51 protein-coding genes (2 of these 51 only partly in view) are annotated in these 55991 nt (G+C 69.7%); 24 read left to right on the top strand and 27 right to left on the bottom strand.

Annotated features, from left to right (window positions below):
- A protein-coding gene (locus GSE44_RS06185) for a hypothetical protein (RefSeq protein WP_159347919.1) crosses the window boundary here: on the bottom strand, positions 1-131 show its 5' portion. It extends 100 nt beyond the left edge of the window; only the first 131 of its 231 coding nucleotides appear in the window; it begins with the start codon at positions 129-131; its stop codon lies beyond the left edge, outside the window.
- 297 nt (positions 132-428) lie between these two features.
- On the opposite strand from GSE44_RS06185, the gene truB reads away from it, so the two are divergent.
- Together truB and rpsO are read left to right on the top strand one after the other, a co-directional pair.
- Positions 429-1397 (top strand): tRNA pseudouridine(55) synthase TruB, encoded by a 969-nt coding sequence (gene truB / locus GSE44_RS06180; RefSeq protein WP_159347918.1) that lies wholly within the window; start codon positions 429-431, stop codon positions 1395-1397.
- A 29-nt stretch (positions 1398-1426) separates the two neighbouring features.
- A complete protein-coding gene (gene rpsO, locus GSE44_RS06175) occupies positions 1427-1693 on the top strand; it encodes a 30S ribosomal protein S15 (RefSeq protein WP_235924592.1) in 267 nt (88 codons plus the stop codon).
- Positions 1694-1787: 94 nt separating this feature from the next.
- Here rpsO and GSE44_RS06170 read toward each other — a convergent pair whose 3' ends face one another.
- The 4 genes from GSE44_RS06170 to GSE44_RS06155 form a co-directional block, all read right to left on the bottom strand.
- The gene (locus tag GSE44_RS06170) at positions 1788-3023 is read right to left on the bottom strand and encodes a sensor histidine kinase (protein WP_159347916.1); all 1236 of its coding nucleotides are present in this window, start codon (positions 3021-3023) and stop codon (positions 1788-1790) included.
- A 200-nt stretch (positions 3024-3223) separates the two neighbouring features.
- Positions 3224-4621 (bottom strand): MEDS domain-containing protein, encoded by a 1398-nt coding sequence (locus GSE44_RS06165; protein ID WP_159347915.1) that lies wholly within the window; start codon positions 4619-4621, stop codon positions 3224-3226.
- A gap of 244 nt (positions 4622-4865) precedes the next feature.
- On the bottom strand, positions 4866-5264 hold the full coding sequence (locus tag GSE44_RS06160) for a GFA family protein (protein ID WP_159347914.1): 399 nt from the start codon (positions 5262-5264) through the stop codon (positions 4866-4868).
- Between the two features lie 60 nt (positions 5265-5324).
- The gene (locus tag GSE44_RS06155; RefSeq protein ID WP_159347913.1) at positions 5325-6281 is read right to left on the bottom strand and encodes a Bug family tripartite tricarboxylate transporter substrate binding protein; all 957 of its coding nucleotides are present in this window, start codon (positions 6279-6281) and stop codon (positions 5325-5327) included.
- Positions 6282-6383: 102 nt separating this feature from the next.
- On the opposite strand from GSE44_RS06155, the gene GSE44_RS06150 reads away from it, so the two are divergent.
- Entirely contained in the window at positions 6384-7223 is an 840-nt protein-coding gene (locus tag GSE44_RS06150; protein ID WP_159347912.1) for an amidohydrolase family protein, read from the top strand.
- 315 nt (positions 7224-7538) lie between these two features.
- Here the strand turns inward: GSE44_RS06150 and polA are convergent, their stop codons facing one another.
- Positions 7539-10307 (bottom strand): DNA polymerase I, encoded by a 2769-nt coding sequence (polA, locus tag GSE44_RS06145; protein ID WP_408015092.1) that lies wholly within the window; start codon positions 10305-10307, stop codon positions 7539-7541.
- 94 nt (positions 10308-10401) lie between these two features.
- Positions 10402-10626 (bottom strand): zinc-finger domain-containing protein, encoded by a 225-nt coding sequence (locus tag GSE44_RS06140; protein WP_159347910.1) that lies wholly within the window; start codon positions 10624-10626, stop codon positions 10402-10404.
- A 323-nt stretch (positions 10627-10949) separates the two neighbouring features.
- Here GSE44_RS06140 and GSE44_RS06135 point away from each other — a divergent pair, with 323 nt between their 5' ends.
- The 5 genes from GSE44_RS06135 (at position 10950) to GSE44_RS06115 (ending at position 16501) form a co-directional block, all read left to right on the top strand.
- On the top strand, positions 10950-12362 hold the full coding sequence (locus GSE44_RS06135; protein WP_159347909.1) for a sensor histidine kinase: 1413 nt from the start codon (positions 10950-10952) through the stop codon (positions 12360-12362).
- A complete protein-coding gene (locus GSE44_RS06130) occupies positions 12355-12732 on the top strand; it encodes a response regulator (protein ID WP_159347908.1) in 378 nt (125 codons plus the stop codon). The genes GSE44_RS06135 and GSE44_RS06130 overlap by 8 nt, the downstream gene beginning before the upstream one ends.
- A gap of 122 nt (positions 12733-12854) precedes the next feature.
- Positions 12855-14807, top strand: coding sequence for an AI-2E family transporter (locus GSE44_RS06125; protein ID WP_159347907.1), 1953 nt, complete (start codon positions 12855-12857; stop codon positions 14805-14807).
- A gap of 130 nt (positions 14808-14937) precedes the next feature.
- On the top strand, positions 14938-16170 hold the full coding sequence (locus tag GSE44_RS06120) for a YeeE/YedE family protein (RefSeq protein WP_159347906.1): 1233 nt from the start codon (positions 14938-14940) through the stop codon (positions 16168-16170).
- Between the two features lie 118 nt (positions 16171-16288).
- Positions 16289-16501: a hypothetical protein gene (locus GSE44_RS06115; RefSeq protein WP_159347905.1), complete on the top strand. Its 213-nt coding sequence runs from the start codon at positions 16289-16291 to the stop codon at positions 16499-16501.
- A 60-nt stretch (positions 16502-16561) separates the two neighbouring features.
- On the opposite strand, the gene GSE44_RS06110 is transcribed toward GSE44_RS06115, so the two are convergent.
- From GSE44_RS06110 to GSE44_RS06060, 11 genes are all read right to left on the bottom strand, one after another.
- Positions 16562-17815, bottom strand: a complete 1254-nt coding sequence (locus GSE44_RS06110) for an HPP family protein (RefSeq protein ID WP_201305951.1) — start codon at positions 17813-17815, stop codon at positions 16562-16564.
- Position 17816: 1 nt separating this feature from the next.
- Positions 17817-18296: an RrF2 family transcriptional regulator gene (locus GSE44_RS06105; protein WP_159347904.1), complete on the bottom strand. Its 480-nt coding sequence runs from the start codon at positions 18294-18296 to the stop codon at positions 17817-17819.
- Between the two features lie 304 nt (positions 18297-18600).
- Positions 18601-21288 carry a 2-oxoglutarate dehydrogenase E1 component gene (locus tag GSE44_RS06100; protein WP_159347903.1) on the bottom strand — a complete coding sequence of 896 codons (2688 nt, stop codon included), beginning with the start codon at positions 21286-21288 and terminating at the stop codon, positions 18601-18603.
- A 70-nt stretch (positions 21289-21358) separates the two neighbouring features.
- Positions 21359-22771 (bottom strand): MmgE/PrpD family protein, encoded by a 1413-nt coding sequence (locus GSE44_RS06095; protein ID WP_159347902.1) that lies wholly within the window; start codon positions 22769-22771, stop codon positions 21359-21361.
- 4 nt (positions 22772-22775) lie between these two features.
- On the bottom strand, positions 22776-23600 hold the full coding sequence (locus GSE44_RS06090) for a tripartite tricarboxylate transporter substrate binding protein (protein WP_159347901.1): 825 nt from the start codon (positions 23598-23600) through the stop codon (positions 22776-22778).
- Positions 23601-23964: 364 nt separating this feature from the next.
- Complete coding sequence (gene dnaQ / locus GSE44_RS06085; RefSeq protein WP_159347900.1) at positions 23965-24672, bottom strand: DNA polymerase III subunit epsilon; 708 nt, start codon at positions 24670-24672, stop codon at positions 23965-23967.
- 118 nt (positions 24673-24790) lie between these two features.
- The gene (chrA, locus tag GSE44_RS06080) at positions 24791-26164 is read right to left on the bottom strand and encodes a chromate efflux transporter (RefSeq protein WP_159347899.1); all 1374 of its coding nucleotides are present in this window, start codon (positions 26162-26164) and stop codon (positions 24791-24793) included.
- Positions 26161-26997, bottom strand: coding sequence for a chromate resistance protein ChrB domain-containing protein (locus GSE44_RS06075; protein WP_159347898.1), 837 nt, complete (start codon positions 26995-26997; stop codon positions 26161-26163). Before GSE44_RS06075 ends, chrA begins: the two co-directional genes overlap by 4 nt.
- Before the next feature lie 112 nt (positions 26998-27109).
- Entirely contained in the window at positions 27110-27751 is a 642-nt protein-coding gene (gene coaE / locus GSE44_RS06070; protein ID WP_159347897.1) for a dephospho-CoA kinase, read from the bottom strand.
- Positions 27748-28611 (bottom strand): shikimate dehydrogenase, encoded by an 864-nt coding sequence (locus GSE44_RS06065; protein WP_159347896.1) that lies wholly within the window; start codon positions 28609-28611, stop codon positions 27748-27750. The genes coaE and GSE44_RS06065 overlap by 4 nt, the downstream gene beginning before the upstream one ends.
- Positions 28612-28716: 105 nt before the next feature.
- A complete protein-coding gene (locus GSE44_RS06060) occupies positions 28717-29643 on the bottom strand; it encodes an AraC family transcriptional regulator (protein ID WP_159347895.1) in 927 nt (308 codons plus the stop codon).
- A gap of 209 nt (positions 29644-29852) precedes the next feature.
- Here GSE44_RS06060 and GSE44_RS06055 point away from each other — a divergent pair, with 209 nt between their 5' ends.
- Positions 29853-30587, top strand: coding sequence for an SDR family oxidoreductase (locus tag GSE44_RS06055; protein WP_159347894.1), 735 nt, complete (start codon positions 29853-29855; stop codon positions 30585-30587).
- A gap of 183 nt (positions 30588-30770) precedes the next feature.
- Positions 30771-31718, top strand: coding sequence for a glutathione synthase (gene gshB / locus GSE44_RS06050; RefSeq protein ID WP_159347893.1), 948 nt, complete (start codon positions 30771-30773; stop codon positions 31716-31718).
- Between the two features lie 210 nt (positions 31719-31928).
- On the opposite strand, the gene dnaJ is transcribed toward gshB, so the two are convergent.
- From dnaJ to GSE44_RS06035, 3 genes are all read right to left on the bottom strand, one after another.
- Complete coding sequence (dnaJ, locus tag GSE44_RS06045; RefSeq protein ID WP_159347948.1) at positions 31929-33074, bottom strand: molecular chaperone DnaJ; 1146 nt, start codon at positions 33072-33074, stop codon at positions 31929-31931.
- A 126-nt stretch (positions 33075-33200) separates the two neighbouring features.
- Entirely contained in the window at positions 33201-35132 is a 1932-nt protein-coding gene (gene dnaK, locus GSE44_RS06040; protein ID WP_159347892.1) for a molecular chaperone DnaK, read from the bottom strand.
- Positions 35133-35313: 181 nt separating this feature from the next.
- Positions 35314-35880, bottom strand: coding sequence for a nucleotide exchange factor GrpE (locus GSE44_RS06035; RefSeq protein WP_159347891.1), 567 nt, complete (start codon positions 35878-35880; stop codon positions 35314-35316).
- Between the two features lie 336 nt (positions 35881-36216).
- Here GSE44_RS06035 and GSE44_RS06030 point away from each other — a divergent pair, with 336 nt between their 5' ends.
- The 6 genes from GSE44_RS06030 to rho all read left to right on the top strand — a co-directional run bounded on the left by GSE44_RS06030 (position 36217) and on the right by rho (position 42077).
- A complete protein-coding gene (locus tag GSE44_RS06030; protein WP_159347890.1) occupies positions 36217-37410 on the top strand; it encodes a multidrug effflux MFS transporter in 1194 nt (397 codons plus the stop codon).
- Between the two features lie 21 nt (positions 37411-37431).
- Positions 37432-38184, top strand: a complete 753-nt coding sequence (locus tag GSE44_RS06025) for an alpha/beta fold hydrolase (protein WP_159347889.1) — start codon at positions 37432-37434, stop codon at positions 38182-38184.
- A gap of 32 nt (positions 38185-38216) precedes the next feature.
- Positions 38217-39371 (top strand): ferrochelatase, encoded by a 1155-nt coding sequence (gene hemH / locus GSE44_RS06020; protein ID WP_235924586.1) that lies wholly within the window; start codon positions 38217-38219, stop codon positions 39369-39371.
- Positions 39371-40057 (top strand): HAD family hydrolase, encoded by a 687-nt coding sequence (locus tag GSE44_RS06015; RefSeq protein ID WP_159347887.1) that lies wholly within the window; start codon positions 39371-39373, stop codon positions 40055-40057. The genes hemH and GSE44_RS06015 overlap by 1 nt, the downstream gene beginning before the upstream one ends.
- Complete coding sequence (hemJ, locus tag GSE44_RS06010) at positions 40054-40506, top strand: protoporphyrinogen oxidase HemJ (protein ID WP_159347886.1); 453 nt, start codon at positions 40054-40056, stop codon at positions 40504-40506. Before GSE44_RS06015 ends, hemJ begins: the two co-directional genes overlap by 4 nt.
- Before the next feature lie 296 nt (positions 40507-40802).
- Positions 40803-42077, top strand: a complete 1275-nt coding sequence (gene rho, locus GSE44_RS06005; RefSeq protein WP_159347885.1) for a transcription termination factor Rho — start codon at positions 40803-40805, stop codon at positions 42075-42077.
- Between the two features lie 150 nt (positions 42078-42227).
- Here rho and GSE44_RS25255 read toward each other — a convergent pair whose 3' ends face one another.
- Positions 42228-42524, bottom strand: a complete 297-nt coding sequence (locus GSE44_RS25255; protein WP_201305950.1) for a hypothetical protein — start codon at positions 42522-42524, stop codon at positions 42228-42230.
- Positions 42525-42747: 223 nt separating this feature from the next.
- Here GSE44_RS25255 and GSE44_RS26170 point away from each other — a divergent pair, with 223 nt between their 5' ends.
- Complete coding sequence (locus GSE44_RS26170) at positions 42748-43488, top strand: GNAT family N-acetyltransferase (RefSeq protein WP_159347883.1); 741 nt, start codon at positions 42748-42750, stop codon at positions 43486-43488.
- Positions 43489-43606: 118 nt separating this feature from the next.
- Here the strand turns inward: GSE44_RS26170 and GSE44_RS05990 are convergent, their stop codons facing one another.
- Positions 43607-44581 (bottom strand): quinone oxidoreductase family protein, encoded by a 975-nt coding sequence (locus GSE44_RS05990; RefSeq protein ID WP_159347882.1) that lies wholly within the window; start codon positions 44579-44581, stop codon positions 43607-43609.
- 11 nt (positions 44582-44592) lie between these two features.
- Positions 44593-45129 carry a methylated-DNA--[protein]-cysteine S-methyltransferase gene (locus GSE44_RS05985; protein WP_159347881.1) on the bottom strand — a complete coding sequence of 179 codons (537 nt, stop codon included), beginning with the start codon at positions 45127-45129 and terminating at the stop codon, positions 44593-44595.
- 158 nt (positions 45130-45287) lie between these two features.
- Here GSE44_RS05985 and GSE44_RS05980 point away from each other — a divergent pair, with 158 nt between their 5' ends.
- From GSE44_RS05980 to GSE44_RS05955, 6 genes are read left to right on the top strand one after another with little or no spacing between them, the layout of a single operon-like run.
- The gene (locus tag GSE44_RS05980) at positions 45288-45713 is read left to right on the top strand and encodes a (2Fe-2S) ferredoxin domain-containing protein (protein WP_159347880.1); all 426 of its coding nucleotides are present in this window, start codon (positions 45288-45290) and stop codon (positions 45711-45713) included.
- Positions 45714-45721: 8 nt separating this feature from the next.
- Complete coding sequence (gene mnmE, locus GSE44_RS05975; protein WP_159347879.1) at positions 45722-47026, top strand: tRNA uridine-5-carboxymethylaminomethyl(34) synthesis GTPase MnmE; 1305 nt, start codon at positions 45722-45724, stop codon at positions 47024-47026.
- A 31-nt stretch (positions 47027-47057) separates the two neighbouring features.
- A complete protein-coding gene (gene mnmG / locus GSE44_RS05970; protein WP_159347878.1) occupies positions 47058-48938 on the top strand; it encodes a tRNA uridine-5-carboxymethylaminomethyl(34) synthesis enzyme MnmG in 1881 nt (626 codons plus the stop codon).
- Complete coding sequence (rsmG, locus tag GSE44_RS05965; protein ID WP_159347877.1) at positions 48935-49540, top strand: 16S rRNA (guanine(527)-N(7))-methyltransferase RsmG; 606 nt, start codon at positions 48935-48937, stop codon at positions 49538-49540. Before mnmG ends, rsmG begins: the two co-directional genes overlap by 4 nt.
- Complete coding sequence (locus tag GSE44_RS05960) at positions 49527-50384, top strand: ParA family protein (RefSeq protein ID WP_201305949.1); 858 nt, start codon at positions 49527-49529, stop codon at positions 50382-50384. Before rsmG ends, GSE44_RS05960 begins: the two co-directional genes overlap by 14 nt.
- Entirely contained in the window at positions 50381-51220 is an 840-nt protein-coding gene (locus tag GSE44_RS05955; protein ID WP_201305948.1) for a ParB/RepB/Spo0J family partition protein, read from the top strand. The genes GSE44_RS05960 and GSE44_RS05955 overlap by 4 nt, the downstream gene beginning before the upstream one ends.
- A gap of 132 nt (positions 51221-51352) precedes the next feature.
- Here the strand turns inward: GSE44_RS05955 and holA are convergent, their stop codons facing one another.
- The 3 genes from holA to leuS are packed head-to-tail and all read right to left on the bottom strand — an operon-like array spanning position 51353 to position 55488.
- Positions 51353-52363, bottom strand: coding sequence for a DNA polymerase III subunit delta (gene holA, locus GSE44_RS05950; protein ID WP_159347876.1), 1011 nt, complete (start codon positions 52361-52363; stop codon positions 51353-51355).
- Between the two features lie 7 nt (positions 52364-52370).
- A complete protein-coding gene (gene lptE / locus GSE44_RS05945) occupies positions 52371-52874 on the bottom strand; it encodes an LPS assembly lipoprotein LptE (protein WP_159347875.1) in 504 nt (167 codons plus the stop codon).
- Positions 52875-52920: 46 nt separating this feature from the next.
- Positions 52921-55488, bottom strand: coding sequence for a leucine--tRNA ligase (gene leuS / locus GSE44_RS05940; protein ID WP_159347874.1), 2568 nt, complete (start codon positions 55486-55488; stop codon positions 52921-52923).
- 137 nt (positions 55489-55625) lie between these two features.
- Between leuS and GSE44_RS05935 the strand changes: the two genes are divergently transcribed.
- Positions 55626-55991, top strand: partial view of a PRC-barrel domain-containing protein gene (locus GSE44_RS05935; RefSeq protein WP_159347873.1) — the 5' portion only. Its footprint extends 6 nt past the window's final position; the window shows 366 of its 372 coding nt (coding positions 1-366); its start codon is at positions 55626-55628; the stop codon falls past the right edge of the window.

Here is a 55991-nt window from a genome sequence, read left to right as displayed (position 1 = left end):
GCCTCGCTGAGCCTGTCCAGCTCCCGGGCGGAGGGTGGCCGGGGCATGTAGGCCTCGGAGGCCTGCTCCTGGGTGAAATCGGCCTTCGGGCCTTCCGGCGGTCGGGCAGCCATCTCGAAGTCCTCCGTCATTGCGCGTCCCTGGGCTTGGCGCGTCCCTGGGGTTGGCGCGTATCTGGGACGTGCCGGGAGAACGTGCCGGCTGGGTGAAGGTTCGTCCCACGTCTTGCCGGCGTGGCCTCGCTTCCGGCCAACCATCCGTCGCGCGGGTTCCGGAACAACCCTAGGCGGCGCAACCCTCTCCCGCGCGCATCCCCTGTGCGGCGCGGCGCGGCTGGTGCTAGAGGGCCGCCCTCCCGGCCTGTCGAAGGCCGGGGCAGGCATCATGACCGCGTTCGCGCCGGTCCGGGACAAAGGGGCAGGCCGCGCATGGCGGGACAGGGTGGCGGGCATCGTGGGCGGAACCGCAAGCCGAAGGGGCGGCCGCTGGATGGGTGGCTGATCATCGACAAGCCCACCGGCATGGGGTCCACCGATGTCGTGACCAAGCTGAAGCGGGCCTTCGACGCGCAGAAGGTGGGCCATGGCGGGACGTTGGACCCGCTGGCCACCGGGCTCCTGCCGATCGCCTTCGGGGCGGCGACCAAGGCGGTGCCCTATGTCATGGACAGCACCAAGGTCTACCGCTTCACGTTGAAGATGGGCGACGAGCGGGATTCGGACGACGCGGACGGAAAGACCATCGCGACCTCCGACCACCGGCCGACGAATGAGGAGCTGGAGGCGGCGCTGCCGGCCTTCCGGGGCGACATCATGCAGGTGCCGCCGATCTATTCCGCGATCAAGATCGGGGGCGAGCGCGCCTATGACCTGGCGCGCGAGGGGCAGGTGGTGGAGCTGCAGCCCCGGCCGGCGCGGGTGGACCGCTTCGATCTGGTGGAGCGGGTGGATGCCGACACCGCCATCTTCCATGTGCAGAGCGGCAAGGGCGTGTACATGCGGTCCCTCGCGCGGGACCTGGCGCGGGCGGCGGGGACGGTGGGGCATATCGCGGCGCTGCGGCGGCTGCGGGTCGGGCCCTTCCGCGAGGAGCACGCGATTCCGCTGGACAGCCTGATCGTTACGGGGGATACCCGGCCTCCTTCCCCGGCGCTTCTGCTGCCGGTGACGACCGCGCTGGACGACATCCCGGCACTGGCCGTTACCGAAGCGGAGGCCGCTCGGCTGTCATTTGGCCAGGAATTGTCCCTGGTCGAGTTCATGGGCCGGGTTCCGCAGGCTGCCAACCCCGATGGCGGGTTGGTCCGTGTGCTGGTGGGGGAGCGCCTGATGGGATTGTGCAGGCTTGGGGAGGGGTTGCTCCGTCCCGAGCGTTGGCTCGCCCGCGGCGGATCCTGAACCCTTCTCCCTAGGACATCCCGATGTCGATGATCACTCCGGAGCGCCGCACGGCGCTCATCAAGGAATACGCGACCGCTCCCGGCGACACCGGTTCGCCCGAAGTGCAGGTCGCCCTGCTCTCCGAGCGCATTTCGTCGCTGACCGAGCACATGAAGGCCCATCCGAAGGACTTCCACTCCCGGCGCGGCCTGCTCGTGCTCGTTGGCCAGCGCCGCGGGCTGCTGGACTATGTGAAGCGGAAGAACCAGCAGCGCTACGAGAGCCTGATCGGGCGTCTGGGTCTGCGCCGCTAAGGTGACGCCGGGAGGGCACTGCCTTCCCGGATCGCTTGGTTGCGAAAAGGGGTCTTCGGCCTGCGCCGGAGACCCCTTTTTCGTGGCTGGAGCCCTACGGGATCAGCGGGAAGTGCACGGTGATGCTGGTGCCGCGCTCTGGCGTTCCGCGCTCGATCTCGCCGCCAAGCTGCTGGGCGAGGAGGCGCAGGAGGTCGAGCCCCTGCCCGCCGCCGGCCTTTCGCTCCTCCGGGGCTGGGGCATCGGTGCCGCGGCCGTCGTCGGAGACAGTGAGCGCTGCCTCGGCCTTCGCCTCATCGACATGGAGCGAGATCCGCACCGCGCCTTCCTCGCCTTCCGGATAGGCGTGCTTGACAGCGTTGGTGACCAGCTCGTTCACCACCAGGCCCGCGGCGACGGCCTTGTCGAAGGGCAGCATGCAGTCTTCGAGATCGGCTTCGAAAACCACCCTGTCGTCCAGGCTCAGTTCCAGGCTGCCGAGGAGGGCCTGCAGGTAGCCCGCGAGGTTGGTGCCGGTTCCGTCCCCCATCCCGCCGCCTTCCGTGCCCGAGAGGCGGTCCTGCGCCAGGGCGATGGCGGTGACGCGTTGCATCAGGGTTCCCAGCCGGTCGGCGGCGCGGGTGTCCTGCTGGGCGCTCGCGGTCCGCCTCTCGCGGCCCAGCAGGGAGACAACGAGGCCGAGATTGTTCTTGGCCCGGTGCTGAAGCTCGCGAAGGAGGATTGCCCGGCGCTCGGCGCGTACCGCCACCTCGGCCGCCGCGGCCTCCGCCTGCGCGGCAGCCTGGTGGCGCTGCAGGGTGCCCGCGACGAGCGATGCCATGGTCTCAAGAAACTCGATGTCGAGCTCGTCGAAGTGGCCGGGCTGTTCGCTATCGGCCTCCAGCGTGCCCCAGATGATGCCGTCGAAGCGGATGGGCACGTTCAGGAGCGCGACGAGGCCGTGCTCGGCGAAAGTCGGATGAATACGGAACTCCGGATGGCCGCGGATGTCGTCGATCAGCACCGGCTGGCCGGTCTGCAGGGCGCGGCCCGGAGGGGAGGCGGTGTCGATGCCGAAGCGGGCCTTGCCGACCACGCCCGGGCGCCAGCCAACCCCGGCCTCGGCGAGCAGGTCGCCGTGCTCGGTGCGGTAGCGCATGATCTTGGTGTGGGCGACGCCCGTGGCGCGGGCGGCCTGGGCGGTGGCGCGCTGGAGCAGCGGCTTCACCTCCAGGTCTTCGAGCGCGATGCGCCCGAAGTCCCGTAGGATGCGCTGGTGGAGGCGGAGGCGCCGGACTTCCGCCGCGAGGTCGGTGCCGGCCGGGGAGTCACGGTGAGATTTCGTGGCCATGGCGCCACAACGGGCCGGGCGCCGAATGTTTGCGGCCTTCGGCGTCCGGTGACGCGCTCGCGGATACGGCCGGCCCATGGTGAAGGGCTCGGGTGAGGAGGGGTTGAAGGCGCGACGTCACCCGGGGTGGAGTGCCGGTTACTGCCCCTCAGCGCCCGAGCGTTCTCCGCTCAGATGCGCCTACCTCAAACGCCCTGGCCTCAAACGCCCTGGCCTGTTGTCTGCGGCGAGAATGCGCGCGCCCGGGCGGCCCCGTCCTGCGGCGGACCGTTCCGGGACGCGGCGGCTTGCATTCCGATCGCGCTACCCCGGGCCGAGGGTGCGGGATAGGTAAGGCGCCACAGCGTCCCGTTATGGCCCGTCAGCGAAACCTGCCCCCCGATCTGGCGTGCGAGCGCGGTTGCGAGGGAGAGGCCGGCACCCCTTGGATTGGCGGGCATCGGGTCCGGGAGGCCGATACCATCGTCCTGGATGGTGAGTTCCCCTTCCTTCTCCTCCGTCGGAGCGCGGAAGGCGAGCCGCAGATGGCCGCGCCTGCCCTGGGGGAAGCCGTGCTTCAGGGCATTCGCCAGGGCTTCGGCCGCCGCGAGGCCGAGAGGCACGGCCGTGTTCAGGTCCACGAGGTCCTCGCATGGGGCAACCTCGATCGCCACCTGACCGGACATGCCGTAGCTGGACGCGGTCGCCGCGGCGAGCGAGCCCAGATATTCGGCCAGATTGATGCCGCTGGTGTCCTGGCCACCGTAAAGCTGGTCGTGCACGAGGCTCATGGCCTTGATGCGCCTGAGGGTCTCGGCGAAGGCCTCGCGTCCGGCGGGATCGGATGACTGCCTCGCCCTCAGCTGGATGAGGGCGGCGACGACCTGAAGGTTGTTCTTGACCCGGTGGTGGACCTCCTTGAGGAGGATGTCCTTCTCGACGACGGCTTTGCGGAGATCCGCGGTCCGCTGCTCCACGCGCAGCTCGAGTTCGGCATTGGCCCGCGCGAGCGCTTCCTTGGCCTGCTTGACCGAACTGCTCTCGATCATGGCCCATGTCGCACGGCGGCGCGCCAGGGCGAATTCGTGGTTCTGCACGACGTCGAGGACGCCACCTGCATCGCAGCGGAGCGTGCAGTAGCTGCAGAGCGTGAGGATGCGCTGATTGCAGAAGCAGTCATTCACCTTCTCCTCGTATTCGGCGAAGGATTCCCAGTCATCCGCCTCGAGGAAGTAGGTGTTGCCGGTGACGCGCATGCCGGCATAGCCCTGGGCCAGGGCCTCGTCCTTCCGCTGCAGCCAGCCGGCGATGACGGCATCGGCGCCCATCTTGCCGCCACCCGAATGGTACCAGCGGTCGTGGTCCAGGATCTCGATGTCGCCCCGCGCGAGCCGCCGGTCCAGGTCCGGCACGGCGTTGCGCAAGGCGTCGGTCGCCTCCGTGGCGCGTAGCGGCTGGGCGGTGACCCACATGCACCGCTCTCCCCCATCGAGCCCGGCCTTGAAATAGGGCACCAGCGTGCTCACGAGGTCGTCGGCGGTCTCGTAGAACTGGCAGAAATGCGTGCCCCAGCCCACCCGGCCGACCGCTTCGATGCCGCTGTTGACGTCGTCAGGCATGGGGACTCCCCCTCCGGAACTCATGGCGATTGGTCATCGGGAGGCCACGCGTTCGGATGAGGGCATTCTGTACGTCAAAGCGGCACCGCCGGGGATGAGAATGTCTTGAGGCCCGCAAAGAGATCTTTGTGACCGCGGCGCGTTCTACGCCTCGTCGCGGGCTCCTGTCGATGATGCCATGGCGCCGGGCGGGCGGTTGGGCGAGGCTGCCGCGGATCGGCCCAGCGGTCTCAGCCGGGCGGTCTCAGCCGGGCGGTCCCTCAGGATATTGCGGCAGGCCGTCATCGAGCCTGAGCCAGGGTTGCTTGCTGAAGGTCCAGATGTGCTCGGTGGGCTGGAAGGCTTCCGGCGTGTCGAGGCTGCCGAAGGTGAGGCCCATGAAGCCCATGCTTGCGCGCTCGGCGAAGAGGGTGGTGCCGCATTGCGTGCAGAAGCCGCGCTTCAGATCGGGCGAAGAGGCCGCGCGGCCAATCGGGCCGGTGAGTTCCACCGCCTCGCGCCGCATCAGCACGCGGGCGTTGAAGGCCGCGCCGATGGCCTTCTGGCAGAGGCGGCAATGGCAGACGCGGATGTTGAGCGGCGCGCCCCGCGCCCTGTAGCGCGAGGCCCCGCAAAGGCACCCGCCCTCGAACACCTCGCGCATATGCATCACCTCAAACAGCTGGTGGAGTCCGGGAGGCGGCGCCTCCTGGGACCGTGTTTCTCAGCTCGGCTCGACCACGCCGCGCAGGGCGTCGATGACACGGTCCGTCACCTGCTGGAAGCCGGGCCCGTCCAGATAGCCGTCCATGGCGCCGGTGCGCTGGAGGAAGTTGTGCCAGACTGGGCTTTGCATGCCGCGGCGGAAGCGGTCGTGCAGGCTGGCATAGGCTTCGTCGGACAGGCCGGCGGGGGCGCAGAGGCCTTTCATGTTCTCGGCCACCACCTCCCAGCCCAGTTCGCGGATGGTGGGGACATCGGGGAAGTTGGGCAGGCGCTGCTCGGAGGCGACGGCCAGGGGGCGGACATCGCCCGAGGCCACGACGCCGGCCATTTCCTCGGGCGCGAGGACGGCGAGTTCCACGGTCTTCGAGAGCAGCGCCTGGAGGGATGGGGCGCCACCGGTGAAGGGAGCGTGCAGCAGCTCGATCCCGGCCTTCTGGGACAGCAGCACGAAGACCGCGTGATAGATCGAGCCGATGCCGGATGAGGCGTGGGAGACGGTGCCGGGCTTCGCCTTCGCTTCGGCCACGACGGATTTCAGGTCCCGGAAGCGGCTGTCGCGATGGGCGACGATCAGCAGGGGCTGGCGCGTCAGGCGGATGATGGCGCGGAAGGAGCGCTTGGGATCGTAGGGCAGCTTGCGGAATGCGGGGAGCGAGGTGCTTTCGCTGCCGCCGCCGACCAGCAGGTTCAGCCCGTCCGGCGGAAGTCCGGCCACATGTTCGGCCGCGATGGCGCCGCCCGCGCCGGGGCGGTTGATGACCACCAGCGGCGCCGGGAAGAAGGGGGAGGCGGCCTCGGCGATAGCGCGGGCGGCAAGGTCGGCGCCGCCGCCGGGGGCGAAGCCGACGATGATCTGGATGGGGCGCGTGGGTTCCCAGGCGGCCTTCGCGCCGTGCCAGGGAGCGGTGGCCGCCATCGCGGCCGTGCCGGCCAGAATCTGCCTGCGTCCGAACATCGTTTCCTCGTTTTGCCTGCGTTTGGGACGAGCTTAGGGCCCGCCACCGCCGGTGGACAACCGGACCGGACCGGGCTTGGCTGGCGGCACCGAGGAGACGCCATGCCCAAGACACCCGAATTCGCCACGCCGCCCGGCGCAGTGGATTGCCATATGCACATCTACGGGCCGGCGGAACGCTATCCCGTGGCCCCCACCAACCCTTCGCCCGTGCCGCATGACTATGACCTGGCGGCCTATCGGGCGGTGCAGGCGCAGCTTGGCCTGTCGCGGACGGTGGTGGTGCAGCCCACGGCCTATGGGGCGGATAATGCCTGCACGCTGGATGCGGTCGCGGCGCTGGGCCTGGACGCGGCGCGAGCGGTGGTGGTGGTGACGCCCGAGACGCCGGCGGCGGAGCTGCGGCGGCTGCATGCCGCGGGGGCGCGCGGGGCGCGGGCCTTCCTGCTGAAGGGCGGGGTGGTGCCCTGGGAGCGGCTTCATGCGCTGGCGGCGCATGTGGAGCCGCTGGGATGGCATGTGCAGCTGCAGTTCGACGGCGGGGAGATGGAAGAGCGCGAGGCGCTGATCCGCAACCTGCCCTGCCCCGTGGTGATCGACCATGTCGGGCGCTTCCATGACCCGGTGCTACCCGAGGCGCCGGCGGTGCAGGCGCTGCTGCGGCTGGTGCAGACCGGGCGGGTCTGGGTGAAGCTGTCCTCGCCCTATGGCGTGTCGCGCAGCGGGCCGCCGGACTATGCGGATGTGGCGGCGGTGGCGCGGGCCTTGGTCAAGGCGGCGCCGGAGCGGATGGTCTGGGGGTCCAACTGGCCGCATCCCAATGCGCCGGAGCCGAAGCCGGACGTGGCGCCGCTGCTGGATTTGATGGGGCTTTGGGCGCCGGATGAAGCCACGCGCCACGCCATTCTCGTGACGAATCCGGCGCGGCTCTACGACTTCTGATATCGCCGGGCCTGTGAAGTGATCCTGCGCCCGCCCGAGCGGGCCGAAAGGCGGCGGGGCAGGCTGCACACCGGCCAGCGCGAAAGGGCGTGCCGCTGCGGGCGCGTTGCGATGGGCGGGTGCGCTTAACCTCGAAGACCGCGCTCGGCGCGCTCGCGCACGGCGCTGGTGCAGGTTTCGGCCTTCATGCGGTCCTTCGCCGCACCAGGCACATCGGCCAGCCGCCGCTGGGTTGCCGATGCCTCGGCCCATGCAGCTGCTCGCCGGGCCTGCGTCATGCCGGCCGAGGTGAACGCATCGTCCTCTGGGCGCGGTTCAATGCGCCTCGGCCCATGAATGCCCCGTCCCGATCTCGACCGCGAGCGGCACTGCCAGGCTGGCGACATTCTCCATGATCCCGCGCACGACCGGCTTTGTGGCTTCCACCTCCGCCTCGGGCACTTCGAAGACCAACTCGTCATGCACCTGGAGGAGCATGCGGGCGCGCAGCCCTGCCTCGCGCAGGGCGGAGGGGAGGCGGACCATGGCGCGCTTGATCACCTCGGCCGCGCCGCCCTGGAAGGGGGCGTTGATGGCCGCGCGCTCGGCATTGCCGCGCAGCCCCTGGTTCTTCGAGGCGATCTCGGGGATCCAGAGCTTCCGGCCGAAGGGGGTTTCGACATAGCCGTTGGTGCGGGCGTCTTCCTTGAAGCGCTCCATGGCGTCGCGGATGCCCGGATACTGGGCGAAATAGGCGTCGATGATGCCGCGTGCCTCGGCGGGGCCGATGCCGAGGCGGCCGGCCAGGCCAAAGGCGGACATGCCGTAGATGATGCCGAAATTGATGGTCTTGGCGCGGCGTCGCGCCTCGCGGTCCACCTGGTCCAGCGGGATGCGGTAGATGTCCGAGGCCGTGCGCGCGTGGATGTCCTGGCCGGTGGCGAAGGCCTCCAGCAGGGCGGGCACCTGGGCGACATGGGCCAGGAGACGCAGCTCGATCTGGGAGTAGTCGGCCGCCAGCAGCAGGTGGCCCGGCTCGGCCACGAAGGCGCGGCGGATGCGCACGCCTTCCTCGGTGCGGATGGGGATGTTCTGGAGGTTGGGCTCGGTGGAGGAAAGGCGGCCGGTGCTGGTTATGGCCATGGAGAAATCGGTGTGGATACGGCCATCCGACGCAAGCTGCGCCTGAAGGCCTTCCACATAGGTGGAATTCAGCTTCGACAGCAGGCGCCAGTCCAGCACCTTGCGGGGCAGCGGGTGGCCGGTGCTGGCGGCGAGTTCCTCAAGTGTCGCGGCATCGGTGGAATAGGCGCCGGACTTGCCCTTGCGGCCGCCCTGCAGGCCCATCTCGCCAAACAGGATGTCGCCGAGCTGCTTGGGTGAGCCCACCGCGAAGGGACGGCCGGCGATCTCGTGGATTTCCTTCTCCAGCGCGGCCATGCGCTCGGAGAATTCGGCGCCGGTCTGCTTGAGGGCGGGGCCGTCCACCTTGATGCCCGCGATCTCCATGTCCCGCAGGACGGTGATCATGCGGCGCTCGACCTGCTCGTAGAGCGCCAGCGCCTTGTCGGTGCGGAGACGCGGCTTGAGCGCCTGCCAGAGGCGCAGCGTGACGTCGGCATCCTCGGCGGCATAGGCAGTTGCCATGTCCAGCGGGACCTGCGCGAAGGGCTTGCGCGTGCGGCCTGTGCCCGTGACCTCGTCATAGGTGATGGGCTGGTGGGAGAGGTGACGGCGCGACAGCTCGTCCATGCCGTGCCCGTGGCGGCCGGCATCGAGGCTGTAGGAGATCATCATGGTGTCGTCGACAGGAGACACCTCCAGCGCGCCATTCGCCTCGCGGCCGAGGACCTCGAGATCGTATTTCGCGTTGTGCAGGATCTTGAGGACGGACGGGTCCGCGAGGAGCGGGCGCAGGACCTCGATGGTGGAATCGAAGGGCAGCTGCTCGGGCGCGGGGGTGAGCATGTCCGTGCCTTCGTGGCGCAGCGGGAGATAGGCGGCCTTTCCGGGCGCCACTGCCATGCAGACGCCAACGAGGGAGGCGTTCAGCGCGTCGAGGCTCGTCGTCTCGGTGTCGAGCGCCATGATGCCGGATGCACGCGCGGCATTGGCGAAGGCGTGCAGCGCGTCGATGGTGGTGATGGTCTCGTAGGGGCCGAAGGGGGCGCCCTCGGCGGGCAGGTCCAGCGCCGTGGGAGCGGGGGCAGGGCCGGCGGGGCGCGAGACCGGGGTTTCGCCATTGGCGTCGAGGCCCAGCCGGTGCTGGACGCTGCGGAAGCCGTGGGACTTCAGGAAGGCGATGAGCTTGCCTGTATCCGGCGCGCGGGTGAGCAACTCCTCCATCGGGCAGGGAAGCGGCGTGTTGCGGTCCAGCTCCACCAGCTTGCGGGAGATGCGGGCCTTCTCGGCGTTTTCTTCGAGGGCCTGGCGGCGCTTGGGCTGCTTGATCTCAGAGAGGCGGGAGAGGAGCGTCTCGACATCGCCATATTGCTCGATGAGCTGGGCGGCGGTCTTGATGCCGATGCCGGGGACGCCGGGGATGTTGTCGGTGGAATCGCCGGCGAGCGCCTGCACCTCCACCACCTTGGAGGGCGGCACGCCGAACTTCTCCATCACCTCGGCGGCGTGGATGGGCTTCTGCTTGATGGGGTCCAGCATGCGGATGTTGCCATCCACCAGCTGCATCAGGTCCTTGTCGGAGGAGACGATGGTGACGTTGCCGCCATCCTTCGCGAATTCGGTGGCATAGGCGGCGATCAGGTCGTCGGCCTCGTAGCCGTCCAGCTCCACGCGGGCGACGCAGAAGGCGTCGGTCGCCTCGCGGATCAGGCCGAATTGCGGGATCAGCTCTGGCGGGGCCTCGGGGCGGTGGGCCTTGTACTCGGCGTAGATCTGGTTGCGGAACGTGGAGCGCGAGGCGTCGAACACCACCGCGATATGGCTGCCGGCATGCTTGGACAGGAAGTTGGCCAGCATCTGGGTGAAGCCGAAGACGGCGTTCACCGGCACGCCGGCCGGGTTGGTCATCGGCGGCAGCGCGTGGAAAGCGCGGAAGATGTAGCCGGAGCCGTCCACCAGGATGAGGTGGCGGTCCGGGTTCACCTCCGCGGTGATGGGATCGGCGACGGGGGCCTTGTCGGCTGCCTCGTCGGCGCTCGCGCGCTCGCTGGACATGGTTTCGGTGATGCCCGTGCTCTTAATGATGGCCGTCGTCGCCGGTGCCGGGGGCGAGGTGATAGGTGCGGGAGCAATAGGGGCAGGTGATCTCCTCGCCCTCAATCCGCAGCCAGATGCCGGGATGGCCGAGGGCGACGCTGCCGCCATCGCAGAAGACATGGCGGGAGGTGACCTGGATCACCTCCTCGGCCGTCACGCCTTGGACGCGGTTGGGGGTGTAGCCGGTGAAGTCGGGATCGCGCATCGGGGCCTGGTTTCTCTGGAGGGATCGCGGGGGTGGTCCGGCCGGAAGATAGGCGCGGGGCGGCGATCCGGCCAGCTTTGGCAAGCAAGCTCTGGTGCGTAGGGGGCCGACTGCCGGCGGCGAAGATCCGGACCATTAAACCGGGCGTCTATAACCTCCAGCATTGTGGCCGCCGCGAAAGGCGGTCTTATGTGCCGCCGCCGACGAGGGCGGGAAAGCTGCGCCGAGCGCCGGGGCGCCTGTCTGCCCATGGTACCGGCCGGATCGCACCGGCCAGGGCAGGCGCATCACCCAACGGCCGGAATGCAAGGACCCCCCCCCCCGTGAGTAACCGATCAGCCTTTTCGACGGATCCGAAGCCAGCTCGGGAGAAAGAGCTGTTCGAAATCCTTGTCGAGAGCTCGACCGATTTCGCGATCTTCACCGTGGCGCCCGATGGAACGGCGACGAGCTGGAACATCAGTGCGGAGAGGGTGTTCGGTTATGCGGAGGGCGAGATCGTCGGGTCGAGCGCTGATGTGATCTACACCCCGGAGGACCGGGCGGCCGGCGTCCACGAGGCCGAGCGGGTGGAGGCCGGGCGGACGGGCCGCGCCGAGGACGAGCGCTGGCACCGGCGGAAGGACGGCACGCGCTTCTGGGCCTCGGGGGTGATGATGCCGCTCCGGAGCCCCGGCGAGGGGTTCGTGAAGATCGTGCGTGACCGCACCGAGCACCACCGGGCGGAAGAGGCGCTGCGGGAAAGGGAGGAGCGGTTCCGGCTGCTGGCCACCAGCGTTCCGCAACTCGTGTTCCGGACGGCCCCCGATGGCGGGCGGAGCTGGGCCAGCCCGCAATGGATCGACTTCACCGGGTTGGGCCCGGAGGAGAGCCTTGGGCATGGCTGGCTGGAGGCGATCCATCCCGACGAGCGGATGGCGACGCTGGAGCGATGGGGCGAGGCCGTGGAGACGGGCGAATACTACCTGGAACACCGCGTCCGGCGGGCCAGGGATGGCGAATACCGGTGGCACCAGACCCGCGCCCGGCCGGTGGATCCGGCGCAGGGCGCCGCGAGCGAGTGGGTCGGCACGATGACGGATATCCACGAGCTGCGCGGGCTGCAGGACCGGCAGGAGGTGCTGGTGGCGGAGTTGCAGCACCGGACGCGGAACCTGCTGGCGGTGGTGCAGTCAATCACGAGCCAGACGATCCGGAAGGCGGCATCGCTGGAGGAGTTCCAAACCGAGTTCGAGGGGCGGCTGCGGGCGCTGGGGCGGGTGCAGGGGCTGCTGGCGCGGTTGGACCACCATGGTATCGACCTGCACATGCTGCTGGAGGCCGAGCTTCGCGCGCATGGCGACGGCGCGCTCGAATCCGGCAAGATCAGCGTGGATGGGCCGCCGGTTGCGCTGCCGGCCATCTCGGCCCAGGCGCTCGGGCTGGCGCTGCACGAGCTTGCCACCAATGCGGTGAAATACGGCGCGCTGGGGCAGGGGACCGGCCGTCTGTCAGTGCGCTGGAACATCGAGAGGGGAGGTGCCGAGCCCGTCGTTTCGCTGGAATGGCGCGAGAGCGGGGTGACCCTGCCCGGGGCCGGGCTGCCCATGCGGAAGGGTTATGGCAGCGAACTGATCGAACGCGCGCTGCCTTATCAGCTGCGGGCCAGGACGAGCCTGGAATTCGGTCCGGATGGCGTGCGCTGCGCCATTGCGGTGCCCGTGGGCCTGAACGGTGCGGGTCCGGGGCATGGATGATGGGACACGGAACGCGCTTCGCGGGCGGCGGCTGCTGATCGTGGAGGACGACTACATGGTCGCGCTGGAGCTGGTGCGGTCGCTTGAGGAGCAGGGGGTGGAGGTGCTCGGCCCGGTGGGCTCGGTGGAGGATGCGCTGGCCCTGGTGGAGCAGGAAGGCGCGCGGATGGATGGCGCGGTGCTCGATATCAACCTGCGGAACAAGCGGGTCTATCCGGTGGCGGAGGCGCTCGCCGCCCGCGGCGTGCCCTTCATCTTCGCGACTGGCTACGACGCGCTGGTGATCCCGGAGGCCTATGCCCACGTGCCACGCTGCGAGAAGCCTCTGGACAAGGCGCTGCTCGCGCGGGTGCTCGCCAGGGTGCACTGATCCCCGCACGCTTGCCGCAAGGAAAAGATGTGGCCCAGGGGAATTCCTTCGTTCCCCGTCTGCTCCTGTGACCAAAGGCCGCGCTCGACGTTCCGTCCCGGTCCTCTAGCCATGTGGAGACCATGTCGGACCCCATCGCACCCCGCCCCGACCCCTCCCGGGTTGCGGGGCTTTCCGCGTCCAGCCTTTCCGCCGGGGTGGCGGCGGCGGGGGCGCCCGTGAGCGGGCCCGGGATCCTCTATGCCGGTATCGCGCTGGTGGCGGTGCTGTATTTCACGCGGGAATTGCTGGTGCCGCTGGCCCTGGCGGTGCTGCTGGCCTTTGTGCTGGCGCCGGTGGTGCGGGGATTCCGCAAGGTGGGCGTGCCGCGTGTGGCGTCCGAAATCCTGGGGGTGCTGCTGGCGGTGGGCGTGATCTCGGGCGTCGGCGCGCTGATGGGGCGGCAGCTGGCGGACCTGGCGAACGAGCTGCCCTATTACCAGTCGACGGTGATGCGGAAGCTGGACGGGGTGTTCAGCGACGAGGGGCTGGTCGGGCATGTCTCGGGGATGCTGCAGGAGCTGGGCAAGAGCCTGGCCCAGCGGAGCGAAACCCCTTCCCCCACCGCGCCCGCGGCCGGGCTGCCCCCGCTGCCAGTGGAGGTGCGGGAGCCGACGCCGGGGGTGCTGACGGTGATGCAGCGGGTGGTCGGACCGCTGCTGGGGCCGGTGGCCACCACGGGCATTGTGATCGTCTTCGTGGTGTTCCTGTTGCTGTACCGGGAGGATTTGCGGGATCGGCTGATCAAGCTGATGGGCTCGCGCGACCTGCAGAGGACGACGGCGGCGCTGAACGAGGCGGCGTCCCGCCTCTCGCGCTACTTCCTGGCGCAGACTGCGCTGAATACCGGCTTTGGGCTGATGATCACGGTCGGGCTCTGGGCGATCGGGATTCCCAATCCGCTGCTCTGGGGCGTGATCGCGGGACTGATGCGCTTCGTGCCCTTCATCGGCGGCTTCATCGCGGCGGCCTTCCCGGTGCTGCTGGCCATCGCGGTGGATCCGGGCTGGACCATGCTGATCTGGGTGGTGCTGCTGTTCGGCGTGGCGGAGCCGGTGATGGCGCAGGTGCTGGAGCCGATGGTCTACGGGCATTCCACCGGGCTTTCGCCGGTTGCCGTGCTGCTGGCCACGGCCTTCTGGGCCTGGCTCTGGGGCCCGATCGGGCTGCTGCTGGCGACGCCGCTGACGGTGGGGCTGGTGGTGCTGGGCCGGCATGTGGACCGGCTGGAGTTCCTGGATGTGATGCTGGGGGACCGCGCGGCGCTGGCTCCGCCCGAAGCCTTCTACCAGCGGGCACTGGCCGGGGACGGGGACGGGTTGGCGGAGCAGGCGGAGCTGCAACTGCGGACGCTGCCGCTGCAGGGCTACTACGACACGGTGGCGCTGCCGGGGCTCGCCCTGGCGCAGGGGGATGCCGCCCGCGGGGCGCTGAACAGGGCGCGGCTGGACGTGCTGCGGACGCGGGTGGACGGGCTGCTGGACGACCTCTCGGACCATGAGGACGCGGAGGCGCTGGTAGCGGACGGGCCGGTGGAGCCTGAGGACAACAAGGCCGTGGAGCCGCTTCCGGATTCGGAGCTGCCGCCGGATTGGGAGGCGCCGGGCGCGGTGCTTTGCGTGGCCGGGCGGGGGCGGCTGGACGAGCAGGCGACAGCGATGCTGGCCCAGGTGCTGGCGATGAAGGGGTTTGGCACGCGGGTTCTGCCCAATGACGCGCTGCGCGGGGCGTCAAAGGTGCCCGAGGGGGCGTCGGAGGGGGTGCGGGCGGTGGTGCTGTCGGCACTGGATGGCGGCGGCGGGGCGGCGAGCGTGCGCTATGCCATGCGGCGATTGCGGCGACGCTTTCCCGAAGCGGTGCTGGTGGCAGGCGTGTGGGGCGCGGAGCGCGACAACCCGGTGCTGGCGGCGTTGCGGGAGGAGGGAGGTGGACTTTGCGAGGCGCGGTCGCTGCGGGATGCGGTGGTGTGCCTGGTCGAGGCCGCGACGGAACCCAAGACGGCAGCCGGGGCGGAGGTTCAGGCGGCGGGCGGCTGAAGTTTATTGGCGCGGGTGTGGAATGCACAGCCCGCATCCAAATTCCACGTGAAATCCTTCGAATGCCGCATTAATTCACGGGAGTTCGCGTGGGAACGGCCTTGCCGCCGCGCATCGGGAGATTTCCGCCATGTCCGCCTCCACCTATGTCGACGCCGCGCCGCTGCCGAAGCCGCCGGGTGTCCAGGCTGTGGCCGCGCTGGGTGCGGCGTTGCTTCTTCTGCTCGGCATGGCCTGGATCGGGCAGGCGGTGAGCGCGCGGCAGGCGGCGCTCTACCTGCTCGGCGGCGCGCTGGGGCTGGTGCTGTACCATGCGGCCTTCGGCTTCACCTCGGCGTGGCGGGTGTTCATCGCGGACCGGCGCGGCGAGGGGCTGCGGGCGCAGATGCTGATGCTCGCCATCGCGGTGCTGCTGTTCTTCCCGGTGCTGTCGGCCGGCACATTGTTCGGCCAGCCGGTGCAGGGGCTGGTGGCGCCGGTGGGCGTTTCCGTCATCGTCGGCGCCTTCCTGTTCGGCATCGGGATGCAGCTCGGCGGCGGCTGCGCCTCGGGCACGCTCTACACGGCGGGCGGCGGGTCGGTGCGGATGGTGCTGACGCTGCTGGCCTTCGTGGCGGGCTCGACCCTGGGGGCGGCGCATCTGCACTGGTGGGCGGCGCTGCCGCATCTGCCGCCGATCTCGCTCGTCTCGGCCTGGGGCGTGGGGCCGGCGCTGATGGCGAACCTGGCGGTCTTCGCACTGATCGCAGCGGGGACGGTGGTGCTGGAGCGGCGGCGGCATGGGCGGCTGGTGACGGGGGCGACGCCCTCGCGTTCGGGCCTGCCACGGCTGCTGCGCGGGCCCTGGCCGATCCTGGCCGGGGCGGTGGCGCTGGCGGTGCTGAATTTCGTGACGCTTGCCCTGGCGGGGCGGCCCTGGGGGATCACCTCGGCCTTCGCGCTCTGGGGTTCCAAGGCGGCGATGGCGATGGGCGTCGACGTGGCGAGCTGGCCCTTCTGGTCCAGCCCGGCGCAGCAGGCGGCGCTGCATGGCAGCGTGCTGCGGGACGTCACCTCGGTGATGGATATCGGGATCATCGTCGGTGCGCTGCTGGCGGCGGCGCTGGCCGGGCGCTACGCGCCGAACTTCCGCGTACCGCTGCGTTCCGCCGTTGCGGCGGTGGTGGGCGGGCTGATCCTCGGCTACGGGGCGCGGCTGGCCTATGGCTGCAATATCGGCGCGTATTTCTCGGGCATCGCCTCGGGCAGCCTGCATGGCTGGGTGTGGATGGTGGCGGCCTTCTTCGGCAACGTGCTGGGCACGCAGTTCCGGCCCTTCTTCGGGCTGGAGGTGGAGCGGGTGCCGCGGCAGACGGGCTGCTGAGCCACTCCGGGCCGGGTTCGCGGGGTTTCCGGCCCGGCCTTTCGAGCGCGGGGCATATCTCGGCCGCCTCGGGCGTTGATACCGCATCGGATCGGGCATCCGGCCGGGGAGACGAATCATGAGCGGGACGAATAACGACACGACGAAGGACTGCCCGGAAGGCACGCCGCCCGGGGAGGACTGCCACACCGCCGGGGGCGCGCCGAAGGACCAGGCGCATCTGGATGCGGGCGACGGGACGCTGACCGGCTCGGTGCCGGCGGGGCTCAGCTCGCGGGAGCTGCGCGAGGTCGCGGAGAGCGACAAGACGGACAACAGCGGCACGAGCTGAGCGCGCGACCTTCGGCTTAGGGCATGGATCGCGCGCGGCGCCTGCCCGGCGGCGCGCGCGTCAGGCTGCCGTCAGCCTTGTGGCAGGGGCCGCATCCAGGCCACCGCGGTAGAGGGCGGCGATCAGGTCGGCCTGGGAGATGATGCCGGAGAGGCGCTGCTCCCCATCCACCACCGCGATGTGGCGCAGCCCGGCATCGGCCATCAGCGGCACCAGCTCCGCGATATGGGTGCTCTCCGACACGGTGCGGATTCCGCCTGACATGATCTGGCCGACGACCTCCGGGCGATCGGCCTGGAGGATGCGCGCGCGGCGGATGAGGCGGTGGAAGCGCCCGCCCAGCCCGTCATGCCGGTCCAGCTCCGGGTTCTTCATGAAGTCGGCGTCCGAGACCATGCCGATCACGCGGCGGTCGGGGTCGGTCACCGGCAGGGCGCGGATGTCGTGCCGGCGCAGCAGGGCCCAGCCCTCCTGCAGCGGCGTTCCGAAGCGCACGGTGATGACATCGCGGGACATGATGTCGGCGCAGATGATGCGGCCGAAGCGGCGGCGATAGGCGTGCATTTCGGCGCCCTGGAGCAGTTCCTCCAGGTCGTCGCGGGCGATGTCGAGGAGTTGGTCGTGCTCGCGCAGCACGGCGTCCAGGTCCTCGGCGGCGATGCCGAGGCGCGCGGTGGGGCTGCGGTCGCCGGTGTGGTGCGGATTGGGCTGCGCCAGCGGCCGGGGATGCGGATAGGGGCGGCGCGTCGCGTTGTTGAAGGCGAGCGCGGCCAGCAGCAGCACCATCGAGTTCAGCCCCACGGGGGCGAGGGCGAAGTGGTAGCCGGCCGCGGTGACGGCCGGGCCGCCGAGGACGGCGGTGAGGGCGATGGCGCCGCCGGGCGGGTGGAGGCAGCGCAGGGCGAACATCGCGCCGATCGCCAGGGCTCCGGCCAGCGGGGCGGCCAGCAGCGGATCGGGGATCCATTGCGCGCAGGTCACGCCGACCAGGGCGGAGAGGGTGTTGCCGCCGATGATGGACCAGGGTTGGGCAAGGGGGCTGGCCGGCACGGCGAAGAGCAGGACGGCGGAGGCGCCGAGCGGTGCGATCAGCATCGGCAGGCTGGCTGACCCGCCGGCCATCCGGGAGCAGATCAGGGCGGTGAGCAGGAGACCGGCGAGGGCGCCGCAGCAGCCGCGCAGGCGCTCCGTGGCGCTGGCTCCCATGGGGGCGGGGAGGAAGCCGCGGAGCCAGGGCGGAACGCCGTCCAGTATTCTCGCCAGCTTCGGGCGCCCGCCCGGCGCGTCTGGGCGGTGGATCGGTGTTGCGCTCATCTCAGGCGGGCTTGACCGCTTCGGGAGTTACGGCGTCCGGCTGACCCAGGCGGACGGCCATGGCGGGCCTGTTCCGGCCGGCAAGGAGGTGGGCCAGGGTGCGCCCGTCCAGTACGGCCAGGAAGGCGGCCAGGGCTTCGCCGAGCAGGGATTGAAGGCCGCAGACATCGAGCAGGACGCAGCCGCCGCCCTCGCCCGGAGGCTGGAAGCAGGCGACGAGGGCCATATCCTCCTCGGTGAAGCGCATGACATCGCCGATGTTGATCTGCTCGGGCGGCCGGGCGAGGCGAAGTCCGCCGCCCTTGCCGCGCGTGGTCTCCAGGAACCCGCCGCGGCCGAGATTGTGCACGACCTTCACGAGGTGGTTCTCGGAGATGCGATGCGCCGCCGCGATCTCCCGGATGGAGGCGCGGCGGTCCGGGCGGAGGCCGAGATAGATCAGGGTGCGCAGGGCGTAGTCGGTGTGCAGTGTCAGGCGCATGATGAAGGTGTAGCGGCTTCACATCTTTTAACCAGGGCCGGACAAGGGGCACCAGCGATGCGCCCTTCGGATGCACCATGACCTGGCAGCTCAGCGACCAGACGAGTTCCATGTTGAAGGCGACGATCCCGGCGCTGCAGGCCCATGGGCTTGCCAGTCGACGTTCAGCAGGTCCACGCCCGGGGCGAGCTCAGCACGGCGATGCCGATTACAGAGCCTCGCCAGAAGAGTCTCGCCCATTCGCCCTGCTCCGCCGGGTAAGCCATGCCGGATCACCGACAGGGCTGAGACAGATCCGCCCCCATCACGATGCTCGCGCGGCACGCATGGGGGAGGCAGCGACGGCGAAGGCCTGCTCGATCAATGCGCGCTGGTCGGAATCGTGGTCGCCGTGGAAGCTGCCTGCCGGCGATGCTGATTCCGGGCGCCCGACATAGGCGACCGTCGGGGCGCGAACGCCGGCCTCGCGCAGCAACCGTTCCAGCCGCCGGTCCAGCCAGTTCCAGGCGCCCATGTTCTCCGGCTCTTCCTGCACCCATTGGAAGGTGGCGCCAGGCCATTGGCGGAACAGCGCCGAAAGACGCGCGGCCGGGAAGGGATAGAGCTGCTCGATCCGGATGATGGCGGTTCCGGCGGCACCGCTCCGCGCGCGTTCCTCCTCGAGATCATAGGCGATCTTGCCGGTGCAGAGGATGACATGATCGACCTTGCCCTCCGGCACGGAAGCGATCACCGGCTGGAAGCCTGTGCCCGGCAGGAAATCCGCGAGCTTCGATACCGCGGCTGGCAGGCGCAACAGCTTCTTCGGGCTCATCACGATCAGAGGCTTGCGGCGCGCGGCGAGAACCTGCCGGCGAAGCATGTGGAAGTAGTTGGCGGGCGTCGATGGGCTGACGACCCTCACATTGTCCTGCGCCGCCATCTGCAGATAGCGTTCGATGCGCGCGGAGGAATGCTCCGGTCCTTGCCCTTCCAGCCCGTGCGGCAACAGGACCGCGAGACCTGATGGCAGGCACCACTTCTCCTCGGCGGCCATGATGAACTGGTCGATCATGACCTGCGCTCCATTCGCGAAATCGCCGAACTGCGCTTCCCACAAGGTCAGCCCTTCCGGCCGGCCGAGGCTGTAGCCGTATTCGAAGCCCAGCACCCCATATTCGGAAAGCGGGCTGTTGAAGACGGAGAAGGCTGCACCGTTCTGCGCCATTCCGGCCAGTCCGACATGCTTCCGGCCGGTGAGCGTGTCGACGAGGCCGAAATGCCGATGGGAGAAGGCGCCGCGCACCACATCCTGGCCCGTGAGCCGGACCGGCGTTCCCTCGTTCAGCAGGCTGGCGAAGGCCAGCGCCTCCGCCGTCGGCCAGGCGACCAGCGCGTCATCGCCGATGGCACGCTGGCGCAGCACGCGCCCCATCCGGGCATGAAGGGCGAAGTCTTCAGGTGACTCCGCAAGCGATGCGGCGAAGCGGCGCAGCAGCGGCTCCTCGACACCGGTCGAGGGTTCATCCCCGGCCGTGCCGCCCGTGAAGGGCGCCCATTGCCCGGCGGGATAGCCGCTCTCGTTCACGCGGTATCCGGCGGCCTCCTCATAGGCGCGCTGCATCCGCTCGCGGCAGGCCAGGCGGAGTTCCTCGGCCTGCGCCTCTGCGCCGATGCGCGCGGCGAAGGCGGCGGCGACGGGAGGCTGGCGCCGGACGGCCTCGTAGAGCAGCGGCTGGGTGAAGGTCGGCTCGTCAATCTCGTTGTGGCCGTTGCGGCGGTAGCCTACCAGGTCGATGACGGCATCACGCGCCTGGCTCTGCCGGTAGTCGAAGGCGAGCTCGGCGGCGCGGCAGGCCGCCAGCGGATCCTCGGCATTCACATGCAGGATCGCGCTGTCGATCGCCTTCCATGCGCCGGTGCAATGGGTGGAGCTGCGCGACTCCTCCTCCTCGGTGGTGAAGCCGATGCGGTTGTTGAGGACGATATGCACCGTACCGCCCGTGCCGAAGCCGGCCGTGCGCCCAAGCTGCAGCATCTCGGCCACGATGCCCTGCCCGATCACGGCGGCATCCGTGTGCAGCAGGATCGGCAGCACGGCGCCCGCACCATGCCGGTCCTGCAGGGCACGGGCGCGGCCCAGCACAAGCGTGTTCACCGCCTCCAGATGCGAGGGGTTCGGCAGCAGCGTGACGTGGAGGTCGCGGCCATCCAGGGTGAGCGTCGTCTCCAGGCCGAGGTGATAGGGCACGTCGCCCGCCCGCGGCGGATCGGCCGCAAAGGGGTGGGCGCCCTTGATCTCGGCCAGCATGCGGGCGAGCGGCTTGCCCAGCACATTGGCTAGCAGGCTCAGCCGGCCACGATGCATGGTGCCGATGACGACGTGGCTGACGCCCTTCGCGGCCGCATGCTCCAGCAGCCGCTGAAGCATGGGAACGAAGGCTTCGATTCCCTCGGCGCCGAAGCGCTTCTTCGTGGGGAACTTCACGGAGAGGAAGCGCTCGAACTCATCCGCCTCGATCAGCCCGGCCAGGATGCGGGATTGCCGTGCGGGTGGCACGGCGCCGTCATGCGCCATCCTCTCGAAGGCCGCTCGCAGCCAGTTGCGGGCCGCCGGATCGTCGATATGGGCCGTCTCGACCGTCAGGGTGCCGGCATACAGCCGGGCCAGCTCCTCCACCGGAGGCGTGCGCTCCGCCAGCTCCGCCGCGAAGCGCTGGGGTTCCGGCGCGCCACGCTCCGGCGACAGCGGGTCGAGCCGCGCAAGGCGATGGCCGCGGGCGCGGATGGCTTCGGACAGGGCAGCATCGGATGGGGCGGCATCGGACAGGGCGGCATCGGATGGACCGCTCCGCGGCATGCCGCTGCCCGTCGCCTCTTCGATGTCGTCCAGGACCTGGAGCAGCACATGCCAGCTTGGGTCCACGGAGGCCGGATCGGCGCGAAAACGGGCCTGCAGATCCTCGATCGCATTCGCTCCCATTCCCAGAAGCGGAGACGAGGTTACCGACATTGCTTGGTCTCCTGCGGAGCCAACATCACGGCCCCTCCCTTTTCATATCCTTGCCCGCTCGCGCCCAGGCCTAGGCCGGCACGGCGAGATCGCATCCCTGCCTGGCCGTGCAGGCCATTTCATCCGGCACGGAGGCGGGGACATCAGTATCGATGCCCTGGGCCGCTTCGAACAGGGCGTTCGTGACAGCCACTGCATCCTTTGCGCCGGAATGCCGGACGCAATCCTCGAACTTCGCCCGCAGCACCGCCTTGGAAAGCCAGCGGGAGGGCTTTCCGAGGGCGAGCGGCACGAATGTCTCCACGCGCCGCCCATCCTTCAACCGAATCTCCAGATGCGTGGCGTATTCGGGATCGTGGCGCATGCGGTCATCGGCCTCCACGCGCACGCGGCCGGTCAGCTCCGCGATGCGCGGATCGGCGCCGCATTCATCGGTGAAGCTGGACAGATCGACCCGGCCGCGCACCAGGGCCGATGCGACGCAATGATGAAGGCTGAACTTGCCCTGCAACCCGGTTTCCGGCCGCTTGTAGATCAGCGGTTTGAAGGCGTACTCCGAAACGCCCATCCGGACATCCTCGACCATGCGCCAACCCTCGGGGCCGATCTGCTCATGGGCCAGCAGCGCGGCTTCCGTGCCGGGATGGGTTGCACCGCAGGCCGGGTAGGGCTTCAGCTGAAGGCCGAATTCCGAGAGGATCTCCAGCTCCTCTCCCCATCGGAGCAGGGGTGCGGCCTGCACAGTGCCACCGGCGTTGAAGGCCGCGATATGGCCGGCGGGATGCTCGATGGCCGTCGGGTTCGCCGTCCATCCGGCCCGCGCGAGCAGCGCCGCGGCGACGCCGTTGCGCGCCGCGAAGCCCGCATGCAGCGGCTTCGTCATCGTGCCGAAATTCGCGCGGACGCCACATGCGGAGCTGGCCCCGATCGCCAGCGCCATCGCTGTTGCTTCCTCACTCAATCCCAGCACGCGGCAGGCCGCTGCCGTGACCGCCAGGCTGCCGAAGGTGCTCGTTGCGTGCCAGCCGCGCGAGTAGTGATCCATGTTGAGCGCGGCGCCGAGTTTGCCGATCACCTCCAGCCCGACGATGTATCCGGTGACGAGGTCCCGCCCCCGCACCAGGGTGGTGCCGGCGAGCGCCAGCATGGCCGGCAGCACCACGGCGGCGACATGCGCGTAGCCGGGGTGGTTGGTGTCGTCGTAATCCAGCGCATGCACCAGGGTGCCGTTGAACAGCGCGACCTCTGAGGGCGTGGCGCGGCGGCCGAGCCCCACGAGCCCCGCCTCGCCCGCCGGCATGGCCCGCACGATGCTGAGCAGCGGCTGGACAAGCGACTCCGCCGCGCCCGCAATCATGCAGCCGATCCCGTCCGTGATGGCATCCACGGCCATCGCGCGTGCGCGGCCGGGGAAGCTTGCTGCGCCTGCGCCGGCAACGAAGCGCGCGAGCGAGGCGGTGACGTGACCTGCAGGACTCATCATCGGCTCAGCGCTGCTTGCGCATGAGGGTGGTGATCTCGACCTGTTCCTCCACCTCGCGCAGCATCTGCTGCTGGAAGGCTTCGCCATCCAGGAAGGTCGGAGGCTCGCCCTCGGCGCGGGTGGAATGGAGGATGAACTCGGGATCGGCGACGATGCGGCGCGAAAGATCGGTCAGCATGTCCCGGACTGGTTTCGGCGTTCCCTTCGGGGCGAGGATTCCGCGCCAGTTGTAGAAGGTGAAGTCAACGCCCGTTTCCTTGACCGTGGGGATGGAGGGCTCTTCCTTGGACCGCTCCGACGAGGTGATGGCCAGACCACGGACCGCGCCTTGCCGGATGCTGGGCAGTCCGGAGCCGGTCGTCGGCAAGGCCAGATCCACATGGCGCCCGAGCACCGTCGTGAGCGCCTCGGCGCTGCCGTTGAACGGGATGTGCAGCATCTCGATGCCGACACGGCGGGAGAAGAGCGCGAGCGTCACATGGGTCGAGCTTCCGGCACCGGCCGATCCGTAGGTGAGGCTCCGCTTCTTCGCCTCGCCGACCAGCTCCTGCATGGAGCCGATGGAAGATCGGCTATCCACCACGAAGATGAAGGACGGTGCGCCGACGATGGCGATCGGGTCGAAGCTGTCCGGGCGGTATCCGACGTCGTTGAGCATGGGCGTCGTCACATTGGAGCCCATTGTGCCGAAGAGCAGGTTGTATCCGTCGGGCGCCGCCTGGGCGACCTGCCGCGTGCCGCGCGCGCCGCCGGCGCCGGGCAGGGGCACCACCTGCATGGACACACCGAGACGCCCGGCCGCGGCCGGCGCCCTGGGCGAGCGCCGCACAGATCGGCTCCTGCGCCTGAAACGGGCCAATCGCGTTCTCCAACCGCTATCCGGTGTGCGGGCAAGCCTTGATTCCGCCTGACGGACCGAGTTCCGGTACGCCATGCATGGGGTCGCTGGTCGTCAATCATCGGTCCCCCTCCTTCAGCACGGCGAGCGCTGGGCCTGTTCCAGCGACAGCGGCAGGTAGTCCGCGATGCGCTTGTCATGCGCCACCAGCGGGCGGCAGGCTTCGGGTGCATGTGGGCCAGGGCGGCTTCGGCGGTCGCCTTGATTGTCGGGCTTGTCCGATCCTTGATCGCAAGCGCGGCAAGCGTCTGCGGCGAAGGGGTGATCAGGAGGCGGCGCCCCCGGGGGCGAGGACCTAACTCGCGGCCGGCGCCGCATCTTCGAGCGTCGCCCAGACCGGATCCTTCAGCTTCGCGACGAAGGCCGCATGGCGCTCCAGATCCTCGGGCGTGGGGATGATGGGGCGCGGCGTGCGGGCGATGGGGCCGGCCTCGGTGGCGAGGCTGTTGCGGTTGCCGCCGATGGTGGTGGCCAGGGCGAGGCCAGGCTGCTTGCCGCCCATCAGCTCCAGATAGACCTGACCGAGGAGCTGCACGTCCAGCAGGGCGTTGTGGGTGGTGCGGGCCGAGAGGTCGATGTTGAAGCGGCGGCAGAGCGCATCGAGCGAGTTGGGCAGGCCGGGGAAGCGCTTCTTGGCCATGGCCAGCGTGTCGACCATTCGCGTGCGGGCAATGCGCGGGGCGCCGCAGCGGTCGAACTCGTGGTCGAGGAAGTTGAAGTCGAAGGGCGCGTTATGGGCGATGACGGGATCGTCGCCCAGGAACTCCAGCAGCTCGGGCAGGATGGCGGCGAAGAGCGGCTTGTCGGCCAGCATGGAGGCGGTGAAGCCGTGCACCTTGCTGGCCTCGGGCGGGACGTCGCGCTCGGGGTTGATGAGGCGGTGGAAGAACTTGCCGGTGGGCATGAGGTTCACGACCTCGATTGCCGCGACTTCGAGGACACGGTCGCCGGTGGCGGGGTCGAGGCCGGTGGTTTCGGTGTCGAGGATCAGGGCGCGGGACATGCGCGCAGGATAGGGGAGTTGGGGCGGTGGCCCCAGAGGCTTTGCCCCAGGAGACTTTGCCCCAGGGGGCTTTGCCCCAGGGAGGCATCGCCCCCTGGCGCCAGCCGCGGCCGGCTGGTCAGGGGAGGAGCAGCTTCGTGGCCAGCCCGACCAGGGCGGTGATGCCGAGCGTGCGCAGCAGCCCCAGCCGCAGCCAGAACAGGCAGGCGGTGGCCAGGACACCGAGTGCCAGGGCGAGCGGGTCCAGCGTGCCGGGGACCGGCACGTCCAGAGTCACCGGGCCGAACTCCACACGGCGAATTTCGGCGAAGAGCACGCGCAGCCCGAACCAGAGCGCCAAGTTGGCGATCACGCCCACCACCGCAGCCGTGACGGCCGCCAGCGCCCCGGTGAGCTTCCGGTTGTCGTGCAGCCGTTCGACATAGGGCGCGCCCAGGAAGATGAAGGCGAAGCAGGGCGCGAAGGTCACCCAGATCGTCAGCAGCGATGCCAGCAGCCCGGCGGCGAGGCCGCCCTGGCCATAGCCGGCCAGGAAGCCGACGAATTGCAGCACGAGAATGAGCGGGCCGGGCGTGGTCTCGGCGAGGCCGAGGCCGACCAGCATCTGATGCGCGGTGAGCCAGCCATAGTTCTCGACCGCCTCCTGCGCGACATAGGCGAGCACGGCATAGGCGCCGCCGAAGGTCACCACCGCCATCTTCGAGAAGAACGAGGCGACGTCGGCGTAGATGCCGCGCTCGACCAACATGAGCGCGGCGACCGGCAGCAGCCAGAGCGCGATGGCGCCCCAGCCCGCCCACCACGCCTTCGCGGCCAGCCGGGCAGGGCGGCCAGGATCGGCCGCCAGCACGGCATCCAGCGCGGCAGGCGGACCATCGGAGGCCTGGCCATGGCCGCTGCCGCGGAAGGCGCCCGGTGCGACATAGCCGAGCAGCGCGGCGACGAGGACCACGATCGGGAAGGGGACGCCGAAGGCAAAGAGCACCAGGAAGGCGGCCGTGGCCAGGGCCCAGGCCGGCTTTGTCTTCAGGGCGCGGCGCGAGACCCGCAGCAGGGCCTCGACCACAAGGACGAGCACCGCGCATTTAAGGCCGAAGAACAGGGCGGCGATGGCCGGCACCTCGCCGAGCGTGGCGTAGAGCACGGAGAGGACGAGCATCAGCGCCATGCCCGGCAGCACGAAGAGCGCACCGGCGGCGATGCCGCCGCGCACGCCGTGCAGCAGCCATCCGAGATAGGTGGCGAGCTGCTGCGCCTCGGGGCCGGGGAGGAGGTTGCAGAAGCTGAGCGCGTGGAGGAAGCGCGCGTCGGAGATCCAGCGCCGCTCGTCCACCACCTCCCGGTGCAGCAGCGCGATCTGGCCCGCCGGGCCGCCGAAGGAGAGCAGGCCGATCCGCAGCCAGACGCGGAGGGCCTCGGCGAAGCTTGGGAGCCCAGCTTCGGCGGCGGCGCGCCCGGGGGTGGATTTCTCGTCGATGGTGATGCCGCTCATGCCACGATTCCCGTCCGGGCGCCCGGCTGGGGCGCCGGCCAGTTATGCGTCTCCGCGACGGCGTCGCGGCTCCAGCGGAAGAATGCGTCGTACAACCCCATCGCAGCGTCAAGCTGGGCCAGGTCCTCGCGATGCATGCGCGACAGGCCGAGAGAGGCGGCGAGCAGGCCAGCGGATTGCGGGGTGAGGCCGGGCCGGTCGGTATCGGCGCCGCGCACGATCATGGCCAAGCGGGAGAGCGCCTCGGAGCGCAGGCCGAATTCCGTGACCATGGTGTCGAAGGTGCATTCCTCGCCACGGTGGCTCCAGAACACGTCTTCAATGTCGAAGGGCGTCGCGCCGAAGCGCTCCGCGACGGCCTGCACCTCGGAGAGGGCGACGAAGAGGAAGACGGCTTGAGCGTCCACGAAGCGCCGGATGAGCCAGGGACAGGCGATGCGATCGATCTTCGGGCGCGAGCGCGTGACCCAGACGGTGCGGCCCTGGGCATCGCGTGCGGGAATGTGATCGGGCCGCAGCAGCAGTTGGCCGCCCCCAGCCCAGGCCTCGAAGCCGCCCTCCAGCACCTCCGCCCGCGCACCGTTGCAGCGCAGCCAGGCGGCGACGCCCTGGCTGAGCTTGAGGCCGCGCTGGCAGAGGACGACGGCGGAACGGCCGGCCAACCCGGCCGACCAGCCGTCCACGCCACGGTGATCGCGGCGGATGGAGGCGGGCAGGAGCCGGGGATCGGCCGCGTGGTCCTCCTCCGTGCGGACATCGATGAGGAGCGGCGCATCCGGGAGGCCGATGAGCCGGGACAATTGGGCAACGGTGATGGTGTCTGGGGCAGGCATGGGAGCGTCCTCTCCATGGCAGGAGTTCCGGACGCGATGCTTCGGCCGAGGCCTCACGGGGCGATCGCGAGCATCCCCTTGCCCCGAAGTGACGGCCGCCGGGGCACCGCTGTCAAGGCGCTGGATCAGGGAGCGGGATCAAAGGCGGGGCCGGGGGCAGAGCCTCCGCAGCCACCACTCGCCGCACGGCCCGCTGCGCATGGTTCCGCGACAGCCCGGTATGGATCAGGTGATCCGCCCGACTGCGCCGTAGCGCGTCCGGCACCTGCCGGGCGAGGATGGCCTTCAGCCGCTCCTCCGTCATGCCCTTGCGGCGGAGGACGCGGGCCCGCTGGATGGCCGAGGGGGCGGTGACGACGATGACCGCATCGGCCCGGCCTTCGCCGCCGGTCTCGAAAAGCAGGGGGATGTCCAGCACCACCAGCCGGGCACCACGGCGGCGGGCCTGGGCGAGGAAGCGGCGTTCCTCCTGGCGGACGAGGGGATGGACGATGGCCTCCAGCCGCTTCAGGGCGGCGTCATTGCCGAGGACGGCGCGGCGCAGGGCCTCGCGGTCCACCCTGGGGCCGCGGGGGGTGGGGCTGGTGGTGCCGGGAAAGGCGGCCTCAATGGCTCGGACCGCGGTGCCGCCGGGACCCTGCAGGCGATGAACGGCGGCATCGGCGTCGAAGACCGGGATGCCGAGGCGGCGGAAGGTGTCGGCGGCGGTGGACTTGCCCATGCCGATGCCGCCGGTGAGCGCCCAGACCTTCATGCGGCATGCTTCGGGATGTCGGAGGCGACGAAGGCGCGAAGTTCTGGCGTGACCTCCGGCATCTCGCCGAACCAGGCCTCGAAGCCGCGGCGGCCTTGGTGGAGCAGCATGCCAAGGCCGTCCACCGCCGGGAGGCCACGGGCGCGGGCGGCGGCGAGGAGCGGGGTTTCGAGCGGGACGTAGACGATGTCCGCCACCACGGCCCCCGGCGGCAGGGGAGCGAGGTCGATGGCGAGAGGAGGCTGGCCCTGCATGCCCTGGCTGGTGGTGTTTACCAGCAGGGCCGCGCCTTCAAGCGGCGGGCTGGCCGCGACCTCCACCGGGGCGCCATGGGCGGCAAGATCCCGCGCAAGGGCTTCGGCGCGGGCGGGGTTGCGGTTGACCAGTGTGAGGCGGGGGCAGCCGGCGGCGAGTAGGGCATGGGCCACCGCACGGGCGCCGCCGCCGGCGCCGAGCAGGACGGCGGGCCCCTGTTTCACGTGAAAAAGGGGCGCCTGTTCGCGCAGGCTTTCGAGGAATCCCCAGCCATCGGTGTTCCATCCCTCGATCCGGCCGTCGCGGAAGACGAGGGTGTTCACGGCGCCGATACGGCGGGCTTCGTCTTCCACCCAGTCGCAGACGGCCAGCGCTGCCTCCTTGTGGGGGATGGTGACGTTGGCGCCGCGGAAGCCAAGGGCCGCGACGGAGCGGATGGCCTGGGCGAAGTCCGCAGGCTGCACCGGGAGGGGGACAAAGGCACCGTCGATGCCGTGGCGGGCGAGCCAGAAGCCGTGCAGCCGGGGGGAGCGGGAATGGGCGACGGGCCAGCCGAGGACCCCGGCCAAGCGGGTCTTTCCGGTGAGGGTATGAGGCGCCTGCATGCGGGACGCATAGCGTAAGCCGGTTCCGGAGGGCAGGGAGGGTCCGGCCCCAGGCGCCGAGACTCAGGTGCTGAGACTCAGGCGCTGAGACTCAGGCGCTGAGACTTAGGCGGCCGGGAGGCCCAGCTCCTCGCGCCGGGTTGGCGCGGCGCGGAAGCTGGCGGCATCCCGCATCGGCGGGGCGCCGAAGAGGCGGGCATATTCGCGGCTGAACTGGGACGGGCTGCCATAGCCGACGCTGTGGCCGGCGCTGGCGGCGTCCATGCCCTGGTTGAGGATCAGGCGGCGGGCCTCCTGCAGGCTCAGGCGCTTGCCGTATTGCAACGGGCTCATGCCGGTGACCGCCTTGAAGTGCTGGTGCAGGGCGGAGGGGCTCATGCCGGCGGCGGAGGCGATCTTGGCCACCGCGAAGGGCTCGGCATGGTCCTGCCGGATGCGGTGGATGGCGCGCATGACGCGGCGCAGCTGGCTGTCGGGGAAGGCGATCTGGCGGAGGCGGGCGAGCTGCTCACCACCGAGGGCGCGATAGAGGAGCTCGCGCTCGGCGAGCGGGGCGAGGATGGCGGCGTCGCGCGGGGTGGCGAGCAGGCGGAGGAGGCGGGTGGCGGCGTCGGTGATCTCCGGCGTCATCTGGCTGAGGGAGATGGCGGGGCCGGGTGCCACGCCCGGCGCGGCTGGCGGATCGGACAAGCCGGCCTCAAGAATGAGGGCGCCCAGCGTGGTGGGGTCGAGAGACAGGCAGAGGCAGAGATAGGGGCGCTCGGGGCTCGCCTCGATCACCTGGCCGATGACGGGAAGGTCGACCGAGGCGGCGAGGTAATTGTTGCGGTCATAGGTATAGACGCCCTGCCCCATGATCACCTGCTTGCGCCCCTGCGCGACAAAGCAGAGCGCGGATTCATACAGGGTATGGACCGGCTCCGAGGGCTGCGAGGCGCGGATGAGGGTGACGCGCGGGATGGAGCTGGGGTGGATGCCGTCCTCCGTTGCGAAGCGCGCGATCAGGGCGGTGAACTCATCTTCGCGATCCATGCTGCGCCTTTCTTCCGGTGCGGGTCCTGTGCGGGCTTCGGTTGTGACGCCGGCAGGCGGGAAGTTCATCCCGTCCCGGGCCTGCTGACAGGGGTTCTGGAGGATCATGCAAGGATGCCGGAGGGCTGGTCTACCGTTCGCGCGGCTCCTGCGCCGACCTTGCGCTCCGGCGGCCTGGGATGTCCGGGCCTTGGATGCAGGAGTGTTCCATGTCCGGTGTGGAATCGAAGGTCGTGGCGATCACGGGCGCGAGCAGCGGGATCGGCGAGGCGACTGCGCGGCTGCTGGCGGCGCGGGGCGCGAAGGTGGTGATCGGCGCGCGGCGGGCGGAGCGGCTGGGGAGGCTGGCGGCGGAGATCAACCAGGCCGGCGGCGTGGCGCGGTTCCGCGCGGTGGACGTGACGCGGCGCGAGGATGTCGAGGCGTTCATCGGCTTCGCCCGCAAGGAATTCGGCCGGGTGGATGTGGTGGTGAACAATGCCGGCGTGATGCCGCTTTCGCCACTGGATGCGCTGAAGGTGGATGAGTGGGACCGGGTGATCGACGTGAACATCCGGGGCGTGCTGCATGACATCGCCGCCGGGCTGCCGGTGATGAAGGCGCAGGGCTTCGGGCAGTTCGTGAATGTTTCCTCGATCGGCGGACATGCCGTGAGCCCGACGGCCGCCGTGTATTGCGCGACCAAATTCGCCGTGGCGGCGATCTCGGAGGGGCTGCGACAGGAGAACGATCGCATCCGGGTGACGGTGACCTCGCCGGGGGTGACGGAATCCGAGCTGGCGGATTCGATCTCGGACGACACCGCGCGGGAGGAGATGCGCGGGTTCCGCCGCATCGCCATCGCGCCCGAGGCCATCGCCCGCGCCATCGCCTATGCCGTGGAGCAGCCCGATGACGTGGACGTCAGCGAGGTGATCGTCCGTCCCACCGCCAGCCCGTACTGATCCGAGGAAATAGGTGCCGGGGCCGGGAAGATCTCCTTCCCCCCGGCCCTTCTCTTTTCTCCGTCACCGGGGGCATTGCTGACGACACGCGGGGCGCCGGGCAACGCCGCCCTGCCCTTCCCTCTGGCGCGGCGAGGCGAGGAATGCGACCAAACATCCCGACGCGAGTGAGGGATGACAGCCATGGCAAAGACCCTGCGGGTGGCGGTGCAGATGGACCCGATGGAAAGCATCGGGATCGAGGGGGACAGCACCTTCGCGATGATGCTGGAGGCGCAGGCCCGGGGCCATGCGCTGTGGCACTACCATGTGCGCGACCTGGCGCTGCATGGGGGCCGGGTGACGGCCTGGGCGCATCCGGTGGAGGTGCGGCGGGAGAAGGGGAACCACTTCACCTTCGGGGCCGAGGCGGAGCTGGACCTGGGGCAGGACGTGGATGTCGTGCTGATGCGGCAGGATCCGCCCTTCGACATGGCCTATATCACGGCCACCCACATCCTGGAGCACATCCACCCGAAGACGCTGGTGGTGAACGATCCGGCGCATGTGCGGAACGCACCGGAGAAGCTGTTCGTCACCCATTTCCCGGAGCTGATGCCCGAGACGCTGGTGACCGCCGACCGGCGGCGGATCGCGCGCTTCCGCGAGACGCATGGCGATATCATCGTCAAGCCGCTGTTCGGGAATGGCGGCGCGGGGGTGTTCCACCTGCGGCCGGATGACTCCAACCTGAACTCGCTGATCGAGATGTTCACCGAGCGCTCGCGCGAGCCGCTGGTGATCCAGAAATACGTCCCCGCCGTGCGGCAGGGCGACAAGCGCATCATCCTCGTGGACGGCGAGGCGATGGGCGCGATCAACCGCGTGCCTGCGGAAGGCGAGGCACGGTCGAACATGCATGTCGGCGGGAAGGCGGTGCAGACCACGCTGACCGAGCGCGAGCGCGAAATCTGCGCGGCGATCGGGCCGGAGCTGAAGAAGCGCGGAATGATCTTCGTGGGGATCGACGTGATCGGCGGGTATCTCACCGAGATCAACGTGACCTCGCCCACGGGCCTCCAGGAGGTGGCGCGCTTCGATGGGGTGCATCTGGAGCGCGCGATCTGGGACGCGATTGAGGCGAAGCGGTAAAAGTAAGGCCGGGGGAAGGAATTCCCCCGGACCCCCATCTTTTTCTTCGGGACTGCCGTGGATGTCCCGGCCGGAAGGCGGCACGGGCTGCCATGTCAGTCGCCGAGGGGCTTGGCCCCTCGGCGCACCGTGACAGGCGGAAGGTCCAGAAAACTCAGTTTCCTGGCGATAGGGGGTCCGGGGGAGAGCAGCGCTTTCCCCGGGGCAGCCCTACCGGCCCAAGCCTTCCCAGAATTCCTTCACCCGCGAGAAGAAGCCCTCGCTTTCCGGGCTGGTGCGGCTGTTCTCTTCCGCCTCGGCCTCGAACTGCTCCAGCAGCTCGCGCTGCCTCGCGGTGAGGTTCTGCGGGGTTTCCACCGAGACCTGCACATACATGTCCCCGCGCGCGGTGCTGCGGAGGACGGAGAAGCCCTTGCCGCGCAGGCGGAACTGGTCGCCTGCCTGCGTGCCCGAGGGGATGGACACGCGGGCGCGGCCGCCATCGATGCTCGGCACCTCCACCGTGCCGCCCAGGGCGGCCTGCGTCATGCGCAGGGGCACGCGGATGAAGATGTTGTTGCCCTCCCGCTGGAAGATCGGGTGGGGGCGGATGCCGATATCGACATAGAGGTCGCCCGGGGGGGCGCCGCGCAGCCCGGCCTCGCCTTCGCCACTCAGGCGGATGCGGGTGCCTTCCTCGACGCCCGCCGGGATGGTGACGTTGAGGTTGCGGTCCTTCTGCACGCGGCCGGCGCCATGGCAAACCTTGCAGGGGTTCTTGATGATGCGGCCGCTGCCGCCACAGGTGGGGCAGGCGCGCTCCACCAGGAAGAAGCCCGATTGCGCACGCACCTTGCCGGCGCCCTTGCAGGTGCCGCAGGTCTCGCTCTGCGCCTTGCCGCCTTCCGCGCCGCTGCCGGAGCAGTTGTCGCAGGAGACGGAGCTGGGGACGCGGATCGTGGTCTTGGTGCCGGCGAAGGCTTCCTCGAGACTGATCGTCACCTCGGTGCGGAGGTCGGAGCCGCGGCCGCTGTTCTGGCTGCCCCGGCCACGCGCGCCGAGATTGCCGAACATCTGCTCGAAGATGTCCTCGAAGCCGCCGCCGCCAGCGAACCCACCGCCAAAGGGATTGCCGCCACCACCGCCGCCATTCTCGAAGGCAGCATGGCCATAGCGGTCATAGGCCGCACGCTTCTCGGCATCCTTCAGGACGTCGTAGGCCTCGTTGCATTCCTTGAACTTGGCCTCGGCGGCCTTGTCGCCTGGGTTGCGGTCCGGGTGGTGCTGCATCGCGAGCTTGCGGAACGCCTTCTTCAGCGTGTCCTCATTCGCGTCGCGGGCGACGCCCAGCACCTCGTAGTAATCACGCTTGGCCATTGTGGTTCCCATGCGGGGCGCATCCTTGCCCTGTAGGGTTGCATTCCAGGGAGAAGCCGCAAAGAGGAAGCGCCCGGCCCGCTTGCCGCGATGCCGGGCGCCTCATTCTCTCTACCGCAAGGGCGATCAGCCCTGCTTCTTCTTCGAGGGGTCGACATCCTCGAATTCGGCGTCGACCACCTTCCCGTTCGGATTGGCGTTGCTCGGACCGCTGGCACCGGCCTCAGCCTCGGGCTGGGGCTGGGCGGCCTCGGACTGGGCCTTGTAGAGGGCCTCGCCAATCTTCATGGATGCAGCCGAGAGACGCTCGCCGGCGACCTTCATCGCCTCCAGGTCCTGGCCTTCCAGCGCCGAGCGGGCGGTGGAAAGGGCGGCCTCGACCTCGCCCTTGTCGGCATCGGCGAGCTTGTCGCCGTTGTCCTTCAGGGCCTTGTCGGTCGAGTGCACCAGGGCCTCGAGGTTGTTGCGGGCCTCGACGCTGGCGCGGCGCTGCTTGTCGGCCTCGGCATTCGCCTCGGCGTCCTTCACCATCCGCTCGATATCGGCGTCCGACAGGCCGGAGCGAGCCTGGATCTTGATCTGCTGCTCCTTGCCGGTCGCCTTGTCCTTCGCCTGGACGCTGACGATGCCGTTCGCGTCGATGTCGAAGGTCACCTCGATCTGCGGCACGCCGCGCGGCGCGGGTGGGATGCCCTGCAGGTCGAAGTTGCCGAGCAGCTTGTTGTCGACCGCCATCTCGCGCTCGCCCTGGAAGACCTTGATCGTCACCGCGGTCTGGTTGTCATCAGCCGTGGAGAAGGTCTGGGACTTCTTGGTCGGGATGGTGGTGTTGCGGTCGATCAGGCGCGTGAACACGCCGCCCAGCGTCTCGATGCCCAGCGAAAGCGGGGTCACGTCGAGCAGCAGGACGTCCTTCACCTCGCCCTTGAGCACGGCACCCTGGATGGCGGCGCCGATGGCGACGACCTCGTCCGGGTTGACGTTGCGGGCGGGCTCCTTGCCGAAAAAGGTCTTAACCGCCTCGATGACCTTGGGCATGCGGGTCATGCCGCCGACCAGGATCACCTCGTCGATCTCACCAGCCGTCAGCCCGGCATCCTTCAGCGCGTTCTTGCAGGGCTCGAGCGTGCGCTGGATCAGGTCATCGACCAGGGCTTCCAGCTTCGCGCGGGTAAGCTGCAGCACGAGGTGCTTCGGGCCGGACGCGTCGGCGGTGATGAAGGGAAGGTTGATCTCGGTCTGCTTCGAGGAAGACAGCTCGATCTTCGCCTTCTCGGCGGCCTCCTTCAGGCGCTGCAGGGCGAGCTTGTCACCGCGCAGGTCGATCCCGTTCTCGCGCCGGAACTCGTCCGCGAGATAGTCGATCACCCGCTGGTCGAAGTCCTCGCCGCCGAGGAAGGTGTCGCCATTGGTGGACTTCACCTCGAACACGCCGTCGCCGATCTCGAGGATCGAGACGTCGAAGGTGCCGCCGCCGAGGTCATAGACCGCGATGGTGCCGTGGTGCTTCTTGTCCAGGCCATAGGCCAGCGCGGCCGCGGTCGGCTCGTTGATGATGCGCAGCACCTCGAGGCCCGCGATCTTGCCGGCCTCCTTGGTGGCCTGGCGCTGGGCATCGTTGAAGTAGGCAGGGACGGTGATGACGGCCTGCGTCACCTTCTCGCCGAGATAGGCCTCGGCCGTCTCCTTCATCTTGCCGAGCACATAGGCGCTGATCTGCTGCGCAGCCTGCTTCTGGCCGCCAGCCTCGACCCAGGCATCGCCGTTATCCGCCTTGATGATCTTGTACGGGACGAGCGAGACGTCCTTCTGCACCGTCGGATCTTCGAAGCGACGGCCGATCAGGCGCTTGACGGCATAGAGCGTGTCGGTCGGGTTGGTGACGGCCTGGCGCTTGGCGGACTGGCCGACGAGGCGCTCGCCATTCTTGGCGAAGGCGACCATGGAGGGGGTGGTACGCGCGCCCTCCGCGTTCTCGATGACCTTGGTTTCGCCGCCTTCCATGATGGCGACGCAGGAATTGGTGGTGCCGAGGTCGATACCGATGACCTTGCTCATCCGTTACTCTCCTTTGCGGCGGCCGGGGCACGGCCCGTGTTGCGGCACCGTGCATGGCCCCAAATGTTCATTCGGATGGGGATTGGGGAGACGGGATGCCCCGTCGGCCCTCGATGTATTCAGGCATGGGCGGCGCGACAAGACCCTGCTGCGCCCTGAACGCTGATTCAGGCAGGCCTTGTCAGGCCGGCTTGCCGGCAACAACCACCATGGCGGGCTTCAGAAGGCGGCCATTCAGCGTCCAGGCCGGGGTCCAGGCGTTGATGACGGTGCCCGGCTCCACGCCCTCCGGTGCGGGCTGCTCGGCCATGGCCTGGTGCAGCTCGGGGTCGAAGGGCTTGCCGGTGGGGTTCTCGGCCTTCACGCCATGGCGCTCCAGCATGGCGATGAAGGCGCGTTCCACCCCCTCGAAGCCACCGCGCAGCTTGGCGATGGGGTCATCGTCGCCCTCGGACGTGGCGGGAAGGGCATCCAGGCCGCGGCGAAGGTTTTCGGCGGCGTCGGCGACGTCACGGGCGAACTTCGTCACGGCGTAGTTGCGGGCGTCATCCAGTTCGCGCTTGTGCCGGTTGCGGAGGTTCTGCATCTCGGCCTCGGCGCGCAGCCACTTGTCGCGCATCTCCGCCAGCGCGGCGGCAAGGTCCAGGGCCTCGCCTGGAGGAGCACCGGCCGTGGCATCCTGGGGGGTGCCGGGCAGGGGCTGGCCGTCGGCCTCGTAGGGCTTCGATTCGTTCGGGGTATCGCTCATCGTTTCGGGTCTGGTCTTTCCTGGCCCGGGAGGACGGGCCTTGAAGAAGGAGGGAGTTTTCAGGGCGCTTCACCTAGTGGGCGGGAGGCGGCGGAACAAGTTCGCCAGGGATCGCGACCGCCGTCCACGCCCGTTGGACCCCGTTTTACCGAACCGGCGCATGGCTACCACCCGGCCCAGCATGTTGCACCGCAGCATGTTTGGGATAGCATTGATCGGCCCAATATTTTAGCGGTGCCTCCATGACAAACCGGCCTGCGGCGCCCTGCGTCATCCCTACCCCGGTCGCCATCCCGCTGCCGCGGCGGGCCCAGGCGCGATGAGCGGGGGCGCGCGATGAGCGGGGAGGCGCTCCGGCCGCAAGTGCCGCTCTGGCTTCTGGCGCTCATCACCTTCAGCGGCACGCTGGGCATGTACATCTTCGTCCCGGCCCTGCCCCAGGCGGCGGAGGATCTGGGCGCCGCCCCGGCCGCGATGCAGATGACGATCAGCCTCTACATTCTGGGGCTGGCGGTGGGGCAGCCGGTCTATGGGCCGCTGGCCGACCGCTTTGGGCGGCGGCCGGTGCTGATGGGGGGGCTCTGCCTCTACACCCTGGCCGGGCTGGCGGCCTGGCTGGCGCCGAATGCCGAGACGCTGGTCGCAGCCCGGCTGTTCCAGGCGCTGGGGGGCTGCGCCGGGCTGGTGCTCGGCCGGGCCATCGTGCGCGACACGGCGGGCCCCCAGGAGGCGGCGCAGCGGCTGGCGTTGCTGAACCTGATGGTGATGGTGGGGCCTGGGCTGGCGCCGCTGATCGGCGGGGCGGTGGTCTCGACCGGGGGCTGGCGCATCGTGCTGGTGCTGCTGTGCCTGCTCGGGGTGGTGAACCTGTTCTGCACCTGGCGGCTGCTGCCGGAGACGGGGCAGGTGACCGGGACCTCATCGGCGACGCTGCTGCGGGACTACCTGCGGCTGCTGAGTTCGCCGGTCTTCCTCGGCTATGCCATCTGCGGGGGCTGCGTGACGACGGCGGCCTATGCCTTCTTCAGCTCCGCCCCCTTCATCTTCCGGGAACTGGGACGGCCGGTCCATGAGGTGGGGATCTACCTGACCGTGCTGGTGGTCGGGATCTCCTTCGGCAACTGGCTTGCTAGCCGCCTGATCGCGCGTTCCGTGCTGGATCGGGTGCTGGGCCGGGCGAGCCTGATGGGGGCGGCGGCGGCCTTCCTGCTGCTCGCGGTGGTGCTCCTGGGGCAGCTGACGGTGGCCTGGGCAGTAGGCTGCATGTTCGTCTTCACCATCGGGGTCGGGATCGCGGGGCCGGCTGCGCTGGCGCAGGGGCTCAGCGTTAATCCGCGGGTCAGCGGCTCGGCCTCGGGGCTCTACGGCTTCACGCAGATGACCGTGGGGGCGATCTGCTCCGCCCTGCCGGGGCTGGGCTCGGATCCGGCGCTCTCAGCTGCGGTGGTGCTGGCGGGGGCGGCGGTGGTGGGGCAGCTGGCCTTCGCCATGGCGTTGCGCGGCAAGCGGCGCGCACCGGCGGCGGAATGAGCGGGCACCAGGCCGGAACGGATGGCGCTGGGGGGCGGGCCGGCACTGGTCCTGCTGCCCGGCTTCATGGCGGATGCCTCGCTCTGGGACGACATGCGGGAGGCGCTGGAAGGCTTCGGGCCGGTGCTGCATGGCGAGCTGGGGCAGGATGACTCCATCGTGGGGATGGCGCAGCGCGTGCTGGCCTCCACCCCCTGTCCCTCCTTCGTGCTGATCGGCTTCTCCATGGGCGGCTATGTCGCGCGGGAGGTCGCGCGGATGGCACCGGAGCGCGTGGCGGCGCTGGTCCTGGTCGCCACCTCGGCACGCGGTGACACGCCGGAGCAGGAGCGGCGGAAGCAGGCGGGGGCGGGGGGTGCGGCCACGCTCGCCTTCCGGGGGCTGAGCCGGGCAGCGATCGCGTCCTCCCTGCATCCGGACCGGGCCGGGGACGAGGCGATGATCGCCCGCGTCCGGTCCATGGGGGAGCGGCTCGGCCGTGACGTCTTCCTGCGGCAGTCGATGCTCGCGAGGATCGGGGATGCAGACCGGCTGGGAGAGATCCGCTGCCCGACGCTGGTGGTGGCGGCGGCGCAGGACCGGCTGCGGAGCCTGGAGGAAGCGGCGGAGCTCCGGGACGGCATCCCGGGGGCAGAGATGCGGATCGTGGACCCTTCCGGGCACATGGTGCCGCTGGAGAACCCGCGGATGCTTGCTGCGACCGTGCTCTCCTGGCTTCGGACGCTGCCAAGCCTGGGCGGGCCGGAGGCGGTGCGTTCGACGGCGGGGGGTTGACCCCGGGCAGGAGGATGGCATCTGCCGCAACCATGGACACGCCATCGCACGAGACGCCGAACCCTGACCGGCCCGCGACCGATCAACAGGCCAGGCGGCGTCTGGCCGTGGTCCTGTTCAACCTGGGCGGGCCGGATGCGCCGGAGGCGGTGCGCCCGTTCCTGGTGAACCTGTTCACCGATCCGGCGATCCTGCGCTTCCCGGCCTTCATCCGGCAGCCCCTCGGGCGGCTGATCGCGGCTCGGCGGACCAAGGCGGCTTCGGAAAATTACGCGATCCTCGGCGGCAAGTCCCCGCTGCGGGAGCTGACCGAGGAGCAGGGGCGGGCGCTGGAGGCGGCGCTCGCGGAGGAAGGGGTGGAGGCGCGCTGCTTCGTGGCGATGCGCTACTGGCATCCCTTCACCGAGGCCGCTCTGCGGGATGTGATGGCCTGGGGGCCGGATGAGGTGGTGCTGATGCCGCTCTATCCGCAGTTCAGCACGACGACGACCGGAAGCAGCCTGGGCGTGTGGCATGCGGCGGCGGCGAAGGCGGGCTTCTCCGTGCCGACCTCCACCCTGTGCTGCTGGCATTCGGATGCGGGATTCGCCGAGGCGACGGCCGCCATCGTCCGGCGCGCCTGGGCCGAGGCGCGGGCGGCGGTGTCGGAGGGGACAAAGCTCCGGCTGCTGTTCAGCGCCCATGGCCTGCCCGAGAAGATCGTGAAGTCCGGCGATCCCTATCAGTGGCAGGTGGAGCGGAGTGTCGCCGCCGTGGTGGAGGCGCTGGCGATGCCCGGCCTGGACCATGCCCTGTGCTACCAGTCCCGCGTGACGCCGCAGAAGTGGTTGGGACCGAGCGCGGAGGAAGAGGTGGCGCGGGCCGGGACCGAGGGGGTTGCGCTGCTCGTCTGCCCCATAGCCTTCGTCTCGGAGCATTCGGAGACGCTGGTGGAGCTGGACGTGGAATACCGGGAGCTGGCGCATGCCAAAGGCGTGCCGGGCTATTTCCGGGTACCGGCGCAGAACAGCGACCCGGCCTTCATCCGGGCGCTGGCGGCGCTGGTGCAGGGGGTCCGCGTTGAGACCCGCGGCTCCCGCGATGCCTCGGGAGGGAAGCTCTGCTCCTTCGCGGGCGGGCGGCAATGCCCCAAGGCGCATTCCGGCTGCCCCCATACGGCCGCGCAGCCGCTGCGGGTGGCGGCGTAATGCGGGGCGTACTGCGCCCGGCGGCGGTGCTCTTCGATTGTGATGGGGTGCTGGCCGATAGCGAGGCGGTGGCGAATGGCGCCATCGCGGATGATCTGACGGAGCGGGGCTGGGCCATGTCCATGGAGGCGGCCAAGGCCATCTTCATGGGCATGGCGCTGCCGGACATGATCCCGGTCATCGAGCGGCATCTCGGGCGGCCGCTGCCGGCGGACTGGCCGCGGCAGATCGTGGCGCGGATCGTCGCGCGCTACCATGCGGGAGCGCTGGACCCGATCCCGGGCGCGCGGGACACGGTGGAGGCGGTGGCGGCGGCGGGCATCCCGATGGCCGTGGCATCCAATTCCGGGCGGGATGAGCTTCGCACCAAGGCAGGCATCCTGCCCTTCTTCCGGCATTTCGGCGGACGGCTGCTGTGCTTCGAGGATGTTGAGCGGCCGAAGCCACATCCGGACCTCTACATCGCTGCGGCCCGGCTCTGCGGGGCGGACCCGCGGGACTGCGTGGTGGTGGAGGACAGCGTGACGGGCGCCAGGGCCGGGGTGGCGGCGGGGTGCCGGGTGCTGGGCTTCGCCCATGAGACGCCGGCGCTGGACCTGCTGGAGGCGGGTGTGGCGGAGGTCTTCGCCGATCATTCGGCACTGCCGGGGCTGCTGGGGATCGCGTCGGCCGGGGTGGCGGCATGACCATCCCCTGGCTGCTGAACCTCTATCCCTGGACCAAGGCCTTCCACCTGATCGCGGTCTTCGCCTGGATGGCGGGGATGTTCTACCTGCCGCGGCTCTTCGTCTACCACTCGACGGTGCCGGCCGGCAGCGAGTCCTCTGAGATGTTCAAGGTGATGGAGCGGCGGCTGCTGCGGGCCATCATCAACCCGGCCATGGGGGCGGCCTGGCTGCTCGGCATTACGCTGGTGCTGACGCCGGGGGTCGTCGACTGGGGCGCGGGCTGGTGGCACGGGAAGATGGCGGGCTTCCTCGGGATGAGCGCCTTCCATGGGCATCTCTCGGCGGCGCGGAAGCGCTTCGAGGCGGATGAGCGGCCGAAGACCGAACGCTACTGGCGGATCGCCAATGAGGTGCCGACGCTTCTGCTCGTGCTGATCGTGGTGATGGTGATCGTTCGGCCGTTCTGACGGTGATTCCAAGGGGCTTTGCCCCTCCACCCTGGCGGGGCCGGGTGATGCCCCCAAACCCCGCGATTCGTCGGGCGCCTTGAATTCGCGGGAATTTTTCCTACTTAGGCCTTGACGTGCGGCGGATCACCCTTTTAGGGTTCCTGCCGGTGCAGGGCCGCGGGTTTCCGTTGGCCGCCACCGCCCCGTGCATCTTCCATCGGAATCCCGCCGCCCGGCGGAGGCGCTGGCCAAGCCCAGCCCTATCCAGGTTCCGTGCACCCTTCCCCTTCGGCCCCGCCGATCGAGACCACCGAATGCACCTCTCAGAACTCAAGGTTAAGACCCCCGGCGACCTGCTCGCCTTTGCGGAGGAGGTCGGCGTCGAGAACGCGTCCTCACTCCGTAAGCAGGACATGTTGTTCGCCATCCTCAAGCAGCTCGCCGAGAACGACCAGGCGATCTACGGGGAGGGGACGCTCGAGATCCTGTCGGATGGCTTCGGTTATCTGCGGAACCCGCAATCCAACTTCCTGCCGGGTCCGGACGACATCTATGTCTCCCCGGCGCAGGTGCGGCGCTTCGCGCTGCGCACCGGCGACACGGTGGAAGGCCAGATCCGCGCGCCTAAGGATGGCGAGCGCTACTTCGCCCTGCTGAAGGTCAACACGGTGAACTTCGAGCCGCCCGAGGCGGTGCGCCACCGGGTGAACTTCGACAACCTCACCCCGCTCTATCCCACGCGCCGCCTGCGCATGGAGAATGCGGAGGTCGAGAGCATCGGCAAGGGGCCGACGAAGGACAACACGCATCGGGTGATCGACCTGATCGCGCCGATCGGCATGGGGCAGCGCGCGCTCATCGTGGCGCCGCCGCGCACCGGCAAGACGGTGATGCTGCAGAACATCGCCCGCTCGATCTCCGCCAACCATCCCGATGTCTTCCTCATCGTGCTGCTCATCGACGAGCGTCCGGAAGAAGTGACCGACATGGCGCGCACGGTGCGCGGCGAAGTGGTGGCCTCCACCTTCGACGAGCCGGCGACGCGCCACGTTCAGGTGACCGAGATGGTGCTGGAAAAGGCCAAGCGCCTGGTCGAGCACAAGCGCGACGTGGTGGTGCTGCTCGATTCGATCACGCGCCTCGGCCGCGCCTACAACTCCGTCGTGCCGTCTTCGGGCAAGGTGTTGACGGGCGGCGTGGACGCCAATGCACTGCAGCGGCCGAAGCGCTTCTTCGGTGCTGCGCGCAACATCGAGGAAGGTGGCTCCCTCACCATCATCGCCACCGCGCTGATCGACACAGGCAGCCGCATGGACGAGGTGATCTTCGAAGAGTTCAAGGGCACCGGTAACTCCGAAATCATCCTGGACCGCAAGCTCTCGGACAAGCGCGTCTTCCCGGCGATCGACATCACCAAGTCCGGCACGCGCAAGGAAGAGGTGCTGGTGGATCGCGCGGAGCTGTCGAAGATGTGGGTGCTACGGCGGATCCTAAGCCCGATGGGCACGCAGGATTCGATGGAGTTCCTGCTCGACAAGCTGAAGTACAGCAAGACGAACCAGGACTTCTTCGACGCGATGAACACCTGAAGCCGTGCGGGGTGTGGGGATGGCTTGCCATCCTTGCACCCGGCGGTGGCGCCCCAGGTGAGGGGCGCCGGCATGATGAGGGCCTGTCCCGGATGACCGGGACAGGCCCTTTTTCATGCAAGCCTCTGGCTGGTGCCGGGCCTGGGTGGATCAGCCACCCGAGCCGCCGCCGCCGCCCGAACCGCCACCACCGCCCGAGCCGCCACCACCGCCGCCGCCAAGCTGCGACGGCGCCTGCGTGCCGGGAACACCAGCCTGCGGGTTTGTCGGGCCGCCGGCGGTGCCGACAGGCGCCGAGGGGGAGGCGGCCATGCCGGGAACGCCCGCGCCCTGGTTAGGGGCAACACCAGTCGGTGCGCGCGGGGTCGGGGCCGTGCTGGTCTGCGCCATCGCCGGCCCGGCGATGAGGCCGGCGGCCAGAGCAAGTGCGAGACTGACTTTCTTCATTGTGTTCTCCTGAACCTGGGTGATCTCCCCCAGACCAACGCGGCCTTCCGGCCCCGGTTTCTTGGAACGGATCACTTGCACGAAGAGGCGCCGGGCATGCTGGGCGCCTTCTGGGCGTCGCCGCGGCCGTGATGGGCGGTCAGTGCTGTGGCATTCTCCGCGACGCCGTGCGGCGACGTCGCAGGCGCCGTTGACGGAGCGAAGGACCAGGATGACGGCTGCGATGAAAGCGGCGCCGGAGATAGCGCTGATAGAGCGCGCGGCACTCAATGCCGTGCCCGCGCCGCGGGTCGCGTGGGATGGGCCCTTTGTGCTGCGCGTCTTCCTCGGCGGCACGGGGCGGGCGAATGCGGCCTGCTCGCTGGATCCGGCAGACGACCCGGAGTTAACCGCGCGGGTGGATCGGATCGAGGCGCACTACGCCCGGCTGGGGATGACCTGCCGCTTCCGCTCAACCCCCTTGGATCCGCCCGGGCTGCTGCCGCTGCTGGAGGCGCGCGGCTACCGAGAGGCGGATGGGGCGCTGGTGATGGCCGGAGCCGTACCGCCTGTGGAGGAGGCGGGGGCGGCATGGTCGGAAGGGCCAGGGGCGGAGTGGCTCTCCGTGCTGGCAACGGCCGAGCACCAGGGCCCTGCCCGGCGCGCCGAAAAGGAGCAGGCGGTACCGCTGATGGCCCGTCCCGCGACTTGGCTGGTGCTCCGGGAGAACGGGGCGGCCGCCGCTTGCGGGCATGCCGTGGCCGATGGCGATCTGTGTGGGCTGTTCGACCTGGCTGTGCGGCCGGAGTTCCGTCGGCACGGGCTGGGGCAGCGCCTGTTGGGCGCACTGGCCGGCTGGGGAGCGTCACAAGGGGCTTCGCTGTGCTGGCTGCAGGTATCGCCGGAGAATGCGCCTGCGCGACGCCTGTATGAGCGTGCAGGCTTCGTCGAACTCTATCGGTACCGGTATTTCTTGAAGGGGTAGCGGGACGCCTTAGTCCCCTGGAGGCCGGGAAGACGTCCTTCCCCGCCGTTTCTCAGTCGGGCCTCAACCTGGCCGGAAAATTTCCCGCACCGGAAATCTTAGCCGTTTTTCGGAAATATTACGGCATCAGCAGGCTGCTTCCGGTGGTCTTTCTTGATTCCAAGGCACGATGCGCTTCACCGGCATCCTTGAGCGGGAAGGTCTGGTTGACCTCGATCTTCACCTTGCCGCTGCGCACCACCGCGAACAGATCGTCCGACATCGCGAGCAGATCGGCGCGCTTTGCGGTGTGGGTGGCAAGGGTCGGGCGGGTCACGAAGAGGCTGCCCTTGGCGGCGAGAATCCCAATATCGACACCCGTAACCGGACCGGAGGCGTTGCCGTATGAAACGAGGAGGCCGAAGGGAGCGAGGCAGTCGAGCGAGGCGGTGAAGGTGTCGCGGCCGATGCTGTCATAGACGACCGGCAGCCGGGCGCCGTGGGTGATCTCGCTGACGCGGGCGGCGATGTCGTCGGTCGAGAGGATGACGTGGTCGCAGCCATGGGCGCGGGCGATCTCGGCCTTCGCCTCGGAACCGACGGTGCCGATGACGGTGGCGCCCAAGGCCTTGGCCCATTGCGCGAGGATCAGGCCAACGCCGCCGGCAGCCGCATGGACGAGGATGGTCTCGCCCGCCTGCAGCTTATGGGTGCGGCGGAGCAGGTACTGGGCGGTGAGGCCCTGGAGCATCATCGCGGCTGCGGTTTCGGAGGGGATGTCGTCCGGCAGCTTCACCAGCACGTCTGCGCGGATGGTGCGAAGCTGCGAATAGGCGCCGATCGGACCCATGGCATAGGCGACGCGGTCGCCCGGCTTCAGATCCTCTACCCCTTCGCCCACCGCTTCCACCGTGCCCGCGGCTTCCATGCCGATAACGGCTGGGAGGGAGGGCACCTTGTAGAGGCCGGTGCGGAAATAGATGTCGATGAAGTTGAGCCCGACCGCTGCATGGCGCACCAGCGCCTCGCCGGGCTTCGGGCTGGGAACAGGGACCTCCTCCCAGACCAGCTTCTCCGGGCCGCCGGTCTCATGGAGGCGGATGGCATGGTTCATCGACGAGGTTCCTAGAGCGCTTCGGGTACGCGTGTCGCGCGGCCCGTTTGCAGGAAGGTGGAAGGTTGGTCCAGCAGGTCGGGGCTGGCCGGATCAGCACCGCGGCTACGGCGTTCGAGGGAGAGGAGCCAGCGCTTGGTGGCGATGCCGCCCTCGCCTGAATAGCCGCCGATGGTGCCGCCGGCACCGATCACGCGGTGGCAGGGGATGATGATCGGGATCGGGTTCGCGCCATTGGCACCGCCGATGGCGCGGGAGGCGGTGCCGAGGATGCGGGCGAGATCGGCATAGCTGCGCGTCTCGCCATGGGGGATGTCGCGCAGCGCCTGCCAGACACGCTGGCGGAAGGGGCTGCCCATGGGATTCAGCGGCAGGTCGAAGGAGGTGCGGAGGCCGTCCATGTAGTCCTGCAACTGGTCGGCCGCGCGGCGGAGGAGGGGGGTCTCCTCGCGGTCGCGGCCTTGCCCCCAGTCGAGGGCGACGATGGCACCGTCCTCCTCGGAAAGGGTGACGGTGCCGAGTGGGGTGTGGAGAAAGGTCTGGGGCATGGGTTTGGCCTGGCGGCATTCGTCGGTCGCCTGAGGCTCCACGTCAAGCGCCGGGTTTGCAGTAGGGTGCTGCTGAGCCATGAGGGCTCGATTGCCGACCGCGGCGGCTTTACATCCGCGGGCTGTCCCTTCCCTCTCCTTCTTCGGGATAACCAGCCTTGTCCGACACGCCGCTTCCAGTTTCACGTGAAACAGCTCCCGGTTCGCCCGTAGCCGATCCCCCCCCCTGGTTCGACGTGCATCTGTTCGTCTGCACGAACCGCCGTCCCAACGGGCACCGGCGCGGCTCCTGCGCTGCGCGCGGCAGCGAACCGCTGCGGGACTACATGAAGGCACGGGCAAAAGAGTTAGGCCTCAAGCGGGTGCGGGTGAACAGCGCAGGTTGCCTGGATCGCTGTGAGTTCGGGCCGACCATGGTGATCTATCCCGAAGGTGTCTGGTACCGCGCCGACACGCCCGAGGACATCGACGAAATCCTGACGGTGCATGTGCGCGACCGCGGGCGCGTGCCCCGGCTGATGCTGACCGAGAAGCACCAGGTGCCGAAGGAGCCGAAGCCGAAAGACGCGGCGCGCAGCGCCTAGGGCATCAAGTGGATACGATCTTCGCCCTGGCCACCGCGCCGGGGCGCGCGGCCATTGCCGTCATGCGGCTGTCCGGCCCCGGAAGCCGGGATGTGCTGGCGGGGTTGTGCGGCCGGGTGCCGGCCCCGCGCCGCGCCTCCGTGCGGCGACTACGGGCTGCAGAGGGGGCGGTGCTGGACGAGGCGCTGGTGCTGTGGATGCCTGGACCAGCATCCTATACCGGCGAGGATTCGGCCGAGCTTCACCTGCATGGCGGGGCGGCCGTGGTCGAGGGCGTGGGGGCCGCGCTGGTGGCGCTGGGCGCACGTCCCGCCGAGCCCGGCGAGTTCACCCGCCGGGCGGTATTGAACGGCCGCATGGACCTGACCGCCGCCGAGGGCGTCATCGACCTGATCGAGGCCGAGACGGCGGCCCAGGCGCGCCAGGCGCTCCGCCTGGCGGGCGGCGGGTTGGCCGCGCTGTGCGATAGGTGGAGCGACCGCCTAGCCGGGCTGCTGGCACGGCAGGAGGCGCTGATCGAGTTCGAGGATGAGGGGCTGCCCGGACCACTGGAGGACCAGGTGCTGGCCGGCCTACGTGCGCTGACTGCGGAGATGACGGCGCGGATCGAGGAGGATGCGGGCGGGGAGCGGGTCCGGGCCGGGCTTGATGTTGCCATCCTCGGGGCGCCGAATGCGGGGAAATCCTCGCTGCTGAACGCACTCGTAGGACGGGAGGCGGCGATCGTCTCGGCGCGGGCGGGGACGACGCGGGACATCGTGGAGGCCCGGATCGTGCTCGCCGGGCTGCCGGCGGTGCTGGCAGATACGGCCGGGCTGCGGGAGGCGGGCGACGAGATTGAAGCCGAGGGAGTGCGCCGGGCGCTGCACCGGGGGGAGGGAGCAGATCTGGTGATCACCGTCTTCGCCGGGGATGCCGCGCCGGATGAGGCGACGCTCGATCTCGTCACGCGGAGGGACTGCCTGGTTGTTGCTAGCAAGGCCGATCTGGGCTTGGCGCCGGGGCTGCCCGCGGACGCCATCTCCGTCTCCGCACGGACTGGCGAGGGGCTGGACCAACTGCGCGCCCGGTTGGAGGAGGAGGCAGCACGGCTGGCGCCAGCATCGGGCGCGGCGCTGCTGACCCGTCCCCGGCATCGTGCCGCCATCCGGGACGCACTGTCCTGGCTGTGCGAGGCGGAGGAGGCGGCCCTGCCGGAGTTGCGGGCGGACGGGCTGCGGGAGGCGTTGCGGGCGCTCGGGCGGCTCACCGGGCGGGTCGGGGCCGAGGCGATCCTGGACCGTGTTTTCGCCGAGTTCTGCATCGGGAAGTGACCCGGTCGGGCGGTGGCGGTATAGGCGCGCCATGGGGTGCGAATTCGATGTGGTGGTGGTGGGCGGCGGGCATGCGGGGGCCGAGGCGGCCGCCGCGGCGGCGCGTTGCGGCGCGCGTACGTTGCTGCTGACGCACCGGATCGACCGGCTGGGCGAGATGTCCTGCAATCCGGCGATCGGAGGCGTGGGGAAGGGCCATCTGGTGCGCGAGGTGGATGCGCTGGATGGGTTGATCGGCCGGGCGGCGGATGCCGCAGGCATTCACTTTAAGCTGCTGAACCGCAGCAAGGGACCGGCGGTGCGTGGCCCCCGGGCCCAGGCCGACCGGGCGCTGTACCGCCGTGCCATTCGGGCACTGCTGGAGGCGACGCCGGGGCTCACCATTCGAGAGGGTGTCGTGGAGGGGCTGGAGCGTGGCCGGGACGGCGGCGTGGACGCCGTCCTCACCGGGGATGGCGCGCGAATCGCTTGCGGCGCCGTGGTGGTAACGGCGGGCACCTTCCTCCGAGGCGAGATCCATCTGGGGCCGGAGCGGCAGCCCGCCGGCCGTCATGGCGACCCGGCCTCAGTGGGGCTGGCCCTGGCGCTCGTCGGGATGGGCCTGCCGGTGCGTCGGCTGAAGACCGGGACGCCGCCCCGGCTGGACGGGCGCACCATCGACTGGGGCGCGGTGGAGCCGCAGCCGGGGGACGACCCCGCCGAGCCGCTGTCCTGGATGACGGACCGGATCACCACACCTCAGGTGGAATGCGGGATCACGGCGACCACGCCCGAGACCCACGCTATCATCCGCGCCAACCTGGACCGTGCCCCGGTGCATAGCGGGCAGATCCAGGGGACGGGGCCACGCTACTGCCCCTCCATCGAGGACAAGGTGGTCCGCTTCGCCCAGCGGGAGCGGCACCAGATCTTCCTGGAGCCGGAGGGGCTGGACGACCCCACCGTCTATCCGAACGGGATTTCCACCAGTCTTCCGCGGGACGTGCAGGAAGCGGTGGTGGCCAGCATCCCCGGCCTGTCCCGCGCGCGAATCCTGCGGCACGGCTACGCCATCGAATACGACCACCTCGACCCCCGCGCCTTGAAGCCAGGGCTGGAGGTCCGGAGCGTGCCGCGGCTGTTCCTGGCCGGGCAGGTGAACGGGACCACAGGTTATGAGGAGGCGGCGGCGCAGGGGCTCCTGGCCGGGGTGAATGCGGCTCACCGGGCCGGGGGTGGGCAGGAGCCGCGGGTGCTGCTGCGGACAGAAGCCTATGCCGGCGTGCTGGTGGACGACCTGGTCACCCAGGGGGTGACGGAGCCCTATCGGATGCTCACCGCTCGGGCGGAGCACCGGCTGCGGCTGCGAGCCGATAATGCCGGGCTTCGATTGACGGAGCGCGGTCTGGAATGGGGCTGCGTCGGGTCCGAACGGGCGGCGCGGCACCGGGCCTTCGCCCAGGCAGTGGCGGACGCGCTCGGGCGGGCAAGGGCCTCCGTGGCAACGCCGGCAGCGCTGGCCTTGGCAGGCATCGCGGTGAACCAGGACGGCGTGCCGCGCTCCCTGCTGGAGGTGATGGCGCTGCCTGCCGCTGCCGGACCAGCGCTGGAGGCGGCCTTCCCCTGGCTGCGGGACCTGCCGCGTGGGGTACGGGAGCAGTTGGAGACGGAGGCGCTCTATGCCCCCTATCTCTCCCGTCAGGCGGCGGAGTTCGCCGCGCTGGAGCGAGAGGAAAGGCTGCCGATACCGGAGGATGTGGACTTCGCCTCCATCGCAGGCCTGTCCACTGAGATGCGCCAGCGGCTGGAGGCGGCGCGGCCGGCGACCCTCGGCTCGGCAGGGCGGGTGCCGGGGGTGACCCCGGCAGCACTGGTGGCCCTGGCCGGCCATCTCCGGCGCGTGCAGCCGCAGGTCCGCGCGGTGGCCCGATGAAGCTCCCCCCTCCGATCGTTTCACGTGAAACGACCGATCAGCTTGAGAACTTCCTGTCGCTGCTGCTGCGCTGGAACGCCCGGATCAATCTGGTGGCGGAGCGCGACGCGGAGACGCTGCGGGCGCGGCACATCGCCGATTCGCTCCAGCTCCTGCCGCTGCTGCCGCCCGGCGACGGTGTAGCGGCGGATCTGGGAACCGGCGGCGGCTTTCCCGGGCTGATTCTGGCCATCGCCGACACCGCGCGCCCGTGGCATCTGGTGGAATCCGACCGGCGCAAGGCTGCCTTCCTCACGGCGGCCTCCGCGGAACTCGGACTGCGGCATGTGACAGTGCATACCGCGCGGATCGAGACCGTGGCGCTGCCGCCGCTGGCCGTGCTCACGGCGCGCGCCCTCGCGCCGCTGGCGGTGTTGCTAGGGCATGCGGCGAGAATGCTGGCGCCAGGGGGTGTGGCGGTGTTTCCCAAAGGGCGGACGGCTGCGGCCGAATTGACCGCGGCGAGTGCGGATTGGACAATGGACACAGAGTGCTTCGAGAGCCGGACCGATCCGGGCGCCACCATCCTTCGAATGACGGGAATTCGCCGTGTCGGGCCCTGACCGCCCCAGCCAGCCGCGTGCCGCCTCCCAGGCAACGCGGCGCATCGCCCTCGCCAACCAGAAAGGCGGCGTAGGAAAGACCACGACGGCCATCAACCTGGCGACGGCCCTTTCCACCACCAAGCGTGTGCTGCTGCTGGACATGGACCCGCAGGGCAACGCCTCAACCGGCCTCGGCATTCCGCGCAACGAGCGCGGCATCGGCAGCTATGCGCTGCTGGTAGGCGACAAGCCGCTGTCGGAGCTGATCCGCCCGAGCAAGATCCCGGGACTTGACCTGCTGCCCGCCGACAACGACTTGGCCGGCGCCGAGATCGAGATGGTCGGCATGGAGGATCGCGAGCGGCGGCTGGCCAAGGCGCTGGACCGAGACCAGGGGACGTTGGCGCGCTACGATTACCTGCTGATCGACTGCCCGCCCTCGCTTGGCCTGCTGACGCTGAATGCACTCGTCGCATCCCAATCCGTGCTGGTGCCGCTGCAGACCGAGTTCTTCGCCCTTGAGGGGATCTCCCAGATGGCGCGGACAGTGGAGCGGGTGAAGCGGCTCAATCCAGGACTGGCGCTGGACGGGATCGTCCTGACCATGTTCGACCGGCGCAACAACCTCTCCGAACTTGTCGCGCGCGACGTGCGGAGCTTCTTCAAGGACCGGGTGTACGACACGGTGATCCCCCGCAATATCCGCGTCTCCGAGGCGCCGTCCCATGGCCTGCCGGTACTGCTCTATGACGTGCGCTCGGCCGGCGCCCAGGCCTATATCAAGCTCGCCGGGGAACTGCTGAAGCGCGACCGGGCACGGACCCGCGCCGCCAAGGAAGGCGCGAAGGAGGGCGCGGCATGAGGAAGCCCACCCGTCTCGGTATGGGGCTCTCAGCGCTGCTCGGGGATGACCAGGGCACGGCGCTGGCGGCCACCACCCCCCAGAACCTACCGGTGGAGGCGCTGGAGCCCGGCCCCTTCCAGCCACGCGGCCCGATGGACGAGGAGGCGCTGGCGGAGCTGACGGCTTCCGTGCGCGAGCACGGCGTGCTGCAGCCGATCCTGGTGCGGCCAAAGCCGGGCGCGGCCGGCGTCTACCAGATCATCGGCGGCGAACGGCGCTGGCGGGCAGCCCAGGGCGCTAAGCTTCATGAGGTGCCGGTGGTGGTGCGCGAGTTCGACGACCGCGAGGCCATGGCAGCCGGGCTCGTTGAGAACCTGCAGCGCGAGGACCTGAATGCGCTGGAGGAGGCGGAGGGCTATCGCCGCCTTGCCGAGGAATTCGGGCTAAAGGCCGATGCCCTGGGCAATGCTGTGGGCAAGAGCCGAAGCCATGTGGCCAACACCATGCGCCTGCTGGCCCTGCCGGCGGGCGTCCGGCAGATGCTCGGACGCGGCAGCCTCACGGCGGGCCATGCGCGCGCGCTACTGACCTCGCCCGATCCGGTCCGGCTGGCCGAGCTGGTGGTGACACGCGGCCTCAACGTGCGCCAGACCGAGGCGCTGGCAGCCGCTGCCGACCGGCCGCGGGCAGCGCGGCGGCAGCAGGATGCCGAGACGCGGGCGCTGGAGCGGGAGCTGTCCGAGCGGCTGGGGCTGCGCATATCGATCGAGCATCGCGGCAAGTCCGGCAAGGTCACCATCGCATACCGTGACTTGGACCAGCTCGACGGTGTCGTGCGGCTTCTGCAGGGCTGAAAGGGCAGCGCGTCCGGGGAAAGGCTTGGGTCGCCTCCGGATGACCCAGCACCGGGCCTTGCTGCCTGGAGGCTTGCGGTGCGGCCGTTTCTTCGCCGGCGCCGACTGACACAGCCTGCCGCGGGCCGGGTCCTAGCCGCGCCGCGCCAGGATCGCAGATTGCCGCGCCAGGGTCAGCAGCGCCGAGCGCGCCAGGGCTGAATCCGGCATGGGCCGCCCGGTGCCGCCGGACTTGCTCTGGCGCTCGGCCTCCAGCAGCACGGCCAGCACGGCTTCCAGCGCATCCGGGCGCCAGATCCGCAGCGCCTTCTCAAAGCCGGCTTTGCTCCGGAAGAAGACGGGTGGGTGCAGGGCCTGCATCCCGGCGATGGAAGCCAAGTGCAGGCGCTGCACATGCCGCAGCAGCGCGCGGATGACCTGTACCGGGTTGGCGCCCTCGGACATGGCCGACTCCAGCGCTCGGTCGGCAATGGCTACCTCGCCGGCCGTGGCGGCGATCAGCGCCTCGTCCAGTTCCAGTGCGGAGCCATCGCCGATGCAGGCGAGGACATCCTCTTCCGCCAGCCGCCCTCCCGGCCCGGCATAAAGGGCCAGCTTCTCCAGCTCCCGCCGCAGAGTCTGGCGATCATCGCCCAGCCGTCCGGCCAGCCAAGCGATGGCCGCGGGTTCCGCAGTGACGCCATTCTCCTTCAGCAGGGCGGCGATGGTGGCGGAAAGCTCGGCGCCGCGTTCGCGATAGCAGGCGATGGAGGCCGCACGGGCATGGGCCTCTGCCAGTTGGCGAAGCTTGGACCGGGCGGGAAGCTCCCCGGCCTCGATGATAATGAGCGTGTCGCCCGTGGACTCCAGAACGTCCCGCAGGGGGGCGGCGAGCGCGTCGGTGGCATCGCGGATGCGGATGACGCGCCGGCCACCGGTGAGGGCCATGGCGGCGGCCTCGCCGGAGAGGGTACCGGGCCGGGCGGCGGCGTCCCGGGGCAGCTCCGCCACGCGGAAGGGGTCGTTGCCCGGGGCGATGGCCTCCTGCAGCGCATCCGCCCGCTCCCGTGCCAGCCCGCCATCCTCGCCATGTAGAAGGACGGCGCGGGTGTTGCCGGGGTCCTTCAGGAAGGCGGGAAGGCGGCGGGCGTCCAGCTTAGCCATGTGCGGCTCAGGCCGCCGGGTTCTCGCGGAAAGCGAGGGCAAGGCGCAGCACGATGTCCTCCGCGACCATCTCCACGAGGCGTCGCTCGGCCGCCTCGCTGCTGACGATGGAGGCGAAGTACTCGTTCTCGATAATGTTGTAGGAATCGACGGCGCGGGCGGTGCCGTTGGCGATAGGCTGGGCCGGCACGGAAATGGTCTGAAGCGCCCAGGGGGCCGACATGACCATGCGAACGCGACTCGCGGAACCATCCCGGCGGTAGCCCTGGGCCTCATAGGCCGGGAGGAGGCTGACATTCAGCTCGTAGCGGGCCGCCGGCGCTGTCCGGTCCCGGGCGGCCAGGCGGCGCTGCAGGGCCTGGTGGAGGAGCTGACCGTTGCGGCCATAGGTACGGCCGATCCGCACCGCAGCCAGCTGCCGCCCGATATCAGAGCCAAGCTCCTCGGCCGTGGGCGGAGCATTCAACGGGCGGAAGCCGCAGCCGGTCAGGGCGACCCCCAGCCCGGCCAACAGGCCGCGCCGGGATAGGACCCGTGCAGGCACCCCGGCGGGGTGCTCAGACGACGAAGTTGACGACGCGGCCTGGGACATGGATGCGCTTCCGGATGGGCTTGCCGGCAATGGCACGCTGCACATTCTCCTCCGCCTCGGCCGCCGCGAGCAACTCCGCCTCGGGAATGCCGATGGGAACCGAGAGGGTCGCGCGCAGCTTGCCGAGCACCTGCACGGCGATGGTCATGCTGTCGGCCGCCAGCAGGGCGGGATCGGCCTCGGGCCAGGGCATCTCGGCGACCAGCCGGGTGTCGCCCGGATGCAGGACGGACCAGAGTTCCTCGGCCAGATGCGGCATCATGGGCGCGGCAAGCCGGGCCAGAGTGCCGACCGCCTCGCGCTGCGCCTCGACGCCTGCCGGGCTTGCCTCAATGGCATTGGCGAATTCATGCAGCTTGGCCACGGCCACGTTGAAGGCGAAGCTCTCCAGCGCCGCGGTGACGGCCGCGATGGTGCGGTGGGTGGCCTGCATCAACGGGCGGGACTCACCCTCGCCCGTGCGTGCTTCGAGACCGGTGGCCAGGCGCCAGATGCGCTGGACGAAGCGGTGGGCGCCGGCGACGCCCGATTCGCTCCACTCCATGTCCCGCTCCGGCGGGTTGTCGGAAAGGATGAACCAGCGCGCCGTGTCCGCGCCGTAGCGGCCGATGATGGCGCCCGGGTCGACGGTGTTGCGCTTGGACTTCGACATCTTGTCGTTGCGCGAAACCGTCAGCGCGATGCCTGTGCCCTTCTCGACGGCACCGCCCTCTGGGGTGGCCTCCACCTCGTCCGGCGCCAGCCAGCGGCCATCCGGTGCCTTGTAGGAGGCGTGCTGGACCATGCCCTGGGTGAACAGCCCGGCGAAGGGCTCAGGCGTGCCGATCTGGCCCATGCCGTGCAGGGCGCGGGTGAAGAAGCGAGAATAGAGCAGGTGCAAGATCGCGTGCTCGATACCGCCGATATACTGGTCTACCGGCAGCCAGGCATCGGTGGCCTCGCGCTTCAGCGGCGTGGGCGAGTGCGGGGAGCAGAAGCGGGCGAAGTACCAGGAGCTGTCGACGAAGGTGTCGAAGGTGTCCGTCTCGCGCCGCGCCGGCTTTCCGCAGGACGGGCAGCCCACATGCTTCCAGCTCGGATGGTGGTCCAGCGGATTGCCGGGCTTCGAGAAGTCCACATCCTCGGGCAGCTTCAGGGGAAGCTGATCCTTCGGCACGGGGACGATGCCGCAGGCCTCGCAATGGATGACCGGGATGGGGCAGCCCCAGTAGCGCTGCCGGGAAACGCCCCAGTCGCGCAGGCGCCAGTTCACCACCCCCTGCCCCGCCCCCTTGGCCTCCAGCGCCTCGATGGCCGCGCGCTTGCCGGCCTCGCTGCCGAGGCCGTCCAGGAAGCCGGAGTTGAACAGCGTGCCGTCACCCGTCCAGGCGGTCTTGCCGATCGTGAAGCTCGCCGGGTCCTCGCCGGGCGGCAGCACCACCGGCGGCACCGGCAGGCCGTACTTGCGCGCGAAGTCCAGGTCGCGCTGGTCATGCGCAGGGCAGCCGAACAGCGCCCCCGTGCCGTATTCCATCAGCACGAAGTTCGCGATCCAGACCGGGAAGGTCACGCCCTCGATAAAGGGATGCGCGACGCGGAAGCCGGTGTCGTAGCCCTTCTTCTCAGCCTGCTCGATGGCGGCCTCGCTGGTGCCCTGGCTGCGGCATTCGGCGATGAAGGCGCCGGCCTTCCGGTCCCGCGCAGCGGCCGCGGCGGCGAGCGGATGCTCGGCGGCGACAGCCAGGAAGGACATGCCGTAGAGCGTGTCCGGGCGGGTGGTGAAGACCTCCACCTCGCTCAGCCCCGCGGCAGGCTCAGCCAGCGGGAAGCGCAGGCGGGCGCCCTCGCTCCGGCCAATCCAATTGGCCTGCATCGTCCGCACACGCTCGGGCCAGCGGTCCAGCGTGTCCAGCGCCTCCAGCAGCTGCGGGGCGAACTTCGTGATGGCCAGGAACCACTGGGAAAGCTCGCGCTTCTCCACCGGCGCGCCGGAACGCCAGCCCTTTCCGTCGATCACCTGCTCATTCGCCAGCACGGTGCCGTCCACCGGGTCCCAGTTCACCCAGGACTTCCGGCGCTCCACCAGCCCGGCAGCCAGGAAGTCCAGGAACAGCGCCTGCTGCTGGCCGTAATATTCCGGGTCGCAGGTGGCGAATTCGCGCGACCAGTCGAGGCTGAGACCCATACTCTTCAGCTCGGACCGCATGTTCGCGATATTGGCGTAGGTCCAGGCGGCGGGATGGGTACCGCGCTCGCGGGCGGCGTTCTCGGCGGGTAGGCCGAAGGCGTCCCAGCCCATTGGATGCATCACCTCATGGCCGCGGGCGCGCTTGTAGCGGGCCACAACGTCGCCGAGCGTGTAGTTCCGCACATGCCCCATATGGATCTTGCCGGAGGGGTACGGGAACATTTCCAGAACATAGTACTTCGGCTTCGTGCCATCCGGCACGTCCGGTGCGGCGAAGCTGGCGCGGTCTTGCCAGGCCTGCTGCCAGCGGGGCTCGGCGGCGGCGAAGTCGTAGCGGGCGGGGCTGTCGGGCGGGCCGTCGGTCATGGAATGGGCCAGTATGGAACTTGTCTGATGACCTATCCTGATATTCCCCCCGGCGCGGAGTGGGAAGGCCTTGGCGTGGGGAAACCCCGCGGGTGGCACCGGGTTCCTAGGGTTCATCCGAGGAAAGGAGCCCTGAGATGCGGATGGTCCCGATTGCGGTGCTGCTGGTGGCCCTTGCCGGCCTGTCCTCGCCCGTCTCTGCCCAGGCACCAGGAGCCGCGCCAAGCGCCACTTCGATTCCGGCCGGGCATATCCGGGCGGAGCAGCTGATGGATCGCGACGTCTATACCACGGACAATGTCGAGGTCGGCGAAGTCGACGACTTGGTCATCGACCCGGCCCAGGGCCAGGTGACCATGGTCATCATCGAGCTGGAAGGCCGGCTGGGGCTGACCCACCGCCATGTGGCCGTGCCGCTGCAGCGGCTGCGTATCGTGCCAGGCGAGCGGCGGGTGACCATCGACATGGCCTCGGCCGAAATCCGCTCGCTGCCGCCGCTGTCG

The sequence above is a fragment of the Muricoccus harenae genome (assembly GCF_009848505.1).
Lineage (GTDB): Bacteria > Pseudomonadota > Alphaproteobacteria > Acetobacterales > Acetobacteraceae > Roseomonas > Roseomonas harenae.
The sequence above is the reverse complement of the archived record's forward strand: the minus strand, read 5'-3'. Positions and strand labels throughout refer to the sequence as shown.

What these genes read in the sequence shown, in the direction of transcription:
- gshB (WP_159347893.1), top strand. Translation starts at nt 30,771, where the DNA reads ATGGCAAAGACCCTGCGGGTGGCGGTGCAGATGGACCCGATGGAAAGC.
- rsmG (WP_159347877.1), top strand. Translation starts at nt 48,935, where the DNA reads ATGAAGCTCCCCCCTCCGATCGTTTCACGTGAAACGACCGATCAGCTT.
- dnaJ (WP_159347948.1), bottom strand. Translation starts at nt 33,074, where the DNA reads ATGGCCAAGCGTGATTACTACGAGGTGCTGGGCGTCGCCCGCGACGCG.
- GSE44_RS06150 (WP_159347912.1), top strand. Translation starts at nt 6,384, where the DNA reads ATGCCCAAGACACCCGAATTCGCCACGCCGCCCGGCGCAGTGGATTGC.
- GSE44_RS06160 (WP_159347914.1), bottom strand. Translation starts at nt 5,264, where the DNA reads ATGCGCGAGGTGTTCGAGGGCGGGTGCCTTTGCGGGGCCTCGCGCTAC.
- GSE44_RS06095 (WP_159347902.1), bottom strand. Translation starts at nt 22,771, where the DNA reads ATGATGAGTCCTGCAGGTCACGTCACCGCCTCGCTCGCGCGCTTCGTT.
- GSE44_RS06125 (WP_159347907.1), top strand. Translation starts at nt 12,855, where the DNA reads ATGTCGGACCCCATCGCACCCCGCCCCGACCCCTCCCGGGTTGCGGGG.
- GSE44_RS06165 (WP_159347915.1), bottom strand. Translation starts at nt 4,621, where the DNA reads ATGCCTGACGACGTCAACAGCGGCATCGAAGCGGTCGGCCGGGTGGGC.
- GSE44_RS06100 (WP_159347903.1), bottom strand. Translation starts at nt 21,288, where the DNA reads ATGTCGGTAACCTCGTCTCCGCTTCTGGGAATGGGAGCGAATGCGATC.
- dnaQ (WP_159347900.1), bottom strand. Translation starts at nt 24,672, where the DNA reads ATGTCCCGCGCCCTGATCCTCGACACCGAAACCACCGGCCTCGACCCC.
- hemJ (WP_159347886.1), top strand. Translation starts at nt 40,054, where the DNA reads ATGACCATCCCCTGGCTGCTGAACCTCTATCCCTGGACCAAGGCCTTC.
- GSE44_RS06065 (WP_159347896.1), bottom strand. Translation starts at nt 28,611, where the DNA reads ATGCAGGCGCCTCATACCCTCACCGGAAAGACCCGCTTGGCCGGGGTC.
- GSE44_RS06130 (WP_159347908.1), top strand. Translation starts at nt 12,355, where the DNA reads ATGGATGATGGGACACGGAACGCGCTTCGCGGGCGGCGGCTGCTGATC.
- GSE44_RS06055 (WP_159347894.1), top strand. Translation starts at nt 29,853, where the DNA reads ATGTCCGGTGTGGAATCGAAGGTCGTGGCGATCACGGGCGCGAGCAGC.
- rpsO (WP_235924592.1), top strand. Translation starts at nt 1,427, where the DNA reads ATGATCACTCCGGAGCGCCGCACGGCGCTCATCAAGGAATACGCGACC.
- GSE44_RS06115 (WP_159347905.1), top strand. Translation starts at nt 16,289, where the DNA reads ATGAGCGGGACGAATAACGACACGACGAAGGACTGCCCGGAAGGCACG.
- mnmG (WP_159347878.1), top strand. Translation starts at nt 47,058, where the DNA reads ATGGGGTGCGAATTCGATGTGGTGGTGGTGGGCGGCGGGCATGCGGGG.
- GSE44_RS26170 (WP_159347883.1), top strand. Translation starts at nt 42,748, where the DNA reads ATGAAAGCGGCGCCGGAGATAGCGCTGATAGAGCGCGCGGCACTCAAT.
- chrA (WP_159347899.1), bottom strand. Translation starts at nt 26,164, where the DNA reads ATGAGCGGCATCACCATCGACGAGAAATCCACCCCCGGGCGCGCCGCC.
- truB (WP_159347918.1), top strand. Translation starts at nt 429, where the DNA reads ATGGCGGGACAGGGTGGCGGGCATCGTGGGCGGAACCGCAAGCCGAAG.
- GSE44_RS05990 (WP_159347882.1), bottom strand. Translation starts at nt 44,581, where the DNA reads ATGAACCATGCCATCCGCCTCCATGAGACCGGCGGCCCGGAGAAGCTG.
- GSE44_RS06025 (WP_159347889.1), top strand. Translation starts at nt 37,432, where the DNA reads ATGGCGCTGGGGGGCGGGCCGGCACTGGTCCTGCTGCCCGGCTTCATG.
- GSE44_RS25255 (WP_201305950.1), bottom strand. Translation starts at nt 42,524, where the DNA reads ATGAAGAAAGTCAGTCTCGCACTTGCTCTGGCCGCCGGCCTCATCGCC.
- GSE44_RS06030 (WP_159347890.1), top strand. Translation starts at nt 36,217, where the DNA reads ATGAGCGGGGAGGCGCTCCGGCCGCAAGTGCCGCTCTGGCTTCTGGCG.
- GSE44_RS06035 (WP_159347891.1), bottom strand. Translation starts at nt 35,880, where the DNA reads ATGAGCGATACCCCGAACGAATCGAAGCCCTACGAGGCCGACGGCCAG.
- leuS (WP_159347874.1), bottom strand. Translation starts at nt 55,488, where the DNA reads ATGACCGACGGCCCGCCCGACAGCCCCGCCCGCTACGACTTCGCCGCC.
- GSE44_RS06075 (WP_159347898.1), bottom strand. Translation starts at nt 26,997, where the DNA reads ATGCCTGCCCCAGACACCATCACCGTTGCCCAATTGTCCCGGCTCATC.
- GSE44_RS05955 (WP_201305948.1), top strand. Translation starts at nt 50,381, where the DNA reads ATGAGGAAGCCCACCCGTCTCGGTATGGGGCTCTCAGCGCTGCTCGGG.
- hemH (WP_235924586.1), top strand. Translation starts at nt 38,217, where the DNA reads ATGGACACGCCATCGCACGAGACGCCGAACCCTGACCGGCCCGCGACC.
- GSE44_RS06170 (WP_159347916.1), bottom strand. Translation starts at nt 3,023, where the DNA reads ATGGCCACGAAATCTCACCGTGACTCCCCGGCCGGCACCGACCTCGCG.
- dnaK (WP_159347892.1), bottom strand. Translation starts at nt 35,132, where the DNA reads ATGAGCAAGGTCATCGGTATCGACCTCGGCACCACCAATTCCTGCGTC.
- GSE44_RS05985 (WP_159347881.1), bottom strand. Translation starts at nt 45,129, where the DNA reads ATGCCCCAGACCTTTCTCCACACCCCACTCGGCACCGTCACCCTTTCC.
- GSE44_RS06155 (WP_159347913.1), bottom strand. Translation starts at nt 6,281, where the DNA reads ATGTTCGGACGCAGGCAGATTCTGGCCGGCACGGCCGCGATGGCGGCC.
- GSE44_RS06110 (WP_201305951.1), bottom strand. Translation starts at nt 17,815, where the DNA reads ATGAGCGCAACACCGATCCACCGCCCAGACGCGCCGGGCGGGCGCCCG.
- GSE44_RS06120 (WP_159347906.1), top strand. Translation starts at nt 14,938, where the DNA reads ATGTCCGCCTCCACCTATGTCGACGCCGCGCCGCTGCCGAAGCCGCCG.
- rho (WP_159347885.1), top strand. Translation starts at nt 40,803, where the DNA reads ATGCACCTCTCAGAACTCAAGGTTAAGACCCCCGGCGACCTGCTCGCC.
- GSE44_RS06015 (WP_159347887.1), top strand. Translation starts at nt 39,371, where the DNA reads ATGCGGGGCGTACTGCGCCCGGCGGCGGTGCTCTTCGATTGTGATGGG.
- coaE (WP_159347897.1), bottom strand. Translation starts at nt 27,751, where the DNA reads ATGAAGGTCTGGGCGCTCACCGGCGGCATCGGCATGGGCAAGTCCACC.
- holA (WP_159347876.1), bottom strand. Translation starts at nt 52,363, where the DNA reads ATGGCTAAGCTGGACGCCCGCCGCCTTCCCGCCTTCCTGAAGGACCCC.
- GSE44_RS06060 (WP_159347895.1), bottom strand. Translation starts at nt 29,643, where the DNA reads ATGGATCGCGAAGATGAGTTCACCGCCCTGATCGCGCGCTTCGCAACG.
- GSE44_RS06140 (WP_159347910.1), bottom strand. Translation starts at nt 10,626, where the DNA reads ATGCGCGATCCCGACTTCACCGGCTACACCCCCAACCGCGTCCAAGGC.
- GSE44_RS06105 (WP_159347904.1), bottom strand. Translation starts at nt 18,296, where the DNA reads ATGCGCCTGACACTGCACACCGACTACGCCCTGCGCACCCTGATCTAT.